Genomic DNA, 57671 nt, shown 5'->3' on the forward strand with positions numbered 1-57671 from the left:
CTTGCCTTAGCAAAAGTGGCGTAAATGAAAGTGTCCAACTTACAGGGTTCACTTCATTCTGATTTTCCGAACGCTAGAGTCCTCTTTGTGTACTGCGCTGTAGTATTAACTATATAGGAGACTTATGTCACAATCCTCTTTATTTATTATCAATAGATTATGGCTAAGGATACAAAATAACCAAATACTTCGTGGACTTAACTCACCAGCTAACGGTTATTTCCCAGCTTTTTATGGACCATGCGAGATTTGAACTCGCGACCTCCTGCATGCGAAGCAGACATTCTCCCAACTGAACTAATGGCCCAGACGGCTTTATTGTAGTCTGACAAATGAGTTGATGCAACTGAACTGGCATAATATCTCAACAATACTAATCATTATGAGCATAAGTGTCCGCTTCCGGTATCACGAACTGTCTTGCTAAGCGACAAATGTCTAAAAATGAGTCTCGTATTCCTATTGCTAAATTGCTAAACTGAAGGTGGAAGCTGAAAGCGCTTCCTAAAACCATTAAGGAGGGGTTCACAATGTTATTTCAAGTATATTGAAGCCAGTCTGGCTGGCAATTTTTCGGTTGGATATTAGTTTTTGCTAGCTTGATTATTGCCAACGAAATTGCCCGGCGTTCACGAGCTGGTGGCTTGTTCTTCTTTGTTATTTTGCCGGTGGCTTTAACAATTTACTTTGCTATTATTTATATTTGTGCTGGTCAAGGACAAGCATGGGCTTTACACAACCAGACCTACGTTCACATGAATAGTTGGTTCCACTATGCCAAACTGTATGCGGCCATTTTTGGCTGTATTGGTTTTATGATCCTGAAATATCATTGGGGAAAGTTAGGAAAAGCGTACTGGTTTAAATGTTTTCCGTTTGTAATCGTCGCCATCAATATCTTTATCGCCGTGGGGAGCGATTTTGAGTCCGCTATTCGGGGAATGAATGCCTTAGCTACTACTGGTAGTCAATGGTGGTTATCTTCTGAAGGTGTCTGGCTCTATGGTGGCTGGTGGAATGTCCTGAATGGGATTGCCGGTATTATCAATGTATTCTGCATGACTGGTTGGTGGGGTATTTACTCCTCTAAGAATGAGGATGATATGCTTTGGCCAGATATGATTTGGTTATTCATCCTTGCTTATGATGTTTGGAACTTTGAATATACCTACAATAACCTACCAACTCATGCTTGGTATTGTGGATTAGCCCTATTGCTGGCACCAACATTTGCTGCTGCATTCTGGAACAAAGGTGGTTGGATTCAAAACCGGGCGAATACATTAGCAATTTGGTGTATGTTTGCCCAGGTATTCCCACTATTCCAAGACCACAGTCAATTTTCAGTATTACCTGTACTGTATAAGAGTGGGGTTATGAACCCTGCTGTTCACCCAGGAGCTGCCAATCCAACGATGATGGGTGTTATTGCGGTCCTTTCGTTAGTAATCAATGTCATTGTCTTTGCCATCATTTGGAAGCGGGCCAAGAAGCTTGGTATTAATCCATACAAGCATGAAGTCTTCGTTGGCACTAAGGATTACGAAGAAGCAATGGCTCGTCGTTAATTTATGTATTACAAAAATAGCGAGTCGTAAATAATTACGATTCGCTATTTTGATTAATCTATTAAATTAATCTTCGACGCCAGTACCTTCGTAGCAACGTTCAAGTAATTCTTTCAGTTGACTTACAAGTGGTTCAACTGGGTTGGTAGTTGTACATTGATCTTCATAAGCCAATACAGCCAATTTATCGACAACCTTATCGAAGTCTTCACGGCTCACGCCATTAGCTTTCAAGCTGAGAGTAACACCACACTGGTGAGCAAGATCAATTACCTTTTCAGCATAAGCTTCCGCTAATTCTTTATCAGAGTTACCCTGGAGACCAATGAAACGAGCAATATCAGCATAGTCCTTCGTTGCATGGAACGTTTCGTAGTGTGGCCATAGGGCTAACTTTTGAGGACGCTTAGAGTTGAAACGAATGACTTGTGGTAAAGCGATGGCAATCAGTAAACCGTGAGGAAGACCGAAGGCACCACCCATCTTGTGGGCGAGGGAGTGGTTGATTCCTAAGAAGGCTTGACCAAATGCCATTCCGGCCATTGTTGAGAAGTCGTGCATCTTACGACGAGCCAACTTATTACCCTTAACAGAGGCAGGCAAGTATTCCATGACCCCTTTAATGGTTTGAAGTGACCAACCACGAGTGTAATCAGTTGCCATTACTGAAACATATGATTCAGTCGCGTGACAAAGGACGTCCAAACCCGTGTAAGCAGTGGTTTTGGGAGGCACAGTTTCAACAAATTGAGAATCCACGATCGCAATGTTTGGTGTTAATGCGTAGTCAGCTAATGGGTACTTAACATGGGTCTTGGAATCAGTGATAACGGCAAATGGAGTTACTTCTGATCCCGTTCCAGAAGTGGTTGGAATACCGATTAATTGTGACTTGGATGGCTTCTTGATTTGGTAAGCACGCTTTCGGATATCAAGGTACTTTTGCATTACCCCGTACCAGGAAGTTTCTGGGTGTTCATAGAACATCCACATTGCCTTAGCCGCATCCATTGGTGAACCACCACCAAGGGCGATGATTGTGTCCGGCTTGAAGTCATTCATCATTGCAACACCCTTTTCAACGGTGTTAGTCGATGGATCTTCTTCAACATCATCAAAGACAAGAAATGGTGTTTCATTTTGACGAAGACGAAGTTCATCAATTACTCGTTGAACGTATCCCCGTTTACTCATCCCAGGACCAGTAACGATGAATGCCCGGTTAATGTTTGGAATATCGCGTAATTCTTTTAATGAATTCCGTTGGAAGTAAACTTTTGGGGGAATCTTAACCCATTGACGGTTTTCACGACGCTTAGCGATCACTTTAATGTTTAAGAGATCCCAGTCAGTAACGTTATGTGATACTGAGTTGCCACCGTACGAACCAGTCCCTAGAGTTAGAGAAGGGGTCATGTTGTTGTAGATGTTACCGATTCCACCAATACCAGATGGAGAGTTTACGATAATTCGTGAAGCACGCATTTCCAGACCATATTTAGTGGCTAAATCGTCGTCTAAAGTGTGAATGGCAGCAGTATGGCCTTCACCACCGTAGTGAAGTAATTGACGACAGATATCAAAGGCATTCTCGTGAGAACTTGCCCGGTACATTGTCAGAACTGGTGACAGTTTTTCAGCTGAAAGTGGGTAATCATCACCGATTCCTTCATATTCAGCAATCAAAATCTTGGTGTGTTCTGGAACATTCTTCAAACCACACATGTCAGCAATGGCGTTTGCTGAGCGACCAGCGATTGGTCCACGAACTTGGTGACGTTTCGTGTCAATAAAGCCTTCAGTGAAAGTGTCCATTTCATCTGGTTTAATGAAGTAGCAGTTCCACTTAGCAAATTCTTCCTTAACTTGGTCGTAAATTTCGTCATCAACAACGACTGAGTTTTCACTAGCACAAATCATTCCGTTATCAAATGTCTTAGAAAGAACAATGTCGTAAACAGAACGAGCAATGTTAGCAGTCTTTTCAATGTAAGCAGGACCGTTACCAGGGCCGACACCTAATGCTGGGTTACCAGAACTGTAAGCAGCCTTAACCATGGCGGGACCACCAGTTGCTAAAATCGTGGCAGTATCAGGGTGCTTTAGTAATGCATTAGTAGCTTCCAGACTACATTCAGGGATCCATTGAATCATATTCTTAGGAGCCCCTGCTTTTTCAGCAGCTTCTTGTAAGATCTTGGCGGTCTTGATAGAAGACTTCAGAGCTTGTGGGTGGAATGAGAAGATGATTGTGTTACGCGTCTTAGCAGAAATAATGGATTTGAAGATTGTAGTAGAAGTTGGGTTGGTAACTGGAACGACACCAGCGATGACACCCAGTGGGTCAGCAATTGTAATGGTTTGATCTTCATCATTGTCTTCAATGATGCCGACAGTCTTGTCGTGACGGATATTATTCCAAATGTATTCACTGGCATATATGTTTTTAATGGCCTTATCTTCGGCAACACCACGGCCAGTTTCATTAGCAGCGTCAACTGCCAGGTCCATGTGGTGTTCTTCAGCAGCTAATGCCATTGCCTGACAAATGTTATCAACTTGTTCTTGTGAATAGTTTCTTAATTCATGGAATGCAGCTAAGCTTCGGTCCATTAAGCCCTGAATCATTTCTTGTGCGGCTTGTTCTTTGGATTTAGTAGTTGAAGTTTCTACATGTTTTTTATCTTTGGACATAATAGTAAGCTCCTTCACATTTACTTTGTTATTGTTTGAACATGATTTACTATACTACATAATTTTCATTTGTAAATAGTTATGTGATTGACTGAGCAATGGTTTATTACCTGGTACCGTTTACATTGCTGTGGTTGACAAGTAGACATTCCTTTAAAAAATATTGGTATTATTTTTATAGAAAGGTAAAGAGAAAAATTAGACATTGATACATGGTTCACAATAATACAAAAAGGTCCAGAACGACTTTAATATCGTTCTGGACCCTTTTATTATGGTCAAAAGTTAATTAGTCTTTGGAATTTTTATCCTTACCAGCATTTGGATCAGCGACGTTGTAGTCACTGTCATTCATTGCTTCAACAGCCCCTAAACGGTAACCATTACCAACTTGGCTAAAGAAGTCATGGTTAGCTGTCGAAGTGGAAATCCCGTTCATGACAACTGGGTTAACGTCAGAAGCAGTATCGGGGAATAACGGATCTTGACCGAGGTTCATTAAGGCCTTATTGGCGTTATAGCGAATAAATGTTAAAACATCATCGGTCCAGCCAATCTGGTCATATAGCAGGTGAGTGTACTTTTCTTCGTTGTCATACAGTTCATATAAGAAGTCGTACATCCAATCCTTCATATCTTGTTGTTGCTTTTCAGTCCGGTCATGCATCCCCACTTGGAACTTATAACCAATGTAAGTACCATGGACAGATTCATCCCGGAGAATCAATTTAATGATTTCAGCAACGTTATTCAACTTATTGTGACCAAGGTAGTACAGCGGAGTGTAGAAACCAGAGTAGAACAGGAAAGTTTCCAAAAAGACGTTGGCAACTTTTTTCTTCAGTGGATCAACGCTTGGATCTAAGTACATGTTGGCAATTTTGACGGCCTTATTTTGCAAGTATTCTTCACTATCCGACCAGTCAAAGATTTCTTTGATTTCTTCTGGAGTGTTAAGGGTGGAGAAGATGGTTGAATAACTCTTAGCGTGGACAGATTCCATGAATTGAATGTTGTTCAGAACAGCAGTTTCGTGCTGTGTCTTGACGTCTTCTTTCAAGGAGGTTAAACCAGCTTCAGACTGAACAGTGTCTAGTAGGGTTAAGCCACCAAAAACGTGGCCAACTGTCCATTGGTGGTCAGTATCTAGTTCACGCCAGTCATCCAAGTCATTTGAAACTGGAATCCGTGTATCTAACCAGAATTGTTCAGTTAATTTTTCCCAAGTGGCCTTATCGATCATATCGGAAACTTCATTCCAATTAATGGCCTTATATTTTTTTAACGGGGTAAAATCTTCAAGCTTCATTTAATTATTCTCCTCCATGCAGTAGACTATCAATTCATTTATCAAGTGCAAAATAATACAGCTACCAGTTTAGCAAGCTATTACTAGAAAAGCAAATTAAAAATTGGTGATAAAGCCTTAAATTACACAGCTTTCACATTGGTTGGCACCAATTTCGTCATTATCATCGGTAAATGTCCGAATATAGTAGATTGACTTAATGCCTTTCTTATAAGCATAGTGTCGTAAAATATTGAGATCCCGTGTAGTCATCTTATTAGTCCGCCCATTTTTCCACTCATATAATCCGTCTGGAATAGTGGAACGCATAAAGAGAGTCAGTGACATCGACTGATCAACATGCTTTTGTGCCGCAGCATAAGTATCAATGACTTTACGCATATCCATATCATAAGCGGAAATGTAGTATGGCATTGTATCGTTGGATAAGAATGGTGCTGGATAATAAATCTTACCAATCATCTTTTCTTGCCGCTCTTCAATCCGGTTAATGATTGGCGTTAGGCTAGCAGTGGAATCGTTGATATAAGAAGTCGAACCATTTGGTGCAACAGCTAAGCGGTATTCATTGTATAGGCCATCCTTCATGACTGCTGCTTTCAGCTTTTTCCAATCTGCAATTCCAGGAATAAAGATGTTTTGGAATAGTTTCTTGACGGTTGCAGATTGTGGCCCCCAGTCCTTTTCTACATATTGATCAAAGTAAGAGCCATTGGCATAAGTACTCTTATCAAAATTATGGAAAGTTTCGTGCCGTTCCTTAGCAATCTCATTGGAAGCAACTAATGACCAGTAATTCAACAGCATAAAGTAAACGCCAGTAAATTCAATTGCCACCGGACTGCCATATTGAATATGGTGCTTGGCTAAGAAACTATGTAAGCCCATCGCACCTAAACCAATTGAGTGACTCAGTTGATTTCCCCGCTTGATGGATGGAACAACATCCAAGCTTTCCACATCACTGATTCGTGTCAGTCCGCGCACAATTGCCCGAATAGACCGGCCAAAGTCGGGTGACTTCATCATGTTCAGAATATTAGTTGATCCTAAGTTACATGAAATGTCTGTTCCAAGGGTCTTGTAAGTCTGATCATCGTTTAATGTGGATGGTGTTTGGACTTGGGCAATTTCGGAACAGAGGTTACTCATGACAACCTTGCCGTCGATTGGGTTGGCACGGTTTACGGTGTCGATGTTAATAATGTATGGATAACCAGATTCCTGTTGCAGCTTACTAATTTCATCTTCGAGGTCACGGGCATTAACTTTCTTCTTGTGGATCTTATTATTGGCAACCATGTTATCGTATTCCTTAGTAATATCAACATATGAGAATGGCTTGCCGTAAACTCGTTCAACATCATATGGACTGAATAGGTACATGTCTTCGTCTTTTTCGACTAATTCATAAAACTTGTCGGGAACGGTGATCCCCAGTGAGAGGGTCTTTAACCGAATCTTTTCATCGGCATTTTCCTTTTTAGCACCTAAAAAACCGATAATGTCGGGATGGAAAACACTGAGGTAAACGACGCCGGCTCCTTGACGTTGGCCCAATTGGTTGGAGTAGGAGAAGCTATCTTCCAATAACTTCATCACGGGGACAACACCACTGGCAGCATGCTCAATCTTCTTAATTGGTGCACCAGCTTCCCGCAAATTGCTAAGATTAATACCAACCCCACCACCGATCTTAGAAAGCTGCAGAGCGGAGTTGATGGTCCGACCAATGGTGTTCATATCATCGGTTGTTTGAATTGCAAAGCAGGAAACAAATTCTCCCCGTCGTTTCCGACCAACGTTTAAGAAAGTTGGGGTTGCTGGTTGGTAACGTTGGTGAATAATTTCATCAGCAAGATCCATTGCTAAATCTTCATCCCCATTGGCGAGATAAAGAGCATTCATTGCTACCCGGTCGATATAGTTTTCCAAGTAGTATTCCTTGTCATTTGTCCGCAAGGCATACTGGGCGTAAAATTTGTAAGCTGCCATAAATGAGTGGAAGTGGAAGTCTTGCTTCTTTAAGTAGTCATATAACTTTTCAATAAAGTCGAGACTGTACTTGTCCATGAAGCCTTCTTCAATGTAGTCATTGTCTTCTAACCATTGATAACGTTCCTTGATTGAAGAAAAATGCTTGGTATTGGGCTTTACATTTTCCTTAATAAAGTCCGCCAATGCTTCCTTATCCTTTTCCAGCTGAATTTGGCCGTTTTTAGGAATGTTAACTTCATTGTTGAGGTCGTAATATTTCACCTTAGTAAGATCAATATCAGATAATGCCATGATGTAACTCACTTTCTATTTAGATTGTTAGCAGACAGAAAAAGCGGGAGGTTACGGAAGTTACTCCTAACTTCGCCTAACTTCCCGCTATTAAATCATTCATCCAACCGCTTTAGGCCAGTTTACTTAATTGATCGGGACGGAAACCAGAAAAAGCATCGCCATTAGGGAGCTTAACAACTGGTGTAGCCATAAAGCCTTCTGCTTTTAATCGCTGGATAAATTCAGGTTGTTCGTCGATGTTGTGTTCAACAAAGTTGATTTTATGTTGTTCCAAGAATTTCTTGGTCATCTTGCATTGAATGCAATTATTTTTAGAAAAGACAGTAACCATATCAATTCCCCCTACGCTTTTGTTGATGGTTACTAGTATAGCGATATTTACGAGAAAATCAATGTAAAAATGCCATATATTGTGACACTTAAAATGGTGAAACACAATATATGGCATTGCTGTGGGCAAATGAACGGTGTGAAACATTTTTAACACGAAATGTGGATAATCACTAGATAAATATTTTAACTTCAAACGAGATTATTATACACTGATCTTAGTAAAAAAACACAGATTGAGGTTTAAAATGGCAAATTTAAGTTCGACAGCTGAAACTCCGCAACAGATCAAATTTATGGAAGTAGCAATTAACGAAGCGGAGCAAGCAGCCATTTTAGGTGAAGTTCCGATTGGGGCTGTGGTTGTGAAGGATGGTCAAATCATTGGTCGCGGTCATAATATGCGTGAGAAATTTCAAGACGCAACATACCACGCAGAGGTACTTGCAATTATGGAAGCTTGCCAAAATCTTCATTCATGGCGTTTAGAAGATTGCGATCTCTACGTTACATTGGAGCCATGTATTATGTGTAGTGGCGCGATCATTAATTCGCGTATTCGAACGGTTTACTACGGCGCAGCAGACCCTAAAGCTGGGGCGGTTGACAGTCTTTACCATTTATTAAATGATCAACGTTTAAATCACCAAGTTAACGTCATGTCTGGTGTTTTAGGTAAACAGTGCAGTCAAATGCTTAAGGAATTCTTTCGCGCCATTCGAAAGAAGCGCAAGTTAGCCCGCAAGAAAAAAGCTGGCAATTAATGTTAAATTGTTGTATCATACTATTTGCCGCAAGGCCTTAGGGCAAGGGTGTGCTTACGAACCGTGTCAGGTCCGGAAGGAAGCAGCACTAAGTTTGACGTGCCTTGTGTCCTAAGTTTTATTGATAATTAAGTGGAGACTGGCTTGTGTCAGTCTCTTTTTTTGTTGAGCAGGCCTCTTCTTTGCGGCCCAAAAAGCTAGTATAATGTTGAGTAATGATTTGTACAGAAAGGAAGCTAAATGATGAGCTATCAGGCTTTATATCGTGTGTGGCGACCACAACGGTTTGACGACATGGTTGGTCAGCAAGTGATCACTCGCACTCTCAAAAATGCCATTATTACTCACCAGATTAGTCATGCGTATCTTTTTGCCGGCCCCCGGGGAACTGGGAAAACTTCCGCTGCAAAGATCTTTGCTAAGGCAGTCAATTGTCACCACTCTAAAGATGGCGAACCTTGTAATGAATGTGAAACCTGCAAAGCAATTACGAATGGGCAATTAAACGATGTTATCGAAATCGATGCGGCATCTAACAATGGGGTTGAAGAAATTCGTGACATTCGGGATAAAGTTAAGTACGCCCCAACCCAGGCGGACTATAAGGTCTACATCATTGATGAAGTGCATATGCTATCGACGGGAGCTTTCAACGCCCTATTAAAGACACTTGAAGAACCACCTGCAAATGTGATCTTCATTTTGGCCACTACCGAACCACATAAGATTCCATTGACCATTATTTCCCGGGTCCAACGGTTTGACTTTCGGCGAATCTCTGCCAAGGATTCGTTTGAACGGATGAAGTATATTTTGGACCAGAAGAAGGTTCAGTATGATGAAAAGGCCTTGTGGGTAATTGCCAATGCTGCTGAAGGGGGAATGCGTGATGCATTAAGTATCCTGGACCAAGTTCTTTCCTTTAGTGACAATCAGGTTAAACTTGATGATGCCCTCTTGGTTACCGGTAGTGTAACGAAGCAGTTATTAAAGAAGTACTTCCTGCAGGTTACTAGTAATCAGGCAGCACCGGCATTGGATACCATGAAGCAAATTCTCGGCGAAGGAAAAGATGGTCAGCGCTTTATCGAAGACTTAATTTCTTTTATTCGGGACGTCTTGCTCTATCAGGAATCACCGGATCTCATTCAAATCGCTAGTACCGGACTAAAGGAAAGTGAATTTACTGAGTTAGCCCAAGCGGCTGATAGTTCTGTCCTTTACGACATGATTGATGAATTAAATGCGGTCCAGGAGGAAATGCGGTTTACTACCCATCCTGATGTTTACCTAGAAGTCTTAACGGTTAAGCTGGCCCAACCACACCAGCACATAAATGAACAAACTAGCCCAACCAGTACAGATAGTCATGCTATTAAAGAACTAGAAAAACAAGTTCGTGAACTTCAGCAACAAGTGAAGAAGTTAAGTCAACGGCCAGTTGTTGCGCCTACAAACACTTCCCAAGCCAAGCATCCTGCTAATGCTGAGCAAGCCAACACGCCACGAGTTCATCAACGGAATGTTCGGGTTAACCTGAATCGGGTTTATCCAGTTTTGGAAACGGCAACTAAAAAGGACCTGGTTAATATTCGGGACCTATGGGGCGATATGCTGAATATGCTGAGTGTGCCTCAACGGTCGCTACTACATGTTTCACAACCGGTAGCAGCAAGTCCAGATGGTGTAATTGTAGCTTTTGACTATGCTTTCCTGTTTCAACAGGCGACTGATGATAGTACACTGATAAAAGCAATGGAGGATGGCCTCCAAAAGTTATCTGGGGATGAACGACGGGTCGTGTTCGTGCCAAAAGATCGTTGGCCACAGATCCGTCATGACTTTATTCAGGACCATGGTTTTGGCAACTCAGCACCAGCTGCTGCTCATTCGGCTGCCAGTCCTGATGCTTCACAAGCTGCCGAAGATTCAAGCGCTGATGCTGAACAATCGGCCGCTAGTGCTGAAGAAGCCACTAAGGATCCTAATGACCCAGTAGCAAAAGCCCATCAATTGTTTGGCGAGGATATTGTCAAAGTAGAAGATAATTAAAATTAAGGAATGGTGATTAAAATGATGCGTGGGATGAACATGCAACAAATGATGAAGCAAGCTAAGCAAATGCAAAAAAAGATGATGGAAGAACACGAAGAACTTGCTAAGCAAGAGTTCGTCGGCAAGGCTCCTGATGATATGGTAACGGCAACCTTCACTGGTGATAATAAGCTGGTTGAACTGCAGATCAAGCCAGAAGCTGTGGACCCTGACGATGTTGATATGCTATCTGATTTAGTGGTGGCTGCCATTAACGATGGTATGAAGAAGGTCAACGATGCCACCCAAAGTAAATTGGGTAAGTACACACGTGGCTTGGGGATGTAAGAGTGCAGTATCCAGAACCACTAGCAAAGCTAATTGAAAGTTACACCAAGTTGCCTGGAATCGGTCAAAAGACAGCGACCCGGTTAGCCTTTTATACTTTAACGATGCACAATGATGATGTAACGAATTTTGCTAAATCATTATTGTCCGCTAAACGTGACCTGCACGAATGTAGTATTTGTGGCAATATTACGGAGGATGACCCGTGTCCGATTTGTCGTGACAAGACCCGTGATCGTTCTAAGATTTTAGTTGTTGAACAGTCGCAAGATATCATGGCCATGGAACGGATGCATGAATATCATGGCCTTTACCATGTCCTGAATGGGGTAATTTCACCGGTTGCCGGTACGGGCCCAGAAGATATTAATATTACCAGTTTGCTAGATCGTTTGAAGAAGGACGAGGAAACAAAGGAAGTTATCATTGCTACTAATGCTTCATCGGATGGTGAATTGACGGCTTCTTATCTGGCTAAACTAATTAAACCCGCTGGTATTAAGGTCACACGATTGGCCCATGGACTATCGGTTGGCGCTGATATTGACTACGCAGATGAGATGACCTTATTTAAGGCTGTCCAAGGACGAACGGAGATGTAACCATGCTTTTTCATCGTTCAAAGAAACAACACCAAGTAGAAAATGAACGTAATCAACGGCTATTAGACTTAATTTATGATACGAAGGCTAGCTGGGATCATGCTAAAGAAACGGAACGGGCGGTATATGAGGCAAACGTCAGTACTGAATTACGTGATCGGGCGCACCTTCAAGAACAAAAGTACCTATACCTGTATAAGCTAGCACGTCAATTCAAGGTACATGGGCGGCTCAACAAGGGTGTAATTGATCGTTAATAAAGGAATGAGAATCGGTAATGAAGGGAAAGTTTATTTCGTTTGAGGGTCCAGATGGCGCTGGTAAAACGAGTGTGATTAGCCAAGTTCAGCGTGATCTAGAAAAACAACTTGGAGAGGATCGGGTGATGTACACCCGTGAACCTGGCGGCGACCATATATCAGAACAGATTCGCCAGGTCTTATTTGATGACCACAATGGCGACATGGACGGCCGGACAGAAGCCTTGTTATTTGCTGCGGCACGTCGGCAGCATTTAATATCCACCATTCTTCCTGCTTTGGAAGCGGGAAAGGTGATCTTGTGTGATCGATATATTGACAGTTCCATTGCCTATCAGGGAGCTGGACGACACCTCGGTGAAGATGAGGTGATGCAGATTAACCAGTTTGCCATTGATGGACATTTCCCAGACCTCACTATTTATCTGGACGTGGATTCTGAAATTGGCTTGCGGCGAATCGCTGAGCACCGGTCTAACCAGGTAAATCGCTTGGATCGTGAACAATTAAGTTTTCATCAAACGGTGCGACAGGCTTACTTACGTCTGTTAGCGCAAGATCCAGAACGAATTAAAGAAATCAATGCTAACCAGCCCCTTAATCAAGTGATTATGGATGTCGAAGCGACAATTCATGACCGCTTTGCAGATTTGTTGGGATAAAGATAAGGAGGAAAATAACCATGAAAATGATTATTGCCATCATTCAGTCTAAAGATAGCAACCGTCTCAGAAGGGCATTCAATGATGCTAATATCCAGATGACTCAACTGTCAACGACTGGTGGGTTCTTGCGAGAAGGAAACGCCACGTTCTTGATTGGTGTTAAGGATGATCGTGTTCAAGATGTCCTTGAGATCATTAAGAAAAATGCTAAGGCCCGTGAACAATATGTTACTTCTCAAATGCACATGGATGTTGAAGGGGGATCGGCTTTCCCAGTCAATGTTCAGATTGGTGGTGCCACGGTCTTTATCCTGCCGGTTGATCAGTTTCTCAAATTCTAAGTAGGTGCACGACGTGGAAGCAGCGGGAAGAGCACAAAAGTTACAACCAGCAATTGTGGACCGCTTTCGGTTAGTGATGGCTAATCATGAATTAGCACATGCTTACCTGTTTGTTGGGCCCGCTGGATCTGGGAAGACGGCAATTGCCCGGTGGTTGGCATTGCGTTTGTTTTGCTTGCACCCGGATCAAAATGGCGAGCCAGATTATACGTGTCCCGAGTGCCAACGAATCATTAGTGGCAACCACCCTGACGTGGTGATTGCGCAACCGGAAGGCCGGCAGATCAAGGTAGACGAAGTGCGACGATTAAAGGCCGAATTTACTAAGAGTGCAATGGAAGGTAACCAGAAGCTTTTTGTTATCCATGATGCTGAAAAAATGACGACTAGTGCGGCCAATAGTTTGTTAAAGTTTATTGAAGAACCGGGTCCGGGAATCTATATTTTAATGCTAACGACCAATCAAGGAGCGGTGTTGCCGACAATTAGGTCCCGAACACAAGTGGTGGAATTGCAGCCACTGTCCAGGACCGCATTGGCAGACACATTAGCTGAGCTTGAAATTCCGGCTGTGGAACGGGCAGTTGGAATGGGGCTGACCGACTCCATTTTGGACATTCAGCAGTGGCAAGAAAATGACTGGTTAAAACAGGCAATTGAAGCTGTATCACTCTGGTATCGCCACGCTAGTCAGGGGAATATGCTGGCATTCGTTGATGTGGCAACCGAGTTAATGAAGTTGGCAAAGGATCGGGGTCAACAACAGCGACTATTAGACATGCTGGCTCTTATTTGGCGTGATACCTTGCTAATGGCTAATGGCGTTGCTGATGAGCGTGACCAGCATTTTATCAATGTGCAAGATCAATTACAGAAGGTTAGTGACCAGTACCCAGTGGCAACATTGTTGCGGGTTTCTGAATTAACTCTCGAAAGTCGCCGCCTATTTGATCAAAACATTGCTTTTCAAAATATTGCTGAACAATTAACAATTCGCATTTGTCAAGCCTTAACGAGATAGGGAGGCGAGTAAAGTGAATGGACATCACGATTCAAATAATATTTATGACCGCTTTGCTCAAGTAACGAAGCAAACGCGAGAACTGGTTGCTAGCATGGAGCAGCTGCAGGCCCAAGTAACGCAGATAATGGAAAAGAATGCCGAACTGTCAATCGAAAATGATCATTTGCGGACTCTCCTCAAAAAACAGCACCAGCCTCAAAATCCAGATCATTTGTCGGGATCCCGCGAAAACTTAAAACGGCTTTACCAACAAGGGTTCCACGTTTGTTCTGAATATTTTGGCAAGCGCTTGGATCCCCACGAATCATGTACGTTTTGTATTGACGCTATTTTTGGCCATGAGGAAGGAAAGTAAGAATGCAACAAGTAAGTTCTTTTCGTAATGCAGATGAAGGGCGGCTTTACCTCGTTCCAACACCAATTGGCAACTTAGACGATATGACTTTTCGTGCCGTGAAGACGCTTAGAGACGTAGATTTGATTGCGGCTGAAGATACTCGGCATACCCAGCAGCTACTCAATCATTTTGATATCCATACTCCGCAAATTTCCTTTCATGAACATAATACAGAGTCGCGGATTCCAGAGTTGATGGCCAAGTTGCGGGATGGTATGCAGATTGCACAATGTAGTGATGCGGGGATGCCATCAATTTCTGATCCCGGAAAGGAATTGGTGGCTGCTGCCACAGCAGCTAGTATTCCGGTAGTGCCTTTACCCGGACCAAATGCCGGTCTTACAGCGCTGATTGCTTCGGGATTAGTTCCTCAGCCGTTTTACTTCTTTGGCTTTTTGGAGCGTAAGCATCAGCAACAGGCAGCCACGCTAACCACTTTAAAGAATCGTCCGGAAACGATGATCTTCTACGAAGCGCCCCATCGGTTGGTAAAAACGCTGGCAGTAATGACCGAAGTGCTTGGTGGCGAGCGGCCCGTTGTCATTGCCCGGGAACTAACTAAGCGTTACGAAGAATTTACCCGCGGTACCCTTGCAGAAGTTCACGAATACTTTAAGAATCACCAGATTAAAGGTGAATTTGTCATCATTGTTCAGGGAAATGAGCACCCTGAAGAGGATAATGACAATCAGCAAGGAACACCAATGGAACAAATTGATCGGGCAATTGCTGATGGCTTGACGACGAATGCTGCCATCAAACTGGTTGCTAAGCAAAACGGGCTCAATCGGCAAAAATTATATAAGCAGTATCACCACATTTAAGGATGGATTATTTTGAAACTTACACAAAGCGCAGATACATATGAGATGGATCACTTACTAACATATTATGAGTGTGATGAGACAGGTCACCCAACGATGAGTATGTTATTGAGCATGTTTAGTACGGTGTCCAATGCGCATGAAACCTTTTTGGGAATAGATAAACAAACCGTTTTATCAACTGGCGGGGCCTGGGTAATTACTGGGTATGCTGGCAGTTTAGAGAAAGAACTACCGCATTTTGGTGAACACGTAGTTTTAGGAACACGAGCGGTTGCTTATAACCGTTTTTTTGCTTTGCGTGAATTTTGGTTGCGATCTGTAGACGGCAAAATATTGGCAAAAGCTCAATGTCAGTTTGTGTTCATGGATTTGACGGCCCGTAAACTGGAATCTATTCCACCGCAATTAATTAAGCCGTTTCATTCCCCAGAAATGAAGCGATTACCACGTATTCGGCGCCCTCATGATCTTACTGAAAATGAGCCCACGCACCACGTCAATTACCGAGTGCGATTTTTTGACATTGACGCTAACCACCATGTTAATAACGCTCGTTACTTTGATTGGTTATTAGCACCACTCGGTGATGACTTTTTAAGACAACACCGTGTAAAATCTTTTGCTATTCAATACAATCATGAGGTTCGTCCACAGCAAGTTGTGACTAGTGTGTTTACTAAACAAGAAAATGATGGTCACCTGACAAGTCAACATCAAATAACGATTGACTATAAAGAGTGTACTAAGGCGGATTTCGAATGGTATTAAATCCAATAAAATAGGGACTGGAAACACAATTCCAGTCCCTGTTTTAGTTTTAAATGGTAGACTTAATTTGAGAGTATTATGAGGAGTGATCAAGATGAAGAACGACATGATAGCGGTCATCTATCTGCAACCAGATCAAGTTCGTATGCGAATTGTTGAGCGTCCTGATTTCAAGATCATTAACAACGTTCAGTCCGGCTCTTTCCAGATTGATACGAATGGTCCGACAGCCAACTATATGGCAAACATGGAAGCAATTGTTGATAACATCGAAGGATTTAAAGAGTTAGCGCGTGATTATCAAGTTAAGAACATCCTCTTTTATGGTGCCCGTGAAGACTTAGATGAGGTCACCGCATCCTATGTTCGTGACCAGCTGGAAGTACGGACAGGACTGACAATTGAGTGGTTGAATAATAACCAATTAATGGCAGAATTAATGAGCCATATTATGACAACGTTGCCAGATTTTAAAAAGATGAGTAAGCACTGCCTGTACCTGTTAAGCATTGGTTTGGACAGCACAACGCTGGCCTTTTTCCACCACGATCAATTTGAAGCTTCTTGGGAGATTGACTTAGGTGGTGCCCATATTCATCAGTTAGTGGAACGGCTTAATCAAACCACGACGAACCCTAATGAAATTATCCAAGACTACATTAACAGTAAGCTTGAGTACCTAGAACCAGAGCTGAAGCGGCATAAAAAGACGGTTTTGCTGATTCAAAATTCTGCAACGTTAAATGCCCGCTATATTCCAAAGCACGAACACCTGGCTAAATTGCCACGTGACCAGTTCCAAGATACCCTAAAGCATATGCTCCTGACATCGGATAATTACTTGCAACGATACCTCGGTGTTAATCAGCAATTCCCGTACGCTTTGCCAAATTATCTGGTTATTGCTCGGATGGCGCGGATTATTGCTCCGCAAAGTATCTATGTCACGGACCTTTCAACGATGGGTGGTTTGTCAACAGGGATTGCCGTTGACAACACCGATGATCAACAGAAGCGGGATAACATGATTCGGACATCAGCAGATAATATGGCCCGGCGTTATGGTGTCGATCCTTCCCACTCCGATTTTGTAACGCGGTTTGCCCTCCAATTGTTTGACCAGTTAAAGCCAATTCACCGGTTGAATAATCACTACCGGTTATTACTAGAAATTGCGGCCAAGATCGATGATATTGGTAATTTTATCAATCAAGAAGGCCACTACCGTCATTCAGCTTATATTCTAGAAGCAAATCCGCTAATTGGTTTGTCTGACCAGGATAACCGGATTATTGCTGAAGTGGCTCGTTATCATAGTGCTGAAGTACCAACGGTCAGTCAATCTCATTATCGTCATCTTGATGATGACTTGCAGCTACCGGTTGCTAAATTAGCTGCCATTCTGCGGTTAGTTGATGCATTAGATGATTCGCGACAACAAAAAATTAGTCAATTGCGTCTGAAGTTGAAGGGTCAGCGTTTGGTGATCAAGGCCACGGCAAATGATGATCTGGTATTGGAGAAGTGGTCATTTAGTAAGAAATCACAATTGTTTACGGATGTTTTTGGCATTACGCCAGTACTGAAGGAAAAGGAAGGTCGGTAAAATGTATAAAGACTTTTACAAACCACAGAATTATGTTAACCGGGAATTGAGTTGGATTGACTTCAATGGCCGAGTCCTCGAAGAAGCTACCGATATGAGTAACCCCTTGTTGGAACGGGCGAACTTCCTTGGTATTACCCAAAGTAACGTTGATGAATTCTTTATGGTCCGGGTTGCTTCACTGCATAAGCTGGCAGCTGCCAATGTGACGACGACTGATGCTTCGGGTTTAACCCCACAAGAACAACTGGATGCCGTTAACGCTAAAGAGCACCGGATGGTTAAACAACGGTATGAAGTATATAACCAACAAATCATCCCTGACCTGGCTAAGAAGGAGATTAACATTCTTCATATTGCCGATCTGAATGAAAAGCAACGTGAATTTATCCGGCGGTACTTCAGTGATGAACTCATGCCCGTTTTGACGCCGATGGCTGATGACACGTCACGGCCATTCCCATTCATTGCTAACAACTCTTTGAACATTGCTGTTCAGTTGCAACGTGATCCAAGCCAAAAGGAAGAAGATCACCAACATAAGGAGATCCTGGAAGGTGACCAGGAAGTTGACACTCGTGAAATGGAACCGCATGATGACCGGAAAGAAAGCGATATTAAGTTTGCAACGGTCCGGGTACCATCAATTTATAAGCGGTTAGTTCGTCTGCCCGGTGACAACAACTTCATGCTGATTGATGAGTTAATCAAACAGTTCCTTGGTCAATTGTTCCCTGGATACCAAATTTTGGCGACCGCCACTTACCGGGTAATGCGTGATATGGACCTGGATGTCGCTGAAGAAGATACTTCTGATTTGCTACGGGCCGTTAAACACCAACTCCGCGAACGGGAACACGGTCAAGTAATGCGGCTAGAAGTTGAAAACACCATTGACCAGTGGTTAGAAGATCAGCTAGTTGATAATCTCCATGTCGGTGAACGTTCCATTTATGAAGTTGATGGTCCTGTCGATCTAACATTCCTGAAGAAATTGCCTGGCATGGTTGATGGTCATGATGACTTGAGATTTCCAAAGTTTACTCCATACCTGAATCCAGAATTGGATATGGATCACAATATATTTGCGGCAATTCGCCAACACGACTACCTCATGCAGCATCCGTACGAGAGCTTCCAAGCGGTTGTTAACTTTATTCACCAAGCAGCGATTGATCCGCAAGTACTGGCAATTAAGATGACCCTTTACCGGGTATCTGGAAACTCGCCAATTATTAAGTACTTAGGGATGGCAGCCCAACAAGGCAAACAGGTTACTGTTCTGGTGGAAGTTAAGGCCCGGTTTGATGAACAGAATAATGTGCGGTGGGCCCAACGTTTGGAACGGATGGGATGCCACGTTATCTATGGATTAGTTGGCTTGAAGACTCACTGTAAGATTTCGCTAGTTATTCGGCGTGACGAAGATGGCCTGCGACGTTACATGCACCTAGGAACTGGTAACTATAACGATGTTACAGCTAACTTCTATACCGACATGGGGATGTTAACTTGTGATCAGGAAATTGGCATCGATATGACCAACCTCTTCAACATGCTATCCGGATTTGCCCGTCCACCATACTTTAACAAGCTCCGGGTCTCCCCAGATGGCATTCGGGAATTTATCGATGAGAAGATTGACCAGCAAATTCAAATTGCAGAAAATGGTAACCCGGCATTCATCCGGATGAAGATGAATTCACTGTCGGATAAGCAGATTATTGCCCGCTTGTATGAAGCGGCTTCGAAGGGTGTTAAGATTCAATTACTTGTTCGGGGGATTACTTGTCTGCGAAATGATTTACCAGAACTGCATGGCAATATTGAAGTGCACTCCATTGTCGGGCGGTTCTTGGAACACTCGCGAATTTACTACTTCAAGGGTAACGGTAACGAAGAAATTTACCTGGCCAGTGCGGACATGATGACGCGGAATTTGAACCGGCGGGTGGAAGAACTCTTCCCAGTTGAACAACCAGCTGTTAAGCAAAAAGCTATTCGGATTTTTGATGATATGTGGCGTGACAATGTTAAGGCTCGTGAATTAGTGGGTGACCACTATGAGCGGATTGACCGTCATGGTGCAGAGCCATTTAATGCCCAAGAATACTTTGCAGAAACGGCCACTAAGGAACGTCACGCTGAGCAGCGTGAAATCAAGGCTAAGCGTCACTTTTCCGGTGTCTTTCAAAAGCTGAGTAAGCACGTATCTAACCTGCACCTCGATAACGGAAAGGATGACCGCGATGAGTAAAGCACCGGCCTACTTAGCAATTATTGACTTAGGCTCAAATTCGGTTCGTCTAAAAATTAGTCAAATTGCTGATAATGGTACTTACAAAACGGAAACTTACGAAAAACAGTATGTTCGCTTATCATCCCAGATGGGTCCAGAGAAGACTTTAAAGGAAGCGCCAGTGAAACGAACGTTAACAGCGTTGGCCCATTTCCGGGATGTAATTGATCAATATTCTAACATCACGACATTGGCGGTAGCGACTGCTGCTGTGCGGCAAGCTAATAACCAAAAGTGGTTTTTAAAACAGGTCAAGGCAGAGACAGGTTTCAACATTCATGTGATTTCCGGAGAACGGGAAGCCTACCTTGATTATGTCGGTGTGAACCGGACCCTAGACATTAAACGCGGCCTGATCCTTGATACTGGGGGTGCCAGTATGGAACTGATTTTGGTTGATAATGGAGCGGCAGAAGAAACCATTAGTTTACCAATTGGTTCAGTCTTAATCTCGCAACACTACCATTTAACTGATCAGATTGACCCAGCCAACCTTTTTGACGCGGTAACGCGGGTTGACCAAGTTTTGGCAAAACACCAGTGGTTAAATCGTATTCGCCATGGCGAAGTTATTGCTTTAGGTGGTAGTAATCGAGCGTTAGCGAAGGTTTACCGTTGGCAACGGGCTCAAACACCTGACCAGGTTCTACCTGTCCATGGATTACGGATGCAGTCAGGAGAAGCTTTGGACATTATGCACCAGCTTCTGGAAAGTACGCGTGAAGAACGGGCTCAAATGCGGGGAATTACAAAGGATCGGGCTGACGTTATTGTTGGCGGGCTCCTCCCCCTAATGGCAATTATTCGCCAACAAGACATTCAACGGATTCGCTTTTCTAATAGTGGCTTACGTGAGGGATTGTTGATGAAGTACTTAGATCATCAATTAAACCTAGCTCATCTGCGAGCACTATAGAATTGTAATCGCTTTACTAAAACTTTACTAAATTTTACTAAACGATCCTTAATTTGTGTGCTACAATTCATGATGAAAAGAAATTACAGTGTTTATTTGGCAACACTAGTATGTAGAGGAGGAAACTAACATGGCAATTTTAGTTGCTGGTGGTGCTGGTTATATCGGCTCCCATATGGTAAAGGACTTAGTAGAACATGGTCAGGACGTTGTTGTCGCTGATAACTTATCTACTGGTCACCGGGCCGCAATTAACCCTAAAGCAAAGTTTTATGAAGGTGACATTCGCGATCGGAAGTTCTTGGACAAGATCTTTGATAATGAAGATATTGAAGCTGTTGTTCACTTTGCAGCCTTCTCAATTGTTCCTGAATCAATGAGCAAGCCGCTGAAGTACTTTGACAATAACACTGGTGGAATGATTACCTTACTAGAAGCAATGCGTGACCACCACATTAAGTACATTGTCTTCAGTTCAACAGCTGCTACTTATGGTGTTCCTGAACACATGCCAATTAAGGAAACTGACCCTCAGAACCCAATTAACCCATACGGGTTGAGTAAGTTAATGATGGAAAAGATGATGCACTGGGCTGACAAGGCATACGGCATTAAGTTCGTAGCTCTTCGTTACTTCAACGTAGCCGGTGCTGCCCCAGATGGCACCATTGGTGAAGACCACGGTCCAGAAACTCACTTAGTTCCAATCATCTTGCAAGTTGCCCAAGGCAAGCGTGATGAATTAAGCATCTTTGGTGATGACTACAACACGCCAGATGGTACTAACGTTCGTGACTACGTTCATGTTATGGATTTAGCTGATGCTCACATCTTGGCAATCAAGTACCTGGAAGCTGGCAATGATAGTAATGCCTTCAACCTTGGTTCATCAACCGGGTTCTCCAATAAGCAAATGCTTGAAGCTGCTCGGGAAGTTACTGGTAAGCCAATTCCGGCCAAGATTGCTCCTCGTCGTCCTGGCGACCCTGATTCACTAGTTGCTGCTAGTGACAAGGCCCGGAATGTCCTAGGTTGGGATCCCAAGTACGATGATGTTCATGATATTATTGCAACCGCCTGGAAGTGGCACTCCACTCATCCAAAGGGTTACGACGATCGTGACTAGTAAATAAATATCATAAGGGAGGAAGATGATCCGTAGTGGATTTTCTTCCTCCCTTTTTTGTGGCCTTGATAGATAAGGGTAGGTGCAACTTGATTGGTGTGATAAGATATTAGTGTTATTGAAAGGATGAGACAAAAATGAAAGTCTTGGCAATTGATACTTCAAACCAACCAATGAGTGTGGCTCTTGTTGAAGATGAGCAGCTAATGGCAACAACTACTCTCAACATGGTGCGTAACCATAGTATTTTCTTGATGCCAACGATTGATAAATTATTTCAGTTAGTACAATGGCAGGCGGCTGATATTGACCGGGTAGTCGTTGCTCAAGGCCCCGGTTCATACACCGGAGTGCGAATCGCTGTAACGACCGCTAAGGTGCTAGCCGATACCGAAAACCTGCCACTAGTAGGCATTTCCAGTTTAGCTGTGCTTGCTCGGAATGTGGTTCCTACTAGTGATGACCTCATTGTGCCGTTCTTTGATGCGCGGCGGGGCAATGTTTTTGCCGGTGCTTACCAATGGGACCAGGGACAGTTAGTAAATAAAATTGCTGACCAACATGTGGCCATGAACGACCTGTTAGGCCAACTCGCTAATGTGGACCATCAGGTATTGTTAGTGGGTCATTTAACGGACCGGATCAAGAAGAAAATGACAGGGAATTTACCGAACAATGTGCACCTGATGCCACGGCCATTTGGTATTCCATCAACTTATCAACTGGCATTAGCTGGTGAGTATGCGGAACCTACCAATGATATTGATGATTTTGTGCCGCACTATCTACGAATTACTGAAGCCGAAGCCAACTGGCAGAAGTTGCATCCTGGTGAAACGAAGGGTAGTTATGTTCGGGAAGTTTAAGCATTGGTTCAACGGTAAAACGAACCACCAGCTTAAAATTAATCCCCAACTAATAAATATCCATGGTCATCAGTACCTGTTGCGATGCGCGACTAACCAGGATGTGTCATCAATGGTGGAAATTGAACGGCAAAACTTTGGCACCCCACCGTGGAGCGCGAACGCATTTGAGCTCGAATTGAGCCGGTTCCGTGATCGTTTATATTTGGTAATAACGTATGATTCACAAGTGGTCGGTTATATTGGTGCTTCATTTAACTGGTACCATCGCGAAAGCCACATTACAAATATTGCTGTCTTACCGGCATATCACAGTCAAGGTGTCGGTGAACATCTGATTAGAGCGTTATTTCAGGCTAGTACGCGGGTCGGAATGACGACGATGAGCTTAGAGGTCCGAGTTTCTAATACTCGTGCACAGCAATTGTATCAGCGGTTGGGCTTTCATCAATCTAAATTAAAGCGGCGGTACTACATTGATGATCATGAAGATGCGTGGGAAATGAAAGTTAATTTAAGAAGTGAGGAAGAAGATAACTAACTATGTCAGCAAGAACCTTAATTTTGGCATTTGAAACTAGTTGTGATGAAACCAGTGTTGCGGTGGTGGAGAACGGCACGAAGATTTTGTCAAATATTGTGGCAACGCAAATTGAAAGTCACCAACGTTTTGGCGGGGTTGTGCCTGAAGTTGCTAGTCGTCATCATATTGAATGGATTACGCGATGCACCGACCAAGCATTGACGGAAGCTAAAGTAACATATCATGATATCGCTGCTGTTGCTGTTACGTACGGCCCTGGGTTGGTTGGCTCACTATTAATTGGGGTCACTGCCGCTAAGACGATTGCCTGGGCGCATCATTTACCACTGGTGCCGGTCAACCACATGACAGGGCATTTATATGCAGCACGGTATGTGGGTGAATTCATGTATCCTCAAATGGCTTTGCTTGTTTCTGGCGGTCATACGGAATTAGTTTATATGCCCCAAGAACATCAATTTGAAATTATTGGTGAAACTCGCGATGATGCTGCTGGTGAAGCCTACGATAAAATTGGTCGGGTGCTGGGAGTTAATTATCCGGCTGGGAAAACGATTGATGAATGGGCCGCTCAGGGACATGATACTTTTAAGTTCCCCCGCGCAATGGAAAAGGAAGCTAACTATGACTTTAGTTTTAGTGGCCTGAAGAGTGCCTTCATTAACACTGTTCACAATGCGGACCAGCGTGGTGAAAAACTCAATAAGTATGACTTGGCAGCAAGCTTCCAACAGAGTGTTGTTGATGTGCTTGCCGAAAAGACAATGCGGGCATTGGATCGCTACCCAGTTAAGCAGCTTATTTTAGCAGGTGGGGTTGCAGCTAATCATGGCCTCCGGAGTCGGTTAGATCATGACATGCACAAGTACCATCCAGATGTTAATATGCTTCAAGCACCACTGAAATTATGCGGTGATAATGCCGCAATGATTGGCGCAGCGGGATACATGTGCTATCAACAAGGTGACCGTGCAGGGATGGACCTGAACGCGGAACCAGGATTGATGTATGACAGAATGCAAAATTAATAATGACTACAAAAATGGCCTCGAGAATTAGAACTCGAGGCCATTTAGACTTATTATTTCCGAACTTGCCCATTACCGGTAATTTCATATTTAATGGTTGTTAATTGTGCTAACCCCATTGGACCACGCGCATGTAGCTTTTGGGTACTGATCCCAATTTCAGCACCAAAGCCAAACATGCCTCCATCGGTAAACCGCGTTGAGGCGTTGACATAGACACATGCTGAATCAATCCGTTGCTGGAACTCATGACCGCGAGCAATATCATTAGTAATAATCGCTTCGGAATGTTGTGTACTATGTTCATTAATATGATTAATGGCATCATCCAGGCTATCAACGACTTTCACGGCCATGATCAAATCATTATATTCTGTATCCCAATCTTCATCCGTGGCGGGAATCATCCCCGGAACGAGGGCACAAGCATCCTGATCACCACGTAGTTGGACACCATGATCTTGTAATGCTTTGGCAATAATCGGTAAGTATTTGGCAGCCACATTGCGATGGATGAGGAGTTTTTCAGCAGCGTTGCAAACTGACGGGCGCTGGACTTTAGCGTTGACCACAATATCGGTGGCCATTTGCAAGTCAGCATCGCGGTCAACGTAAACGTGGCAGTTGCCAGCCCCAGTTTCAATAACTGGTACAGAAGCCGTTTGAACCACCCGTTGAATAAGGCCACGACCACCACGCGGAATTAAGACATCAATATATTGAGAAAGTTTCATCATTTCTTGGGCAACTTCATGACTAGTATCTTCCACTAGTTGGACCGCATCTTGTGGTAATCCGGCCCTTTGTAAAGCTGATCACATCACCTGGGCGAGGGCGGTATTAGTACGAATGGCCTCTTTACCACCGCGCAAAATGACTGCATTGCCACTCTTGAAGGTTAATCCAGTAGCATCGACTGTCACGTTTGGCCGGGCTTCGAAAATAATTCCAATCACGCCTAGTGGCACCCGCTTTTGGAGAATCTGAAGACCATCTTTACTAATCCATCCGCGGTCGATTTGGGCTGTTGGATCAGCTAATTTGGCAATGGCGCGTAACCCATTTGCCATATCAGTTACCCGTTGTTCGTTAATCATTAGGCGATCAGTGAATTTTGCTGGCATGTTAGATGCATTTGCCAGGTCATCATGATTAGCATGAATGATTTCGTCTTGGTGCTCTGTCAAGGCATTGGCCATTATTAACAGGCCCTTATTTTTGGTAGCAGTATCAAGAATCGCCAGTTGTTGGGCAGCTGCTTTAGCTTGTTTACCAATTTGTTCTAACGTTGAATTCATAATAAAACCTCCTTATTCACCGAATATTGTTCCCACTTGCTGACCTTCCAAGATCTGAAAGATAATTTTCGGATCGCGACCATTACAAAGGACCATCCGCTGGTGAGCATTGATGATCGTAGCTGCGGCGCGTAATTTCGTCACCATTCCGCCCGTCCCAAATTGGGTACTGGACCCACTGGCCGCTTGGGTCAATTCAGGAGTCATATGGGTAACGTGGCGAATTGCTTTGGCATCAGGGTACTTGTGGGGGTCCTTATCATAAAAGGCGTCAATGTCAGATAAGACGATCAACAGGTCAGCATTAATTTTGGTTGCGACCTGGGCAGAAAGTTCATCATTGTCACTAAAAGTGGTGTGATGATCCAATTCATCAACGGAAACGGGGTCGTTTTCATTGATGATCGGGATGATTGAGTCATTCAGCAAGGTAGTAATGGTATTCAAAATGTGTTGCTGGCTAACGGGGTATTCAAGGACATCCCGCGTTAACAAGAGCTGAGCTACCTTGCTTTGATAATCTAAGAAACGCTGGGAATAAATACGCATTAGTTCGGTTTGACCAATTGATGCCAGAGCTTGCTGCCGGGCAATTTCTTGTGGTCTTTTGCTTAGCCCTAAACTGGCAAGTCCAACACCAATAGCACCAGATGAAACGAGCAGCATTTCATATCCCTGGTGACTAAGGGTTGCTAACGTGAATGCTAAGCGGTCAATGGTTCGTAAATTTACCTGGCCATTGGGGTAAATTAAACTACTAGTTCCAACTTTGACAACAATTCGTTTATTCTTTTTACCCATGGCGGTCATCCTTTCTAAAACAAAAGCATGTCCTGATCAAGGCACCAGTCACGGCGTTACCATCCTTGTTCAAAGACATGCTTTACACTTTTACATTTAATTATTAAATTGATGTGATTAACAATGATTAGGATTCGGATCTTTGCCAGTAGCTTTCAGCCAACGACTGCTGGTCTCTATACTGTCCTACTTGAATCATTTGCTTGCAGTTTACACTGCTTATTAATAAAATGTCAACTATTTTCTTGGTCAAACTTCTCTAATTTCTCAGCAGCACTTGTCCATTCGAGTTCGACCTCTTCGGATTGAGCATTTAACTGGTCAAGTTGTTTTTGCAAGTCAGATAGCTTTCCAATGTCAGTAGCAATTTCTGGCTTACTCATTTGTTCCTGGATTTCCTGTTGTTGGTTTTCCAAGTCGGTCATTTGTTTTTCCAACTGATCAACTTGTCGTTGGATTTTTCGACGTGCTCGTTGGGTTTCTTTACTTTGCTTGTATGATTGCTGAGCGCTAGAAGGAACGGATTTGGCTTTTGTGGTTGGCTCACTGCTAGTTGGGACCTTTGCCTGAGCTTGCAGGTAGTCATCATAGTTACCTTCGTAGTGGATAATTCCATCGGCGTGCATATCTAAAACATCAGTTGCAACCTGGTTGATGAAATACCGGTCGTGAGAAATAAAGAGGACCGTGCCAGTAAACTCGTTGATGGCATTTTCAAGGACTTCACGACTATCGATATCGAGGTGGTTAGTCGGTTCATCAAGAATAAGAAAATTAATCGGCTTGAAGGACAACTTTGTTAATTCCAAGCGGGCCTTTTCACCACCAGAAAGGTCACTAACCTTCTTATAAACATCATCACCAACGAACAGAAAGCTGCCTAGTAATGATCGAATATCCTTTTCAGGAACGTTGGGGTGGTCATCCCAGACTTCATTCAGCACAGACTTCTCCGGGTGCAATTGTTGCTGTTCCTGGTCGTAGTAACCAATCTCTAAGTTAGCACCGAGTTTAATTGTTCCACTAATTAACGGTATTCGTCCCAAAATTGACTTCAAGAGGGTTGATTTACCAATCCCATTTGATCCAAAAATACCGACACGTTGTGACTTACGGACGTTGAAGGAGAGGGGACCAGCCAATTTTTGCTGCTGATAACCAATTGTGACGTGGTCAACATCTAATACTTCATTACCACTATCTTTGTCGCTGTGAAACTGGAAGTGGATGGAGCGATCGTCAATTTCTGGCCGTTCCATTTTATCCATCTTTTCTAATTGCTTACGCCGGGCCTGCGCACGCTTAGTAGTAGAAGCCCTGACGATGTTACGGTTAACAAAGTCTTCCAGCTTAGCAATTTTCTTTTGTTGTTGGTCATAGTGCTTCCATTCGGCCTTTAACCATTCCCGCTTATGGTGCATGAACTGGGTATAGTTGCCACTGTAATGCCGGAGGGTATGGTTATCCAAGTCGTAGATGTCAGATACCACCCGGTCAAGGAAGTACCGGTCGTGGGAAACAACCAAGAGGGCACCATCATAACTTTTCAGGTAATCTTCTAACCAGGCCAGAACGTTCATATCAAGGTGGTTAGTCGGTTCATCAAGAATTAATAAACCAGGTTCTTGCAACAGAATTTTTGCTAATGCCAGTTTAGTCTTTTGACCACCAGATAATGAGTTGATTGAGGTCTGGTAATCGGCTTCTTCAAAGCCAAAGCCCTTTAAGATGCCGCGCATCCGGGACTGGTATTCGTAGCCTCCCCGTTTCTTGAATGCTGCTTGAACTCGTGAATAAGTTTCAGTAGTAATTTGGAATTCTTGGCTATTTGGATCGAGCTTAGCGAGCTGGTCCTCCAGTTGGTGAATTTCTTTTTCCATTTTGTGGAGAGGAGCAAAGACTAAGTCTAGTTCTGCCCAAATGCTATTTTGACTATCTAACCCTTGATCCTGGGCCAGGTAGCCAATTGTTAAATCTTTCGTTTTGGAAATTGTGCCTTCATCAGGAGTAGTGATCCCTGCAATCATTTTAAGCAGGGTGGTTTTGCCAGCACCATTACGACCGACTAAAGCGGTGCGGCCGTGTTCCTGAATTTGGAGACTAACGTCATGAAATAGGACATCAGCACCAAAGCGCCGCATTACATTGTTGGCTTGCAAAAGAATCATTTTGTTAACCTCGTTCTTCAAATTTGAGTACTTATCTATTATACGCTGTCAAAGATGAATTTCACAAAGCATGTGGGATAGTTTGTCGCTCATCACCGGGCAAATCATAAATATTTGTGAATAGTTTTTGTTTGTGTGTTCACAAACGCACGGTTTATTGCTAGAATAGATAGAGAATTGGATTTCACAAACTTGATTGATTTGACAACTTTTTAAGTTCATTAATGTTAAAAACAATTTAGATTAAGAAAATGAGGGGTAACTAATATGCCAACGAAGAAGATACCAAAGGCAACTGCCAAGCGTCTGCCAATTTATTATCGATACTTAAGCGTGCTGCTTTCTGCCAACAAGCATCGTGTTTCATCAACGGAATTGTCAGAAGCAGTGCAAGTGGATTCTGCGACAATCCGTCGTGACTTTTCCTATTTTGGGGAACTAGGAAAACGTGGTTATGGTTATGACGTCGAGAGCCTTTTGAAGTTCTTCAAGGGGATTCTAAATCAGGATACACTGACGAGTGTAGCGTTGGTCGGCGTTGGTGCTTTAGGTAGTGCCTTGCTAAACTACAATTTCCATCAGGATACCAATCTGCGAATCAGTGCAGCCTTTGATACTAAACCAGAATTAGCAAATACTGTTAAGAGTGGGATTCCCATTTATCCTGCTAGTGAAATGCAGAAGCAAATCAAGGAGCAACAGATTGACGCCGTTATTTTGACGGTGCCAAGTTCAACCTCACAGAAGGTGGCTGACCAACTGGTTGCGGTAGGGGTCAAAGGAATCCTAAACTTTACGCCAGTACGCCTGTCAGTTCCAAAGAATGTTCAAGTGCAGAATATTGATTTAACCAATGAACTGCAAACTTTGATCTACTTCATCAAAAATTATGCAGAAAATGAAGACAAATAATATTGATCGGTCATGGATCCTGATAGAGGTCCATGGCCTTTTTTTGATTGCCGAAACCGGTGAACTAACAGCTCTCACAAAATAAAAGTCAAAATTAGTCAAACTTTATTATTGCAATCTGCAAATGAAATGTTATAGTAGAACATGTAATTAGCACTTGGAACATGAGAGTGCTAAACGAAAATAAAAATTATCAAGATGGAGGGATTAACGTGTTAAAACCATTAGGAGATCGCGTTGTTCTTAAGGCTGAAACAGAAGAAGAAAAGACGGTTGGTGGAATTGTTCTTGCTTCCAATGTCAAGGAAAAGCCAACAACTGGAAAAGTAATTGCTGTCGGTGCCGGCCGGACTTTAGATAACGGCGAAAAGGTTGCCCCTGCTGTTAAGGAAGGCGACCGTGTCCTCTTTGATAAGTATGCTGGAAATGAAGTTGAATACCAAGGCGAAAAGTACTTGGTTGTTCATGAAAAGGACCTTGTTGCTGTTATTGACTAATAGCACATTGGTTATAAATAAGTAGACTGATACATAATTTGAGGTGAATAATTAATGGCTAAAGAAATTAAGTTTTCTGAAGATGCACGGAACGAAATGCTTCACGGTGTTGACAAGTTAGCCGACACTGTTAAGACTACAATGGGTCCAAAGGGCCGGAATGTTGTTCTTGAACAAAGTTATGGTAACCCAACCATCACAAACGATGGTGTTACGATTGCCAAGAGCATTGAACTGGAAAACCACTTTGAAAACATGGGTGCTAAGTTAGTATCTGAAGTTGCTTCAAAGACTAATGACATTGCCGGTGACGGTACTACTACTGCTACTGTTTTAACACAAGCAATTGTTAATGCCGGAATGAAGAACGTTACTGCTGGTGCTAACCCAGTTGGTATTCGTCGGGGGATTGACAAGGCCACACGTGCTGCCGTTGAAGCTTTGAAGAAGATGTCACACGACGTTAAGACTAAGGATGACATTGCCCAAATTGCTTCCATTTCTGCTGATAACAAGGAAGTTGGTAAGCTGATCGCTGACGCTATGGAAAAGGTTGGTAACGATGGTGTTATTACCCTTGAAGATTCTCGTGGTGTTGACACCAGCGTCGACGTTGTTGAAGGGATGAGCTTTGATCGTGGTTACATGTCACAATACATGGTTACTGACAACGACAAGATGGAAGCCGACCTTGACAACCCTTATGTTTTGATTACTGATAAGAAGATCAGCAATATTCAAGACATTTTGCCACTTCTTCAATCCGTTGTTCAAGAAGGCCGGGCATTGTTAATCATTGCCGATGACATTACTGGTGAAGCTCTGCCAACCCTTGTATTGAACAAGATCCGTGGTACCTTCAACGTTGTTGCTGTTAAGGCTCCTGGCTTTGGTGACCGTCGTAAGGCTCAATTACAAGATATCGCTGTATTGACTGGCGGTACTGTTATTTCTGATGATTTAGGTATGAACCTGAAGGATGCTACGATTGACCAATTAGGTCAAGCTAACAAGGTCACTGTTACTAAGGATGCTACGACGATTGTTGACGGTGCCGGTGCTAAGGAAGCTATCGCTGAACGGGTTGACCAAATTAAGCAAGCTATCTCCAAGGCAAGCTCTGACTTTGATAAGGAGAAGTTACAAGAACGTTTGGCAAAGCTTTCTGGCGGTGTTGCCGTTGTTCGTGTCGGTGCTGCTACTGAAACTGAAATGAAGGAAAAGAAGTACCGTATCGAAGATGCCTTGAACGCTACCCGTGCTGCCGTTCAAGAAGGATTTGTTCCTGGTGGTGGAACAGCCTTAGTAAACGTTCTGCCAGCCTTAGATAAGGTTGAAGCTAGTGGTGACGAAGCTACCGGTGTTCAGATCGTCAAGGCTGCTTTGGAAGCACCAGTTCGTCAAATTGCTGAAAATGCCGGTGTTGAAGGCTCTGTTATTGTTAACCAATTGAAGAGTGAAAAGCCAGGGATCGGTTACAACGCTGCCGATGGCAAGTTCGAAGACATGGTTGAAGCCGGTATTGTTGACCCAACTAAGGTTACTCGTTCTGCCCTTCAAAATGCTGCCTCAGTTTCTGCATTGCTGTTGACTACTGAAGCTGTTGTGGCTGACAAGCCAGAACCAAAGGATAACCAAACTCCTGCTGCACCACAAGGCGGTGCCGGCATGGGCGGAATGATGTAATCCTTTCCCCACAAAATTAATAACTAACCAGAGGCTGAGAGTTAATCCAGCCTCTTTAGTGTTTTAAATATCAATAATCCAGCAAGATTTGTAAAAAGGGATCATATCACAACACTATTTTTAGCAGATTTTGATGAGGGAATTGTCGATTCTTGTCAACAAGTGCTAAAGTAAATGTTATGATTAATTTTCTATTTCGTAAGATGTGAGGGAGAAAGTAATGGATAAACTAAAGCAACATAAGATCACCCTGTTTTCAGGGATTATGCTCGCCCTAAATTCACTGATTGGCTCAGGTTGGTTGTTCGGTGCTGGGACAGCAGCCAAAGTTGCGGGTCCGGCAGCAATTATTTCCTGGGTAATAGGGGCAGTAATTATCATTGTAATTGCCTTAACATATGTTGAATTAGGGGCAATGTTCCCTCAAAGTGGTGGGATGAGTCGTTATGCTCAATACAGTCATGGCCCCTTTTTAGGATTCATTGCTGCCTGGGCTAATTGGGTTTCCTTGATCACACTAGTCCCAATGGAAGCGGTGGCGTCAGTTCAATACATGAGTTCATGGCCATGGTCATGGGCAAATTGGACGCATCAATTTATGAAGAATGGCAACGTTACTACGGCGGGGCTGTGGGTTGTCTTCTTATTCATGTTGATCTTTACCTTGATTAATTTCTGGTCGGTTAAACTGATGACCCGCTTTACGAACCTGATTTCGATTTTCAAAGTAGTTCTTCCTTCATTGACTATTTTGATGCTCTTGATCTCCGGCTTTCATCCGGCTAATTTTGGGCATAGTATGAATACTTTCATGCCATATGGATCACGTTCTATTTTCGAAGCTGCTGCCGTTTCAGGGATCATTATGTCTTATGATGCCTTTCAAACAATCATTAATATGGGTGGTGAGATGGTGAACCCCAAGAAAAATATTCCCCGGGGTGTGATCATCTCTATGCTGATCACGGCAGCTATCTACATCATGCTTCAAATAGCATTTATTGGTGCTGTGTCACCATCATTGTTAGCTGTACATGGCTGGCATGGGATTAACTTTACGTCACCTTTTGCTGATATTGCGATGCTCTTGAGCCTGAACTGGTTAGCAATTCTCCTGTACATGGATGCCTTCGTTTCGCCATTTGGAACGGGGGTCGCCTTCGTTGCTACTGCGTCACGGGCGTTAGCCGCAATGACCCATACCGGACATTTGCCGCAGTGGCTAGGACGCCTGCAACGCCGCTATATGATTCCCCGGTTTGCCATGATTGCGGACCTTGCCTTTGCAACACTGATTTTAAATACTTTCCGGAATTGGAGTCTGCTGGCGACGGTTATCACGGGAGCAACTTTAATTGCTTATCTGACTGGTCCAGTAACAGTTATGTCATTACGGACGATGGCGCCAGACCTCGAACGACCATTCCAACCTAATTACATGAAGTGGTTGGCACCGGTTGCTTTTGTCCTAACTGGTCTGGCGATCTATTGGACAATGTGGCCAACGACAATTCAGGTGATCTTAGTTATTTTAATCGGCCTACCGGTGTACTTATATTATGAAATGCGTTACCATCATAGCGATTGGAAGAAACAGTTCCGGTCGGCAAGCTGGTTAATTGCTTATATGATTTTTATGGCTGCCATTTCGTATATTGGTAGTGAAGGCTTTGGTGGCCGTAATTGGTTGCCATATCCATGGGATTTTGTCGTTATTGTGATCGTCTCGCTGCTTTTTTATGTTTGGGCACTGCACTCACATACGGCGAAGGTCGACCCTGATGCTTATAAGATTAATCATCGCGTTCAACGGGACGCTGAGCAATTTGATCATGAACATCATCCCGGTGCATGAGCGTTGAAAAGCATTGTGATTAATTGTATGATGAACCAGTTAAATTAATAAAAGATTCCTATTATGTAGGAGGATAGTATGTGGCGTTATATTAAACGGGTGTTAATTGGGAAGCCTCTCAAGACCTTAGATGAAGGTCAAACACACTTAACTAAATTTAAGGCACTTGCCATGTTGTCGTCAGACGCGATTTCGTCTGTTGCCTATGGTCCAGAACAGATTACTACTGTCTTGGTGACCCTTTCAGCAATGGCGATGTGGTACTCGATTCCAATTGCGGCCATTGTGTTAGTCCTGTTGCTGGCAATTACGTTGTCATACCAACAAATTATTCATGCCTACCCAAGCGGTGGTGGCGCCTATGTTGTTGCTACCCGTAATTGGGGAAGCAACGGTGGCTTGATTGCCGGGGGATCGCTGTTAGTTGATTACATGTTGACTGTTGCCGTTTCCACAACTTCTGGAACAGAAGCGATTACATCAGCTATTCCAGTGCTTTATCCTTATTCCGTACCGATTGCCGTTATTATTGTTCTGTTGATTATGATTATGAACTTACGGGGAATGAGCGAAAGTGCAAACTTCCTGACGATTCCAGTTTACTTTTTCGTTGTCATGATCTTTGTTATGATTGCTTGGGGAGCCTATGACATTATGTCTGGGCACGTTCATTACCAGGCACCAGCAGATTACGGTAGTCCAGTTGCTGGGATGACCTTTGTCCTATTTATTCGGGCCTTCTCAGCTGGTTCTTCTTCCCTAACTGGGGTTGAAGCGGTGTCTAATGCGGTGCCAAACTTTAATAAACCGAAAGCAAAAAATGCCGCAACGACGTTAGCAATCATGAGTGGAATCTTGGCGTTCTTCTTCATTGCTATTATCTTCTTTGGCTTTTATTTGGGAATTGTGCCGAATAGTAAGACCACAGTTCTGTCTCAAATTGGTGCTGCTATTTTTGGTGGTCACGGTATTGGCTTCTATCTCTTACAGCTGTCAACGGCGATGATTTTGACTGTTGCCGCTAACACTGGTTTTTCCGCATTCCCAATTTTGTCCTTTAACATGGCTAAGGATAAGTACATGCCACATGCTTTCATGGATCGTGGGGACCGCCTCGGATATTCTAATGGGATCATTTCATTAGCGATCGGGGCTATTATCCTCATATTAATCTTCCATGGTAAAACTAACATGCTGATTCCACTGTATGCTGTCGGTGTGTTTGTGCCATTTACGTTGTCACAGTCGGGAATGATCATTCACTGGTTCCGTGAACGTGATGGTTGGTGGATTGGTAAAGCAATTATTAACCTTGTGGGGGCTGTAATTTCCCTCTGCTTAGTTTTGGCATTGTTCTGGCAGCATTTTGGCAATGTTTGGCCTTACTTGATCATCATGCCCGCATTAATGCTGATGTTCCATGCAATCCACCGGCACTATATCAAGGTTGCTAAACAATTACGGGTTGCTGAAAAAACTAAGGTTCAACTTCACGATTATGATGGGGCCACAGTGATCGTGCTGGTCGGTAACGTTACTCGGGTAACGCGGGGAGCAATTAACTACGCCCGTTCAGTTGGCGATTACGTTATCGCAATGCACGTGTCATTTGATGAGAACCCTGGTAAGGAACACAAAACGGCCAATGAATTTAAGGCTGAATTCCCGGATGTTCGGTTTGTGGACATTCACTCGTCTTACCGGTCGATTGCCAAACCAACGTTGCGGTTTGTTGATGTTATTGCTAAACGGGCGGCTGCCCGGAACTATTCGACGACGGTCCTAGTTCCGCAATTTATTCCAAAACATCCATGGCAGTTGGCTCTGCATAACCAGACCAGTGTTCGCTTGCGGACAGTTCTTAATTCACGGCAAAATATTGTTGTTGCTTCTTATAACTACCACTTACATGAATAAATACGAAAAGGTTCCACCAATTTTGATGGAACCTTTTTCGAAAGGAATTACTTATGAATTTTAAGAAACTTACCAGTCCATTACTGCTTGTCGTTGGTCTCTTTTTAGTTGCCAGCTTTTCCATTGAACACGCTAGCTTCCACTCTGGAATAATGGGAGTAATTGGTTGCGCGTGCTTATTGGCTGCCTTGATAATTAGTCAATGGTCCGCGCTCCAGGCAGGTAATCGCCGGACCAAACGAGTAGTAGTCTTTGTAGCGGTCTTACTTGGCCTGATTGTAATATTAAACATTGTTGAAGTAGTCCTTTAATAAAATGACTCAAAGTTCCATATTGGAACCCTGAGTCATTTTTGTTTATAAGGAACTTCGTTATAGCGTTCAGCACCTCTAGTCATTGTTAGCTGATCGTTGAACTGATTAGTTAAGTCGTTGATCAACAATTCCAACCGATCCTGATCAACGTAGACACTGGTAGTGACATTGACTGCATATTGTTCATCGGCCACTTGAACATTGTGTTCCTTTAGGTAGTAGGTTAGTTGGTTATGTTGAGCGTATGATGAAGTAATGGTCAGAGTAGTTTGCTTCACGCGCTGCACTAAGCCAGCTTGCTGAATTGTGTTTGTAGTAACGTTGCTGTATGCCCGAATCAAACCGCCAGCGCCGAGCTTAATGCCGCCAAAATAACGCGTTACGATTGCGATAACGTTATGAATCTTAGCTAACTGGAGTGCTTCCAGGATTGGCACCCCTGCTGTACCACTTGGTTCGCCATTATCACTTTCTCGTTGGACCTGGTCACGATCTCCTAACATGTAAGCGAAACAATTATGATTGGCTTTCCGGTTGTCTGCACTGACCTGAGCAATCATTTTTTGCGCTTCATCTTCATTTTGGATGCGGGCGAGGGTACAGATAAAGCGTGACTTTTTGATGGTCATTTCAAAGCTGGTATTTTGACTAATGGTGAGAAATGGTTCTGACATTTTTAACTTCCTTACGTGCAAAAAGTAATTTTTTTCGTTTATAGATAGAGAGGGGGTTGAGTTATGCAGAAAACGGATTTTTATGGACGACGGGTACTATTGAATGCTGAAGAAGCCCAGCAAATTCGGATCCCCAATTTGGAGATTATGCCGGCCGTTAAGAAAAACGGTGACCGCATTTATTGTTACCGTTGTGGACAAACCAGTAGTTGTGACACTAGCCATTTGCCAAATAATCAATACTATTGTCCGGTTTGCTTTAATTTGGGGCGGTCGTCGTCGCTAGCATGTTATGGTCATCTGGCTGAACCCAACCATTTTACTCTCCCAACGTCGATTTTAACATGGTCTGGGCAACTGTCACCACTACAGAAACGTGTGTCCCAAGCAATTGACCAAGGAATGACGAACCATCAACGTCAACTTTTATGGGCCGTCACTGGTGCCGGGAAAACTGAAATGATCTTTGCTGGCATTGCCCATGCGCTGGCGCGTCGTGAACGAATTGCAATTGCTTCACCGCGGGTGGATGTATGCCTAGAGCTATTTCCCCGCTTGCAAGCAGCGTTTGCTAATACTCCTATTGCACTGCTTCATGGGCGTACCCCTGAACCTTACCAATATCGTCAATTAACGATATGTACCACTCACCAATTACTGCGTTTTTACCACGCTTTTGATAACTTGATTGTCGACGAGGTTGATTCATTTCCGTACGCTGCTAACCAGGCCCTGTTATTTGCCACTAATAATGCGGTTAAAAAAACTGGCGGAATTTTATTTATGACTGCTACGCCTGGGAGAACGCTTGAACAACAAATTCACCGGCACCAACTTCATGTTCATTATTTACCATTACGTTACCATGGTCACTTATTACCACAGATTAAAATAAATCTCGCCCCACGATGGCGAAAAAACATGGAACGTGGATTGTTACCATTAACACTTATTCGTTCAATTAAAGCCACTTTATCCGCTCAACATCAATGCCTTTTGTTTATTCCCCATATCGATGATCTGCCATTAGTTGAACAAGTCCTTTACCGGCAACTAACGAACAGCAGATTTACGACTGTTTATGCTGCTGATCCGCAACGAATTGAAAAGGTTCAAGCCATGCGGGATGGTGATTATGATTTTTTGATTACCACTTCTATCTTGGAACGGGGAGTTACTTTCCCTGAAATCGATGTCTATGTATTAGGGGCTGACGATAGTGTGTTTTCATCTTCAGCGTTGGTCCAAATTGCGGGACGAGCAGGGCGAGCTGTTACCCGCCCGACCGGGAGAGTGATCTTTTGGGTAAGCGCGTTATCCCGCTCTGTTAATGATGCTCGTCGTCAAATCAGTTTGATGAATCGTAAGGGCAGGTGCTTGCAACGTGAATTGTCTTCTTTGTAACTGTCAATTAAGTATGCGACTTTGTATAACTGAATTATTCTTGCCAATTGATCATCAGCGGGAAACAGTATGTGATGCCTGTCGAGCACGTTTTAGTGCTTATCATTTAAGTAAGCAGTGCTGCCCAGGTTGCGGGCATCCGTTGAATGGTGAATTACTTTGCAGTGAATGCCAAGCATGGAAGAATAACTATGGACAATTTTTGCATCACCGACCTCTTTTTCACTACAATGAAGCAATGGCAGAATACATGAGTCTCTATAAATTCCAAGGATTATATCAACTGCGAATGGTGTTTCAACATGTGGTACAAATGGCAATTAAACAAGAGGAATATGACCTTTTAGTACCCATTCCCGTATCCCCAACCACTTTGCGGACCCGCGGCTTTAATCAAGTTGAAGGCTTTTTAGAAGGGATGCAGTTTCACCAGCTTCTTACCACCATTGATGATCATAAGGCTCGTCAATCAGCACGAACTCGACAAGAACGACTGGTTAGCCAGCAGCCATTTCAATTAAATAATAATGTCCGTGTTACTGGTCAACACATCCTGTTGGTAGATGATGTTTATACTACAGGTCGAACCTTATACCATGCAGCAGACCTCTTGTGGCAAGCAGGATGCCAACGTGTGAAGACTTTATCATTAGCACGTTAAGAATCATTAAATGATCACTATAAGGATTTGTGTCTGACACTGAACTAATCTATAATAGAAATAGGATATGAGAAGAGTGGTCCTTCTGATATCAGATCAAGCCATTAGCTTGACTGAAAGGAGAGAAGTACAATGTTAAAGTTCAATATTCGTGGCGAAAACATCGAAGTTACTGATTCAATCCGGGACTATGTGGTAAAGCGGATTAGTAAACTGCAAAAGTTCTTTGAGGATAGTGTTGAAGCTACTGCACATGTGAACTTAAAGGTATATCCAAGCCGTACTTATAAAGTAGAAGTGACTATCCCATTACCATACTTAACTCTACGTGCTGAAGAAACTTCCAACGATATGTACGGAAGTGTCGACTTAGTAACGGATAAGTTGGAACGGCAAATCCGGAAGTACAAGACTAAGGTTAACCGTAAGTCCCGTGAAAAAGGCCTGAAGAACATTGAATTTGTACCTTCAGATGATGATGAAACTAGTGATGACGATTTGAAGATCGTTCGGACTAAGCAAATTTCATTGAAGCCAATGGACCCAGAAGAAGCGGTTCTCCAAATGGACATGCTTGGTCATGACTTCTTTGTATTCCAAGATGCTGGTACTAATGGTACAAGTATTGTTTACCGTCGTAAGGACGGTCGGTATGGCCTGATTGAAGCCGAATAAAGCTTAATAAATTAATAACTACTGGACTGTGGAATTGATCCGCAGTCTTTTTATTTTAAATGGTGAGCGTTTCATTTTCATTCCACCTTAAGCGTGTTAAAATATTAAGGTTAGAATATAAATCATAATTGGCTTGAGTAGCGCAAAAAACTAGTCAAGCAATCAAATTTAGGAAGGACGCTTTTATGGCCAATATTCTTAAAAAGTGGATTGAAAGCGATCGCCGTGAGCTACGGCGGATTAATAAGATCGCGAATAAAGTTGAAAAATACGCCAAACCGATGGCGGCTTTAAGTGATGATCAATTAAAGGCAAAGACAGATGAATTTCGCGAGCGGTACAAAAAAGGTGAAACGCTGGATCATATGCTTCCAGAGGCCTTTGCGGTTGCCCGTGAAGCAGCTAAACGGGTCCTGGGCCTGTACCCGTTCCATGTTCAGATCATGGGTGGTATTGTGCTGCACGAAGGTAACATTGCTGAAATGAAAACCGGTGAAGGTAAGACGCTGACGGCGACGATGCCTGTTTACCTGAATGCTATTTCCGGGAAGGGTGTTCATGTTATTACGGTTAACGAATACCTGTCCAAACGTGATGCCACTGAAATGGGTCAGCTGTATAACTGGTTAGGTTGCAGTGTCGGTGTTAACAACTCTGAAATGAGCCCGGAGCAAAAGCGCGAGGCTTATAAGGCTGACATTATGTACTCTACCAACAGTGAAATTGGGTTTGATTACTTGCGTGACAATATGGCCGTTTACAAAGAAGACCAAGTTCAGCGCGGATTAAACTATGCTTTGGTTGACGAAGTGGATTCGATTTTAATTGATGAAGCGCGGACCCCATTGATTATTTCTGGTCCGGGGACAGGAACTTCTAAGTTATACAAGCAAGCAGATCGCTTTGTGAAGACTTTAAAGAATGAAGTCGACTACAAGATTGACTTGGAATCCAAGACTGTTTCCTTGACTGATGCGGGAATTCAAAAGGCTGAAAAGTACTTTAACTTAAAGAATCTTTATGATCCTGAAAACACGGCTTTGACCCACCACTTGGATCAGGCATTGCGGGCCAATTACATCATGTTGAAGGATAAGGATTACGTTGTTACTGACGGTGAAGTCTTAATCGTTGACTCATTTACTGGACGTGTTATGCAGGGACGGCGTTTCTCTGATGGTTTGCACCAGGCGATCGAAGCCAAGGAAGGTGTCCAAATCCAAGAAGAAAACAAGACCATGGCCAACATCACTTACCAGAACCTATTCCGAATGTACAGTAAGTTAGCCGGAATGACGGGAACTGCTAAGACTGAACAAGAAGAGTTCCGGGAAATCTACAACATGGAAACCATTACCATTCCAACTAACAAACCAGTTATTCGGAAGGATGAACCCGACTTGCTGTACCCGACGCTGAAGAGTAAGTTCCATGCAGTTGTTGAACGGATTAAGAAGTTGCATGCAAAGGGTCAGCCAATTCTGGTCGGGACTGTTGCGGTTGAAACTTCTGAATACTTATCCCACCTTCTCGATAAAGAACACATCCCTCACGTTGTTTTGAACGCCAAGAATCACGCTAAGGAAGCCGATATTATCAAGAATGCCGGTCAAAAAGGTGCGGTTACGATCGCGACTAACATGGCCGGACGGGGGACCGATATTAAGCTTGGCCCCGGTGTTCGTGAACTAGGCGGTTTGGCTGTTATTGGGACTGAACGGCATGAATCGCGGCGGATTGATAATCAGTTGCGGGGCCGATCAGGTCGTCAGGGAGATCCAGGCTTATCACAATTCTACCTGTCACTTGAAGATGACTTAATGAAGCGGTTCGGTGGTGATCGGATCAAGGCTTTCCTGGAACGGATGAAGGTTGAAGATGATGATGCTGTTATTAAGAGTCGGTTCTTAACACACCAAGTTGAATCTGCACAAAAGCGGGTTGAAGGTAACAACTATGACTCACGAAAGAACGTTTTGCAGTACGATGATGTTATGCGTGAACAACGTGAAATCATCTATAAGGAACGTCAAGAAGTAATTACCGAAAAGAAATCTCTGAAGTGGGTTCTGATGCCAATCTTTAAGCGGACGATCCAACGTGAAGTAGAACAACACACGCTTGGTGACAAGAAGGATTGGGATCTGAAGGGAATTGTGGACTTTGCAGAAGAAGTGCTTGTTAACCCTGGAACCATTTCTGTTTCTGACTTGATGAATAAGACCCCCGACCAAATGGTTGACTTCTTGATGGGCTTTGCTAAGCAAGTCTATAAGGACAAACAAAAGCAATTGTATGACCCAGCTCAAATGTTGGAATTTGAAAAAGTGGTCTTACTACGGGTGGTTGACTCTCACTGGACTGATCATATTGATGTCATGGATCAATTCCGTCAATCGGTTGGTCTTCGTGGCTATGGTCAATTGAACCCATTAGTTGAATACCAAACTGCTGGATATCATATGTTTGAACAAATGATTGCTGATATCGAATATGAAACGACGCGGCTTTTCATGAAGTCACAAATTCGGCAAAATGTTACTCGTTAATGGGTAAGCTTATAAATACAATGATCGGCAGCAGGTAACGGTAACGCTACTGGCTGCCTTTGTTTTAGGAGGAATATTCGTGGAACTGAGTGAAGCAAAAAAACAAGTAGAAGCAATGCAACAAGAAGTTGCCCGCTTCGGGAGGTCTCTTTGACCTGGATGCATTAGACGAAAGTATTGCGGAAAACGAACAAAAAATGGCGGAACCAGGATTTTGGGATGATAATGTAGCTGCCCAAAAAGTAATTTCCGCCAACAATGATTTAAAGGATAAACGCGATACCTTTGTTCACCTGCGTGATAGTATTGATAATTTACAAACTTCCGTGGAATTGTTAGCCATGGGACCGGATGCGGATTTGCAAGCAGAGTTTGAAAGCTCATTAAAGAAAACAACTGATGAATTACGTCAGTACCGGTTGAATCAACTCCTGGACGGTGAATACGATTCTAAGAACGCAATCTTAGAAATTCATCCCGGTGCGGGTGGCACAGAAGCTCAAGATTGGGGCTCCATGTTGCTGCGGATGTATGTTCGATGGGGTGAACAACACGGATTTAATGTGGAAACGGCAAGCTACGAAGCTGGTGACGAAGCAGGTATTAAAAGCGTTACTTTGTTAATTAAGGGGCACAATGCCTTTGGCTACCTCCGGAGTGAAAAGGGTGTTCACCGGTTAGTTCGGATTTCTCCGTTTGATGCCGCGGGTCGTCGCCACACTTCTTTTGCTTCCGTTGATGTAATGCCAGAACTAGACGAAAGTGTCCACATTGATATTGATCCATCTGACCTTCGTGTTGATACTTTCCGTTCCAGCGGTGCCGGTGGTCAGCATATTAACAAAACCGAATCGGCAGTCCGAATTACACACTTGCCAACTGGTATTGTGACTTCCTCACAAGCGGAACGTTCACAATTGCAAAACCGGGTAACCGCAATGAACATGCTGAAATCTAAGCTGTACGAATTAGAGGAAGAAAAGAAAGCTAAAAAGCGGGCTGAAATTGAAGGCGAGCAGCTGGATATTGGTTGGGGCTCACAAATCCGCTCATATGTTTTCCATCCATATACCCTCGTGAAGGATAATCGGAGCAACTATGAAACACATAACGGGCAGGCGGTTATGGATGGTGATCTTGACCCGTTCATCAATGCCTACTTACAGTGGAAATTAAGCCAAAAGAATCCACAGTAAATCTAATTGCAGTTCTTTCATAAACACAGTAAGATTAAGCTATTAGGAGGGATGAGTAATGAATGCACATCCACGTAAACTAACCAGATCTTATGATGACCGCCTCCTAGCGGGCGTTTTGAGCGGTCTGGCCCGCTACTTTAATTGGAACATTACCTTAGTGCGGGTCCTCTTCGTTGTCCTGATGATTGCGACTGGGATCTTTCCGGCGGTGGTCTTATACCTAGTATTGTTTGCAATTATGCCATCCGATCCTGCCCACCCAGGAGTCTTAGATTTCTTTAAGTCCCTTGGCGATTTAGGTAATGCTATTGAGCGTGGACCGGAACATAAGCAAAGTCGGCGTAATCTGACCGATGTTGAAGAACATGATGTAAAAAAGAACGGGAGAGATGAATGAACTTTTTCACCAGAATCCTGATTGATACGATTTTATTTATTGCTTTAGCAGGCCTTTTTGCCCAAACGGGGATGTTTTACGTTTCCAGTATTTGGGTGGCACTATTAGCTAGTTTTATTCTGGCCTGCTTAAATGTCCTGGTAAAACCGATTCTTTGGGTTTTATCGCTACCAATTAACATTATGACGTTGGGGTTGTTCTCAATTGTCATTAACGGGGTAATGTTGCAGTTGACTTCATATTTTGTGGGATCGATGTATTTTCACTTTTCCTCGTTTGGCGCAGCCATGTTGATTGCGATTATTATGTCCGTTTGTAACGCCATTTTGGCGGATCACACTAATGATTAAAAGGAGTGAAATAGGTTGACTCACAATGTCAATGTCCAGGAGCTAGTGGACAAGGTGCGGTTAAAGGTCCTGCAAGGAGAAGAGTATCTAGATCGGCCGATTACCACTAGTGATATTTCGCGACCAGCTTTGGAATTTGCTGGCTACTTCAAGCATTATCCGGCGATGCGAATTCAATTATTGGGAATTACCGAAACGTCCTTTGCTAAGGACTTGACTCACGAGAAGCGGAAAAAGTACCTTACTAAAATGTGCGCCCCCCAAACGCCATGCTTTGTGATCTCGACGAATTTACCAATTCCTGAAGAACTTGCAGAGGCGGCGAAGAATACACATATTCCAATTCTAGGAACCCACCTAACCTCTTCGCAGATTTTATCTAATATGACTTCCTACCTATTAGGAAGGTTGGCGCCACGTCAATCACTCCATGGAGTACTCGTGGATATTAACGGGGTTGGTGTATTAATTACTGGTGACTCTGGTGTCGGTAAAAGTGAAACTGCCCTGGAGCTTGTTCGGCGTGGCCACCGGCTGGTTGCGGATGACCGGGTTGAAGTTTATGCCCGTGACGAGCAGACCTTAGTGGGGACTGCTCCGGCAATCTTGAAACATCTCATGGAGATTCGGGGAATTGGTATTATTGATGTTTCGACCCTCTATGGGACGGGAGCCATCATGCCGAGTGACAATATTAACCTAATTGTTCATCTGGAAACATGGACACCAGATGTCCAGTTTGACCGGCTTGGTGATCGTGGCGACACCCAGACTATCCAAGGAGTAATCATCCCTAAGGTTTCCGTACCAGTTAAAACCGGTCGTAACCTAGCAATTATTATTGAATCAGCCGCAATGAATTACCGGGCTGAGACGATGGGCTATGATGCTACTAAGACCTTCGATGAGAATTTGAACCGCTTAATTAAGTCGAATTCGGCACGTGACACGAAGGAAAAGGAGCAGCATGAACACTAATTTTCTAGTTCTGGAGGCCCTTAACCCGATCGCATTGAAGCTAGGCCCTATTAGTATTCACTGGTACGGTGTAATTATTGCTACCGGCGTGGTTCTCGCTCTGTGGTTATCCATTCGCGAAGGGCAGCGCCAGGGGATCGCAGAAGATGATTTTTATGACTACCTTTTGTGGGCTTTACCGGTGGCCATTATCTGTGCGCGAACTTATTATGTGGTCTTTCAATGGCCTTACTATTCCATGCATCCAGGTGAAATTATTGCTATTTGGGATGGCGGGATTGCTATTTATGGGGCGATTATTGGTGGCTTTATCACCTTGCTTTGTTTTTGTCATTACCACCATTTATCAGCATGGTTAATGATGGATATTATTGCTCCCGCTTTAATCTTGGCCCAAGGAATTGGTCGGTGGGGCAATTTTATGAACCAAGAGGCGTTTGGTCGCATTACCAGCAAGGCGGCACTAATGGCGCAGGGAATCCCTGATTGGGTTATCCAGCAAATGTTAATTGGTGGCCAATATCGCGTTCCCACCTTCTTATACGAGTCTGGATGGGACGTGCTGGGCTTTTTTGTATTAATATTGCTGCGGCACCGCCACCATTTGTTTAAGGAGGGCGAAGTGTTCCTGAGTTACCTTATGTGGTACGGCTGTGGACGGTTCTTTATTGAGGGAATGCGGACGGACAGTTTAATGCTTGGCCCTATTCGTATTTCACAACTTTTGTCACTAGTTTTTGTATGTGGAGCGCTGATCCTATTTATTTATCGTCGGCGGCATCTTCATTTACCTTGGTATTTTCAAGTTAACACTAAAGGAGAATAATTATGGCTGAACAAATTGCAGTATTAGGAGCAGGTTCTTGGGGGAGCGTGCTCGCCAACATGTTAGTAGAAAATGGTCACCAGGTTAAATTATGGTCACGAAACAAAGAACAAGTTGACCAGTTGAACAATGACCATGTCAATCCACGCTACATGCATGATTTTACGTACTCAACAAATTTAGTAGCGACAAATGATATGACTGCTGCGGTTAAGGGAGCCACAGTTGTCTTGATTGTCATCCCGACGAAGGGAATTCGTCAGGTTGCTCGCAAGCTAGACAAAGTGTTGGGTGAGTTAGACCAACGTCCTCTAATTGTTCATGCCACAAAAGGGTTGGAACAAAATACATATAAGCGGCCATCAGAAATGATTGCAGAAGAAATTGACCCAATGCACCGGCAAGGGATCGTCGTTCTTTCTGGTCCAAGTCATGCTGAAGACGTAGCAATCAAGGATATGACTGCGGTGACTGCTGCTTGCATTAGTTTGAACAGCGCTACGCGAATTCAGAAGTTGTTTTCTAATAACTACTTCCGGGTCTACACTAACGACGACGTCATTGGTGCTGAATTTGGTGCTGCCTTAAAGAATATCATTGCGATTGGTGCTGGTGCCTTACAAGGATTGGGCTACCATGACAATGCCCGGGCGGCACTGATTACTCGGGGATTGGCAGAAATTCGGCGGCTCGGAGTGGCCTTTGGAGCTAATCCAATGACCTTTATTGGATTGTCAGGGGTCGGCGATCTGGTTGTTACTGCCACTAGTAAAAATTCTCGTAATTGGCGTGCTGGCTATCAACTTGGTCAGGGTCGGCAATTAGACGATGTGATTGAACACATGGGAATGGTCATTGAAGGGGTATATACAACCAAGGCCGCCCATGAGTTAAGCTTGAAGCGGCAAGTTAAAATGCCGATTACTGATGCCCTTTACCGGGTTCTATATGAAGGTGAAGACATCAAGAACGCGATTTCACAATTGATGAATCGGGATCTTACTTCAGAAATTGAATAAGTATGGTAAAATGCTAACAGATGGAGATTAAGAGAATTTAGTACATCTCTATAGGAAAGGGTTTATTTGTTATGAAACGTGTACGTAAAGCTATTATTCCGGCAGCGGGATTGGGAACCCGTTTTCTGCCAGCAACTAAGGCATTAGCAAAGGAAATGCTGCCAATCGTTGATAAGCCAACGATTCAATTTATCGTCGAAGAAGCACGGAAGTCTGGAATCGAAGACATTGTGGTTGTCGATGGTAAGAATAAGCGTTCAATTGAAGACCACTTCGATTCTAATCCAGAATTGGAAGACAACTTACGCGCTAAGCACAAGGATGAAATGTTGAAGTTAGTTGAAGAAACTACCGATATCAACATTTACTTCATTCGTCAATCCCACCCACGCGGCTTAGGGGATGCTGTTTTGACTGCTCGGGACTTCATTGGTGATGAACCATTTGTTGTTATGCTTGGTGATGATTTGAACAACATCAACAACAACGGTCAAAACTTAACGAAACAATTAATTGACAGTTACGAACAAACTGGTGCTTCAACCTTAGCCGTTATGCGTGTGCCACACGAAGATACTGCTAAGTACGGGGTTATCAACCCAAGTAAGGAAGTCACTCCTGGCCTGTACAACGTTACTAGTTTTGTTGAAAAGCCAGAACCAAAGAAGGCACCAAGTGACCTTGCCATTATTGGTCGGTACGTCTTCACACCAGAAATTTTTGATGTGTTAGCGAAGACGAAGCCAGGCAAGGGTGGCGAAATTCAATTAACTGATGCTATTGATACCCTGAACCAAACACAACGGGTATTTGCACGTGAATACACTGGTGACCGTTACGATGTTGGTAACAAGTTTGGCTGGATTCAAACCAACATTGAATATGGTTTAAACCACCCACAAACGAAGGATGAATTACGTGAATACATCAAACAACTTGGTGCTAAACTAACTGCTGAAGATAAGAAGAGCAGTAAAAAGTAATCTTAATCAATCAAGAGGAAGCTAATAAGCCCAGTGGATATTAGCTTCCTCTTATTATTAGTAAGTTAAAATGATAGACAAATAGGCAAAAAATCAGTATCATATTGAATAATTGATTTACTGATGAAGGAGGAACAATCGAATGGCAGAGCAACAACAATATGATGTCGTCGTAATTGGTGCTGGTCCTGGTGGTATGACTGCTGCAATGTATGCCTCCCGTGCCAACTTATCTGTCTTGATGTTAGATCGGGGAATTTACGGTGGTAATTTAAACAACACCGATACGATTGAAAATTATACTGGGTTTAAGTCCGTCAAGGGTGCTGATTTGGCTCAACAGATGTATGACGGCGCGACTCAATTTGGTGCTAAATATGCCTATGGAACGGTTAAACAGATTAAGGTTAATGATCAGGGTTTAAAGGAAGTAACAACTGACATGGATGAAACTTTCTTAGCCAAGGCCGTGGTGATTGCTACTGGTTCGACCCAGCGCCACCTCAATGTTCCCGGTGAAGAGAAATTTAGCGGCCGGGGAGTTTCATACTGTGCCGTTTGTGATGGAGCATTCTTCAAAGACCGTGACTTAATCGTTGTTGGTGGTGGAGACTCCGCTGTAGAAGAGGGAATGTATCTAACTAATTTGGCCCACTCAGTAACGGTTCTTGTTCGTGGTGATAAGCTAAAGGCGCAGCCATTAATGCAAGAACAGGCTCGTCAAAATGACAAAATGAAATTCATCTTCAATACAAGTGTGACGGCCATTGAAGGTGATGATAATAAGGTCACTGCTGTCAGGACTCATCAAAATGAGACCGGTGAAGATAGCCAGTTAGCTGCTGATGGGGTATTCATTTATGTTGGCAACGTTCCAATGACGTCACCGTTCGCTGATCTCGGCATTCTTGATAAAGCTGGCTGGGTCAAAACTGATGACCGCATGCATACCAGGTTGCCTGGTGTGTTTGCAATTGGTGATGTTCGTGAGACACCATTGCGACAGATTGCAACAGCAGTTGGCGACGGTGCCATTGCTGGTCAAGAAGTTTATCAGTATGTGCAAGGTTTGTAGTAGTCTTGGACATGATATTGTTTCATTTTACAAATCCACTATTGCCGAGGAAGCTAGCACTTCACTAGTCTTCTCGGCTTTTAATTTTTCCTAGTAAAACTTTAGTAAAACAATCAGGTAAAGGCGCACAATAGATTCAGAATGCGGTATACTGATACCAGATTAAATTAGAGGGGAGCACTAAGATGAGCTGGAAAGATACTTACCAAGTTTGGAAGAATCGTACAGACTTAGAGCAAGACTTAAAAGATGAATTAGATGCAATGACTGACGATAAGGAAATTGAGGATGCCTTTTATGCCCCAATGTCTTTTGGTACAGCCGGAATGCGGGGCTTAATGGGTCCTGGAATTAATCGGATGAATGTTTACACCGTTCGTCAAGCCACTGAAGGATTGGCTACTTTAATGGAGTCCTTAGGGGATGAAGTTAAGCAACGCGGTGTCGCTATTGGTTATGATTCTCGTCACCATTCCCGTCAATTTGCTCATGATTCTGCCCGTGTATTAGGTGCTCATGGTATTAAGACCTACATTTACGATAATTTACGCCCAACACCTGAACTGTCATTTGCTGTTCGTCATTTGCATACCTATGCTGGTATTATGATCACCGCTAGTCATAATCCAAAGGAATACAATGGTTACAAGATTTACGGTGAAGATGGTGGCCAGATGCCACCTAAGGAATCAGACCAAATGACTTCTTACATTCGGAAGATTTCTGACATTTTTGATATTAAGTTAGCTGACGAACAAGAATTGCTTGATAACGGTACTGAAACCATTATTGGTGAAGATGTTGACGCAGCTTACCTAGCTAATGCTAAACAAGTTACCATTAACCATGAATTAGCCCAGAAGTATGGTAAGGACATGAAGTTTGTCTTTACTCCATTATGCGGTACTGGTCGGATGCTTGGTGAACGGGCACTTCGTCAAGCTGGTTTTACAAACTTCACCATCGAACCAACCGAAGCCCAACCAAATGGTGACTTCCCAGGCTTGAAGCATCCAAATCCCGAATTCCCTGAAGCATTTGTTCGTTCCATCAAGTTAGGCAAGCAGGTTGACGCAGATGTCTTGATTGCTACTGACCCAGATGCTGATCGGCTTGGTTGTGCTGTTCGTCAGCCTAATGGCGAATACCAATTATTGACAGGGAACCAAATTGCATCAGTAATGCTGCACTACATTTTGGAAGCTCATAAGCAAGCTGGCACATTGCCGAAGAATGCTGCAGCAGTTAAGTCCATTGTTTCAACTAATTTTGCTGCTAAGATTGCAGCTGACTATGGCGTGAAGATGATTAATGTTTTGACTGGTTTCAAGTGGATTGCTGACCAAATTCACCAATACGAAACTGGAAAAGCCGATCACACCTTCATGTTTGGTTTCGAAGAAAGTTATGGTTACTTGATTAAGCCATTTGTTCGTGATAAGGATGCTATCCAATCACTGACCCTTTTGGCTGAAGTAGCTGCTTACTACCGGAGCCGCAACATGACCTTGTATGATGGTGTTCAAGAACTCTTTAAGAAGTATGGTTACTTCCGTGAACGGACCGTGGCCAACATGTACCCAGGCGTTGATGGCCCCGCTAAGATGGCTGCTCTGATGAAGAAGTTCCGTGAAGAAGCACCAACTGAATTTGCGGGTCACAAGGTTGTACTAACTGAAGACTTCTCCAACAATACTAAGACCGCTGCTGATGGCACGGTTTCTGAATTGGGTATTCCTGAGTCAAACGTTTTGCGGTATGTCTTAGATGATGAAACCTGGATTGCTATCCGGCCATCTGGAACGGAACCAAAGCTTAAGTTCTACATTGGTACGAGTGCTGATGATCCAGAAAAGGCTAACGACAAGTTAAATCAATTTGCTAAGGCCCTGGCCGATTTTGCTGAAGATTAATAGTTGGAATAATTCTGAAATACAAACAAGAGCCCTGAAGGTTCGGTTATAACCAAACCTTCAGGGCTCTTTTGTCATATCTCGATTCTTATTAAATTACTTTGCGACTTCTTTCAGAAATGAGTTATGCAATAAGTAGTGGTGGCCAGCAGTTAAATCATACTGGACAAGCTGATAATCGTGGAAGAGTTGTCGTTGCCGTTTGTTTAGATGAACATGTTTGCCTTGACCATTAATAAAGTCGCGGCCACTCTGATGAGCTGCATTGTTCTTGGATGTACCATTTGTTGGCAATGACGTGGCCGGAATATCATGAGCGATCTTTGTCAACAATGCAAAGTATGGTGAAACCTTAACGTTCATTTGCTCCAGAGCAAGTGCACCGAAGTTATTTGGTGAAACGAGCTTATAACGATGGGTAAATTTCGTCCGATTCAACTTTTGGGCAGCAGGATTACTGTAAATAAAGTAATCCGTTTCATGCAGTGGTACACCATACTTTCCCATCGGTAAGCCGTGATAAATTCCTGGTAGGTGGTCGCCGTACCAAACCACGGTTACTGGCTGCTTCATTTCATCCAGCTGCTTAACCCAGGCACGTAAAGCTGCATCAGTATAGTGGATTCCTTGAATGTAAGTTTCAATTTGCGCCTGCTGGTCAGGGGTATTGAAGCCTTTTCCGCTGACCTTGAATTGGCGTTCATGATAGTAGCTTGGATTATAGGGCATATGATTCTGCATCGTCGCCATTTGGACGAACTTCCCGTGAGGTTGACGCAATAAGTTTAATGATATTTCCTTATATGCCGAGTCGTCACTAACCCGTGGACTATTCTGAATTTTTTTAGTGTAAGTAATCTTTGCACCGCCATCAAAGTGGTAGAACTTATTAAAACCAAACTTTCGGTAGACGGTCTTGCGACTGTATAAGTTGGCTGTGAACGGGTGGATCCCAATACTATATGGGAATAGTTGGTTGATCGTAAATGCACGTTTTTGATATGGCACTAATTGAGAATAGGGGGTCGGCATTGTTGGTGAGAAGTTGGCAATTGAAAGTCCAGTTAATGCCTGGTACTCCATATTGGCCGTTCCTCCACCATATCCAGAACTTAGCATTAGACCACTGGTAGAATGCTTTTTTAGCTCATGCAGGTATGGGATGGGATCACCACCGTGAACTTTAAGACCAGGAACACGGGCAGGATCAGAGTAGCTTTCGCTTAAAACAAAGACCAGGTTTTGGTGACCAACGGAATTATGGAGGCGTTGGTGGTTCATGATGGCACCTTCTCGTTGGTACTTCTTAGCAATATGCATCATTGTGGTTCGTGAGTATCCATGGGGCTTACTCATCGTATGAACATCAATATTATTGGCAAATTGAAGAAGGGTTCCGTTTAACTTAGCACCGCGCAGCTGAGAGTAGAAGTAAGGAATATCATCCATGTTTTGTAGCTGCTTATAAATGATGGAACTGCTATGGTTGGCAAGTGTAAAGCTGGCCAGATACAGGACAGCTAGTACAGCCGTGATAATTCGACCACTAATTGAAAAGCGGGAGCCTGCACCTATCTGGTGCTCTAACCAAATTGTCAGGGCCATTACGACGATTATTGCTAGGATAATGATGACAATAATGCGTTTATTTACCATCCCCAGCATTGCACCTGGTGCAGCTAATGTGGACAAGTCCGTTGGAATGATTGGTTCATTTCGGGCGGTAATCTTGAGCATTGAGGCCACGATCCATCCACCATATAAGATGACACTAATTCCAGTTGTAAGCCACCAACGATTGGTGATGGCCATAATAATAATTGCGACGGCAAAGGCAATCGCCACGTTGACGAGGACGATCTTGATGCGTTCAGTCATCACCCATTGCACCATTGTCCAATTACCGTTCCACAGGAGTGCAAAGGCAATTAGTGTCATCAGCCAAAGGAGTACAAAGGTCAGCATTAAGGGCCAGTAACGTCGCCAGGTCTTAAATAGATAATGATTAACTTGACTGATGCTTAGTGACAACTGCCAATGAGGACAAAAGCGGACAATAGCAATGGTCAGGCCTTGCAAAATGACCCATAATACAATGGCAAGCAGAAATCCACTTGTCCATGAAAAATTATTCATCAAAAAAGGAGTAAAAGCCATTGGTAAACCGAGCAGATTAAGGGTTAAGATCCCCTGATAAGTGTCACTTGTTCGCCAAGCAGCTTGTGCTTTTGGATGACTAATACTGACTCCAGCTACCAGCAGCATACAGGTAATTAGCATGAAGGGCTGGTATGGATTAATTGCTAACAAGTAGTGGTTGTTAGGTGTAAGTCCATTGTGCGGACTGTAAACAACATTGTTCATATTAAGCCAAGTAACCACCGTGCTAAATAAGAATAAGACCATCGTTAGACAACCATATTTGAGAGGTGACCATTGTCTTAACCATTGCTGATCATTAGCAAGCCAATCGCCGATAGCAAATAGATAGCCAAACCAAATTAAACTATTTCCCCGGTGGAAGCCAAAGGCATCATAGCCATTGATAAAGTTTAAAATGAGGAACGCACCAGTAATGATCAATAGCCACCGTCGTCGTTGACTAATTGACCAGCGGTGGAACAGTTGGTGGAGATAGGGTGATGCCCAAACGAGAGCCGTTGATAACAGCCAGGTAATGAACACTTGCTGAACCACGTATAGCTCAGGTGATCGCTGACTGGCATTAACCACTGGCTGGGTTGTGTAGTGGGCCCAAGTAAACGTGATTAATCCAATAAGCCACGTTAGCATTAGAATTCCTTGTCGTTGGGGATGGTGATGCTGTTGATAACCAATCATGATGGGAATAAGAATAACGCTGCCCGCGACAAATGTTTTTAGCATCCACCAGCCCACAAATCTCCAGCCTGTTTGCGTGCTAGTAAGGGTTTGGCCAACTGTCCCGACAAAGCAAATTGTTGCCATGAGGCTAGCAAGTGCTGTGTACCAATGTACTTTGTAGTGAGCTAAACGGTGAAACATAGAATCCTACTTTCTTTCTAAAATCTGCATACCTGTCTATTATATCGAATCACCGGGGGCTAGCAATAAAGTTTCTGGTCCAAAGAAGGCGATTAGTCGATTGGTTAGACAAATCAAACAAGTTGATGGACCAATTTGTTTCAATAGACGAATGCATGTTCTGATGATAAAATAAATGAAGCAAATATCGGGGCTGGGAACATCCAGCCTTTTCTTTATGTTAGGGGGATTAATAGTGATTTATCGTCAACCACACAAGCCGTTTGAACTGGTATCTGATTACAAACCGACTGGCGACCAGCCGGAAGCAATCAAAGAGCTTACGAACGGTATTGAAAAAGGCGAAAAGGCACAGATCCTATTGGGAGCCACTGGTACTGGTAAGACATTTACAATTTCCAATGTCATTGCCAATGTTAATAAGCCAACGCTAATTCTCTCCCATAATAAGACTTTAGCAGGCCAGCTTTATGGCGAAATGAAGAAATTCTTTCCACATAACGCGGTTGAATATTTTGTTTCCTATTATGATTACTACCAACCAGAAGCATATGTTCCTTCAAGTGATACCTACATTGAAAAGGATGCTTCCATTAATGATGAAATCGATGAGTTACGACACTCAGCGACCTCTTCACTAATGGAGCGTGACGACGTAATTGTTGTGGCATCTGTTTCTTCTATTTTTGGATTAGGGGACCCGAGTGAATACCATAATCATGTTGTTTCCTTACGAGTTGGTCAGCAGGTAGACCGCGATCAATTTCTTCGCCAACTGGTGAATATTCAGTTTGAGAGAAATGATATCGACTTTCAGCGGGGTCGGTTCCGGGTTCACGGTGACGTTGTGGAGGTATTTCCAGCCTCACGGGACGATAAGGCATTGCGGATCGAATTCTTTGGTGATGAAATTGACCGGATTCGGGTCGTTGACGCTTTAACCGGTGAAGTCTTGGGTGATCGGGAACATGTATCAATCTTCCCAGCAACCCACTTTTTGACCAGTGATGAAATTATGGACCGGGCCTTGCCGCAAATTGAAGCTGATATGAAAACCCAAGTCCATAAGTTCACTAAAGAAGGGAAACTGTTGGAGGCGGAAAGACTTCAACAGCGGACTACTTATGATATCGAGATGCTCCGGGAAATGGGCTACTGTAATGGGATCGAAAACTATTCTCGGTATATGGATGGTCGAAAGCCAGGTGAGCCACCGTACACTTTGTTAGACTTCTTCCCTAAGGACTTCTTGCTAGTGGTAGATGAATCCCACCAAACGATGCCGCAGGTGCGGGGAATGTACAATGGTGACCATGCCCGCAAGAAGATGCTGGTGGATTATGGGTTCCGTTTGCCAAGTGCCTACGACAACCGGCCTCTCAAATTGGATGAATTCGAGAAGCATATTAACCAAGTAGTCTACATGTCAGCAACACCGGGACCGTACGAAGAAGCTCAAACGGATCACGTTGTTCAACAGATTATTCGGCCAACGGGGTTATTAGATCCCACAATTGAGGTGCGGCCAGTGATGGGACAAATTGATGACTTGGTTGCTGAAATTAATAAACGGGTTGAGAAACATGAGCGGGTCTTTGTGACAACTTTAACCAAAAAGATGTCAGAGGACCTAACTGATTACCTGAAAGACCTGGGGTTGAAGGTGAAGTACCTGCACTCAGATATTAAAACTTTGGAACGGACGCAAATTATTCGTGACTTGCGGTTAGGGAAGTTTGATGTTCTTGTCGGCATTAACTTATTGCGGGAAGGATTGGATGTTCCCGAAGTATCATTGGTCGCAATTTTAGATGCTGATAAGGAAGGCTTCTTGCGGAATGAACGGTCATTGATTCAAACAATTGGTCGGGCAGCGCGGAATGCTCATGGGGCAGTTATTATGTATGCTGATACGATCACTGACTCAATGCAAAAGGCGATTGATGAAACCGCACGGCGGCGGAAAATTCAGCAAGCATACAACAAGAAACACGGTATTACACCAAAGACGATTATCAAGCCAATCCAGGAGGCAATTTCTGCAACAAAGAAGAGTGCCGATAGCGGTGAAAAAGAAACTGATACTGAATTTACCACTAAGGACTTTGCTAAATTGAGTCATACTGCTCAGGAGAACATGGTTGAAGAACTGACTGAACAGATGCGGGCGGCGGCTAAACGGCTAGACTTTGAGCAGGCGGCTACGTTGCGTGATACAGTGATGGAATTACAAAGCCAGATGAGTGGCAAAAAAGTAAAGCACGGTAAGTAAGGAGGAATGAACGTGGCCAATAATAAAATCATTATTCGTGGTGCCCGTGCCCATAATCTCAAGAATATTAATGTGACGATTCCTAAAAACAAATTGGTCGTCATCACTGGTTTATCTGGGTCCGGGAAGAGTTCGTTAGCCTTCGATACCCTGTATGCTGAAGGTCAGCGACGCTACGTTGAAAGTCTGTCAGCATATGCCCGGCAATTTTTGGGTCAGATGGATAAGCCTGATGTTGATTCAATTGAAGGACTATCACCGGCAATTTCCATTGATCAGAAAACAACTTCACACAACCCGCGATCAACTGTTGGGACGGTAACCGAAATTAACGACTTCCTGCGCCTCCTTTGGGCACGGGTTGGGACCCCCATTTGTCCCAATGACCATATTCCAATTAGTAGTCAAACGCCGGATCAAATGGTGGATCGCGTTTTGCAGCTCCCCGAACGGACTAAGTTACAAATACTGTCACCAATTGTCCGTGATAAGAAGGGAACACAAAAGAAAGTCTTTGAAAAGATTAAACGAGAGGGCTTTGTCCGGGTCCAAGTCGATGGTGAAACTTATGATCTGGATGAGGTTCCAGAATTAGATAAGAACAAGAAGCACCGTGTCAATGTGGTGGTTGACCGGATCATTGTCAAGGACGGAATTCGCTCGCGTCTTTTTGATTCCTTTGAAGCTGCCTTGCGCTTGAGTGATGGTTACGCAATTGCTGATGTGATTGGCGGCAAGCCGATTCCGTTTTCTGAACAATATGCTTGTCCAATTTGTGGGTTTACGGTCGGTGAATTAGAACCACGGTTATTCTCGTTCAACGCGCCAAATGGGGCCTGCCCCGAATGTGAGGGGCTTGGTTCTAAGCTGGAGGTCGATATTGACCTGGTTGTTCCGGATCGGAAGAAGACTTTGCGTGAAGGCGCGCTCGTCCCATGGAACCCAATTTCGTCACAATATTATCCTAAGATGCTTGAACAATTCTGTGAGTCAGCAGATATTAACATGGATACCCCATTTAATAAGTTATCGCGGAAGCAACAGAAGGTTATTCTTTATGGAAATGGCGACAAGCTGTTCCACTTTCACTATGAAAATGACTTTGGTGGTGTGCGGGATGTTGATGTGCCGTTTGAAGGGGTTATTAATAACGTTAAACGGCGTTATAAAGAAACTAACTCTGACTTTACCAGGGAACAAATGCGTAAGTACATGACTGAATTACCTTGTCCGGTTTGTCATGGCTACCGGCTTAACCAACGCGCACTGGCAGTCAAAGTTGGCGACCGTAACATTGGTGAAGTATCCGACTTACCAATCAGCAAGGCGATTCCATTTTTCCAGTCTTTACAATTGTCAGATCAGAAAGAGAAAATTGCGCGGCCAATTCTAAAGGAAATCTTAGATCGCTTGACTTTTATGAAGAATGTCGGGGTGGAATATCTGACATTGAGTCGGTCTGCGCGCACGCTTTCTGGTGGTGAAGCACAGCGGATTCGGTTAGCTACCCAGATTGGTTCAAACTTAAGTGGTGTGATGTATGTCTTAGATGAACCATCAATTGGACTTCATCAGCGGGATAATGACCGTCTTATTTCTTCATTGAAAGCGATGCG

At 43.5% G+C, this 57671-nt stretch carries 47 protein-coding genes, 1 tRNA gene, 1 other RNA gene and 2 pseudogenes (1 of these 51 running past the window's edge); 41 read left to right on the forward strand and 10 right to left on the reverse strand.

Translation table 11 applies throughout. The features are described 5' to 3' along the window. Positions 1 to 234: 234 nt before the first annotated feature. Positions 235 to 307, reverse strand: a tRNA-Ala gene (locus FD27_RS01460). Positions 308 to 572: 265 nt separating this feature from the next. Here FD27_RS01460 and FD27_RS01465 point away from each other — a divergent pair. Beyond that, positions 573 to 1568 (forward strand): annotated as a pseudogene (locus FD27_RS01465) (DUF5692 family protein); the annotation flags it as partial. A 66-nt stretch (positions 1569 to 1634) separates the two neighbouring features. On the opposite strand, the gene adhE reads toward FD27_RS01465, so the two are convergent. From adhE to nrdH, 4 genes are all read right to left on the reverse strand, one after another. Then, complete coding sequence (gene adhE, locus FD27_RS01470) at positions 1635 to 4262, reverse strand: bifunctional acetaldehyde-CoA/alcohol dehydrogenase (protein ID WP_057748433.1); 2628 nt, start codon at positions 4260 to 4262, stop codon at positions 1635 to 1637. 289 nt (positions 4263 to 4551) lie between these two features. Then, positions 4552 to 5571 carry a class 1b ribonucleoside-diphosphate reductase subunit beta gene (nrdF, locus tag FD27_RS01475; protein WP_057748436.1) on the reverse strand — a complete coding sequence of 340 codons (1020 nt, stop codon included), beginning with the start codon at positions 5569 to 5571 and terminating at the stop codon, positions 4552 to 4554. 117 nt (positions 5572 to 5688) lie between these two features. After that, complete coding sequence (gene nrdE / locus FD27_RS01480) at positions 5689 to 7860, reverse strand: class 1b ribonucleoside-diphosphate reductase subunit alpha (RefSeq protein WP_057748439.1); 2172 nt, start codon at positions 7858 to 7860, stop codon at positions 5689 to 5691. A gap of 112 nt (positions 7861 to 7972) precedes the next feature. Beyond that, positions 7973 to 8194 carry a glutaredoxin-like protein NrdH gene (nrdH, locus tag FD27_RS01485; RefSeq protein WP_057748442.1) on the reverse strand — a complete coding sequence of 74 codons (222 nt, stop codon included), beginning with the start codon at positions 8192 to 8194 and terminating at the stop codon, positions 7973 to 7975. Positions 8195 to 8441: 247 nt separating this feature from the next. Here nrdH and tadA point away from each other — a divergent pair, with 247 nt between their 5' ends. The 19 genes from tadA to tsaD all read left to right on the forward strand — a co-directional run bounded on the left by tadA (position 8442) and on the right by tsaD (position 24608). Then, entirely contained in the window at positions 8442 to 8957 is a 516-nt protein-coding gene (tadA, locus tag FD27_RS01490) for a tRNA adenosine(34) deaminase TadA (RefSeq protein WP_057748445.1), read from the forward strand. Between the two features lie 28 nt (positions 8958 to 8985). Next, an RNA gene (gene ffs / locus FD27_RS08560) (signal recognition particle sRNA small type) lies at positions 8986 to 9083 on the forward strand. A gap of 117 nt (positions 9084 to 9200) precedes the next feature. Further along, positions 9201 to 11009, forward strand: coding sequence for a DNA polymerase III subunit gamma/tau (gene dnaX, locus FD27_RS01495; protein WP_057748448.1), 1809 nt, complete (start codon positions 9201 to 9203; stop codon positions 11007 to 11009). A gap of 21 nt (positions 11010 to 11030) precedes the next feature. After that, on the forward strand, positions 11031 to 11339 hold the full coding sequence (locus tag FD27_RS01500; protein ID WP_057748451.1) for a YbaB/EbfC family nucleoid-associated protein: 309 nt from the start codon (positions 11031 to 11033) through the stop codon (positions 11337 to 11339). 2 nt (positions 11340 to 11341) lie between these two features. Continuing rightward, positions 11342 to 11941 (forward strand): recombination mediator RecR, encoded by a 600-nt coding sequence (gene recR, locus FD27_RS01505; RefSeq protein ID WP_057748455.1) that lies wholly within the window; start codon positions 11342 to 11344, stop codon positions 11939 to 11941. Positions 11942 to 11943: 2 nt separating this feature from the next. Continuing rightward, the gene (locus FD27_RS01510; RefSeq protein WP_057748457.1) at positions 11944 to 12198 is read left to right on the forward strand and encodes a YaaL family protein; all 255 of its coding nucleotides are present in this window, start codon (positions 11944 to 11946) and stop codon (positions 12196 to 12198) included. Between the two features lie 20 nt (positions 12199 to 12218). Next, positions 12219 to 12863: a dTMP kinase gene (tmk, locus tag FD27_RS01515; protein WP_057748462.1), complete on the forward strand. Its 645-nt coding sequence runs from the start codon at positions 12219 to 12221 to the stop codon at positions 12861 to 12863. 20 nt (positions 12864 to 12883) lie between these two features. After that, positions 12884 to 13207 carry a cyclic-di-AMP receptor gene (locus FD27_RS01520; protein WP_057748465.1) on the forward strand — a complete coding sequence of 108 codons (324 nt, stop codon included), beginning with the start codon at positions 12884 to 12886 and terminating at the stop codon, positions 13205 to 13207. Positions 13208 to 13220: 13 nt separating this feature from the next. After that, positions 13221 to 14228: a DNA polymerase III subunit delta' gene (gene holB / locus FD27_RS01525; RefSeq protein ID WP_057748469.1), complete on the forward strand. Its 1008-nt coding sequence runs from the start codon at positions 13221 to 13223 to the stop codon at positions 14226 to 14228. Positions 14229 to 14241: 13 nt separating this feature from the next. After that, positions 14242 to 14586: a DNA replication initiation control protein YabA gene (locus FD27_RS01530; RefSeq protein ID WP_057748472.1), complete on the forward strand. Its 345-nt coding sequence runs from the start codon at positions 14242 to 14244 to the stop codon at positions 14584 to 14586. 2 nt (positions 14587 to 14588) lie between these two features. Further along, entirely contained in the window at positions 14589 to 15452 is an 864-nt protein-coding gene (gene rsmI, locus FD27_RS01535) for a 16S rRNA (cytidine(1402)-2'-O)-methyltransferase (RefSeq protein ID WP_057748475.1), read from the forward strand. A 12-nt stretch (positions 15453 to 15464) separates the two neighbouring features. Then, positions 15465 to 16223 carry an acyl-[acyl-carrier-protein] thioesterase gene (locus FD27_RS01540; RefSeq protein ID WP_057748478.1) on the forward strand — a complete coding sequence of 253 codons (759 nt, stop codon included), beginning with the start codon at positions 15465 to 15467 and terminating at the stop codon, positions 16221 to 16223. A 94-nt stretch (positions 16224 to 16317) separates the two neighbouring features. Further along, a complete protein-coding gene (locus tag FD27_RS01545; protein WP_057748482.1) occupies positions 16318 to 17829 on the forward strand; it encodes a hypothetical protein in 1512 nt (503 codons plus the stop codon). Between the two features lies 1 nt (position 17830). Continuing rightward, positions 17831 to 20086, forward strand: coding sequence for an RNA degradosome polyphosphate kinase (locus FD27_RS01550; RefSeq protein ID WP_057748485.1), 2256 nt, complete (start codon positions 17831 to 17833; stop codon positions 20084 to 20086). Beyond that, positions 20079 to 21044 carry a Ppx/GppA family phosphatase gene (locus FD27_RS01555; RefSeq protein ID WP_057748488.1) on the forward strand — a complete coding sequence of 322 codons (966 nt, stop codon included), beginning with the start codon at positions 20079 to 20081 and terminating at the stop codon, positions 21042 to 21044. The genes FD27_RS01550 and FD27_RS01555 overlap by 8 nt, the downstream gene beginning before the upstream one ends. A gap of 130 nt (positions 21045 to 21174) precedes the next feature. Continuing rightward, on the forward strand, positions 21175 to 22170 hold the full coding sequence (gene galE, locus FD27_RS01560) for a UDP-glucose 4-epimerase GalE (protein WP_057748491.1): 996 nt from the start codon (positions 21175 to 21177) through the stop codon (positions 22168 to 22170). 137 nt (positions 22171 to 22307) lie between these two features. Further along, complete coding sequence (tsaB, locus tag FD27_RS01565) at positions 22308 to 23036, forward strand: tRNA (adenosine(37)-N6)-threonylcarbamoyltransferase complex dimerization subunit type 1 TsaB (RefSeq protein ID WP_057748494.1); 729 nt, start codon at positions 22308 to 22310, stop codon at positions 23034 to 23036. Beyond that, complete coding sequence (rimI, locus tag FD27_RS01570) at positions 23020 to 23577, forward strand: ribosomal protein S18-alanine N-acetyltransferase (RefSeq protein WP_057748497.1); 558 nt, start codon at positions 23020 to 23022, stop codon at positions 23575 to 23577. The genes tsaB and rimI overlap by 17 nt, the downstream gene beginning before the upstream one ends. A 2-nt stretch (positions 23578 to 23579) precedes the next feature. After that, a complete protein-coding gene (tsaD, locus tag FD27_RS01575) occupies positions 23580 to 24608 on the forward strand; it encodes a tRNA (adenosine(37)-N6)-threonylcarbamoyltransferase complex transferase subunit TsaD (protein WP_057748500.1) in 1029 nt (342 codons plus the stop codon). A gap of 53 nt (positions 24609 to 24661) precedes the next feature. On the opposite strand, the pseudogene FD27_RS01580 reads toward tsaD, so the two are convergent. From FD27_RS01580 to FD27_RS01590, 3 genes and pseudogenes are all read right to left on the reverse strand, one after another. Then, positions 24662 to 25906, reverse strand: a pseudogene (locus tag FD27_RS01580) (glutamate-5-semialdehyde dehydrogenase). A 12-nt stretch (positions 25907 to 25918) separates the two neighbouring features. After that, the gene (gene proB / locus FD27_RS01585; protein WP_151495780.1) at positions 25919 to 26716 is read right to left on the reverse strand and encodes a glutamate 5-kinase; all 798 of its coding nucleotides are present in this window, start codon (positions 26714 to 26716) and stop codon (positions 25919 to 25921) included. Positions 26717 to 26940: 224 nt separating this feature from the next. Then, positions 26941 to 28875 (reverse strand): ABC-F family ATP-binding cassette domain-containing protein, encoded by a 1935-nt coding sequence (locus tag FD27_RS01590; RefSeq protein WP_057748506.1) that lies wholly within the window; start codon positions 28873 to 28875, stop codon positions 26941 to 26943. A gap of 267 nt (positions 28876 to 29142) precedes the next feature. Here FD27_RS01590 and FD27_RS01595 point away from each other — a divergent pair, with 267 nt between their 5' ends. The 6 genes from FD27_RS01595 to FD27_RS01620 all read left to right on the forward strand — a co-directional run bounded on the left by FD27_RS01595 (position 29143) and on the right by FD27_RS01620 (position 36053). Beyond that, entirely contained in the window at positions 29143 to 29787 is a 645-nt protein-coding gene (locus tag FD27_RS01595) for a redox-sensing transcriptional repressor Rex (RefSeq protein ID WP_057748509.1), read from the forward strand. 212 nt (positions 29788 to 29999) lie between these two features. Further along, complete coding sequence (groES, locus tag FD27_RS01600) at positions 30000 to 30284, forward strand: co-chaperone GroES (protein WP_057748512.1); 285 nt, start codon at positions 30000 to 30002, stop codon at positions 30282 to 30284. A 54-nt stretch (positions 30285 to 30338) separates the two neighbouring features. Beyond that, on the forward strand, positions 30339 to 31970 hold the full coding sequence (groL, locus tag FD27_RS01605; RefSeq protein ID WP_057748515.1) for a chaperonin GroEL: 1632 nt from the start codon (positions 30339 to 30341) through the stop codon (positions 31968 to 31970). 220 nt (positions 31971 to 32190) lie between these two features. Beyond that, positions 32191 to 33825, forward strand: a complete 1635-nt coding sequence (locus FD27_RS01610; RefSeq protein WP_057748518.1) for an APC family permease — start codon at positions 32191 to 32193, stop codon at positions 33823 to 33825. A 78-nt stretch (positions 33826 to 33903) separates the two neighbouring features. Then, positions 33904 to 35742, forward strand: a complete 1839-nt coding sequence (locus FD27_RS01615) for an APC family permease (protein ID WP_057748520.1) — start codon at positions 33904 to 33906, stop codon at positions 35740 to 35742. A 53-nt stretch (positions 35743 to 35795) separates the two neighbouring features. After that, the gene (locus FD27_RS01620) at positions 35796 to 36053 is read left to right on the forward strand and encodes a hypothetical protein (RefSeq protein WP_057748523.1); all 258 of its coding nucleotides are present in this window, start codon (positions 35796 to 35798) and stop codon (positions 36051 to 36053) included. A gap of 35 nt (positions 36054 to 36088) precedes the next feature. On the opposite strand, the gene FD27_RS01625 is transcribed toward FD27_RS01620, so the two are convergent. Further along, the gene (locus tag FD27_RS01625; RefSeq protein WP_057748526.1) at positions 36089 to 36730 is read right to left on the reverse strand and encodes a YigZ family protein; all 642 of its coding nucleotides are present in this window, start codon (positions 36728 to 36730) and stop codon (positions 36089 to 36091) included. Positions 36731 to 36793: 63 nt separating this feature from the next. Between FD27_RS01625 and FD27_RS01630 the strand changes: the two genes are divergently transcribed. The 13 genes from FD27_RS01630 to FD27_RS01690 all read left to right on the forward strand — a co-directional run bounded on the left by FD27_RS01630 (position 36794) and on the right by FD27_RS01690 (position 50759). Next, positions 36794 to 38134 (forward strand): ATP-dependent helicase ComFA, encoded by a 1341-nt coding sequence (locus tag FD27_RS01630; RefSeq protein ID WP_057748527.1) that lies wholly within the window; start codon positions 36794 to 36796, stop codon positions 38132 to 38134. Positions 38135 to 38147: 13 nt separating this feature from the next. Beyond that, entirely contained in the window at positions 38148 to 38795 is a 648-nt protein-coding gene (locus tag FD27_RS01635) for a ComF family protein (RefSeq protein ID WP_057748530.1), read from the forward strand. Between the two features lie 132 nt (positions 38796 to 38927). Continuing rightward, positions 38928 to 39470: a ribosome hibernation-promoting factor, HPF/YfiA family gene (gene hpf / locus FD27_RS01640; protein ID WP_057748533.1), complete on the forward strand. Its 543-nt coding sequence runs from the start codon at positions 38928 to 38930 to the stop codon at positions 39468 to 39470. 185 nt (positions 39471 to 39655) lie between these two features. Next, entirely contained in the window at positions 39656 to 42019 is a 2364-nt protein-coding gene (gene secA, locus FD27_RS01645; RefSeq protein WP_057748536.1) for a preprotein translocase subunit SecA, read from the forward strand. Positions 42020 to 42098: 79 nt separating this feature from the next. Continuing rightward, positions 42099 to 43215 (forward strand): peptide chain release factor 2 gene (prfB, locus tag FD27_RS01650; protein WP_413230735.1). Its coding sequence is split into 2 segments (ribosomal slippage): positions 42099 to 42170 and positions 42172 to 43215, totalling 1116 coding nucleotides; the frame shifts between segments, so codons are not numbered across the junction. 58 nt (positions 43216 to 43273) lie between these two features. Continuing rightward, positions 43274 to 43615: a PspC domain-containing protein gene (locus FD27_RS01655; RefSeq protein ID WP_057748539.1), complete on the forward strand. Its 342-nt coding sequence runs from the start codon at positions 43274 to 43276 to the stop codon at positions 43613 to 43615. Beyond that, the gene (locus FD27_RS01660; protein ID WP_057748542.1) at positions 43612 to 43965 is read left to right on the forward strand and encodes a phage holin family protein; all 354 of its coding nucleotides are present in this window, start codon (positions 43612 to 43614) and stop codon (positions 43963 to 43965) included. The genes FD27_RS01655 and FD27_RS01660 overlap by 4 nt, the downstream gene beginning before the upstream one ends. Positions 43966 to 43980: 15 nt before the next feature. Then, positions 43981 to 44943: an HPr(Ser) kinase/phosphatase gene (hprK, locus tag FD27_RS01665; protein ID WP_057748545.1), complete on the forward strand. Its 963-nt coding sequence runs from the start codon at positions 43981 to 43983 to the stop codon at positions 44941 to 44943. After that, positions 44933 to 45769, forward strand: coding sequence for a prolipoprotein diacylglyceryl transferase (gene lgt, locus FD27_RS01670; RefSeq protein WP_057748549.1), 837 nt, complete (start codon positions 44933 to 44935; stop codon positions 45767 to 45769). The genes hprK and lgt overlap by 11 nt, the downstream gene beginning before the upstream one ends. A 2-nt stretch (positions 45770 to 45771) precedes the next feature. Then, the gene (locus FD27_RS01675; RefSeq protein WP_057748553.1) at positions 45772 to 46788 is read left to right on the forward strand and encodes an NAD(P)H-dependent glycerol-3-phosphate dehydrogenase; all 1017 of its coding nucleotides are present in this window, start codon (positions 45772 to 45774) and stop codon (positions 46786 to 46788) included. Between the two features lie 71 nt (positions 46789 to 46859). After that, on the forward strand, positions 46860 to 47771 hold the full coding sequence (gene galU / locus FD27_RS01680; protein WP_057748555.1) for a UTP--glucose-1-phosphate uridylyltransferase GalU: 912 nt from the start codon (positions 46860 to 46862) through the stop codon (positions 47769 to 47771). 142 nt (positions 47772 to 47913) lie between these two features. Further along, positions 47914 to 48846 (forward strand): thioredoxin-disulfide reductase, encoded by a 933-nt coding sequence (gene trxB / locus FD27_RS01685; RefSeq protein ID WP_057748558.1) that lies wholly within the window; start codon positions 47914 to 47916, stop codon positions 48844 to 48846. Between the two features lie 185 nt (positions 48847 to 49031). Beyond that, on the forward strand, positions 49032 to 50759 hold the full coding sequence (locus FD27_RS01690; RefSeq protein ID WP_057748561.1) for a phospho-sugar mutase: 1728 nt from the start codon (positions 49032 to 49034) through the stop codon (positions 50757 to 50759). Between the two features lie 96 nt (positions 50760 to 50855). Here the strand turns inward: FD27_RS01690 and FD27_RS01695 are convergent, their stop codons facing one another. Then, positions 50856 to 53783: an LTA synthase family protein gene (locus FD27_RS01695; RefSeq protein ID WP_057748564.1), complete on the reverse strand. Its 2928-nt coding sequence runs from the start codon at positions 53781 to 53783 to the stop codon at positions 50856 to 50858. A gap of 235 nt (positions 53784 to 54018) precedes the next feature. Here FD27_RS01695 and uvrB point away from each other — a divergent pair, with 235 nt between their 5' ends. Then, complete coding sequence (gene uvrB / locus FD27_RS01700) at positions 54019 to 56055, forward strand: excinuclease ABC subunit UvrB (RefSeq protein ID WP_057748566.1); 2037 nt, start codon at positions 54019 to 54021, stop codon at positions 56053 to 56055. Positions 56056 to 56067: 12 nt separating this feature from the next. Beyond that, positions 56068 to 57671: the 5' portion of an excinuclease ABC subunit UvrA gene (gene uvrA / locus FD27_RS01705; RefSeq protein WP_057748569.1), read on the forward strand. It continues 1252 nt past the right edge of the window; only the first 1604 of its 2856 coding nucleotides appear in the window; it begins with the start codon at positions 56068 to 56070; its stop codon lies off the right edge, out of view.

The organism is Limosilactobacillus frumenti DSM 13145 (genome assembly GCF_001436045.1).
GTDB classification, from domain to species: domain Bacteria; phylum Bacillota; class Bacilli; order Lactobacillales; family Lactobacillaceae; genus Limosilactobacillus; species Limosilactobacillus frumenti.

Coding starts and splice junctions, on each gene's coding strand:
- groL (WP_057748515.1), top strand. CDS start 30,339: ATGGCTAAAGAAATTAAGTTTTCTGAAGATGCACGGAACGAAATGCTT.
- FD27_RS01690 (WP_057748561.1), top strand. CDS start 49,032: ATGAGCTGGAAAGATACTTACCAAGTTTGGAAGAATCGTACAGACTTA.
- FD27_RS01590 (WP_057748506.1), bottom strand. CDS start 28,875: ATGATTCTTTTGCAAGCCAACAATGTAATGCGGCGCTTTGGTGCTGAT.
- lgt (WP_057748549.1), top strand. CDS start 44,933: ATGAACACTAATTTTCTAGTTCTGGAGGCCCTTAACCCGATCGCATTG.
- FD27_RS01550 (WP_057748485.1), top strand. CDS start 17,831: ATGTATAAAGACTTTTACAAACCACAGAATTATGTTAACCGGGAATTG.
- FD27_RS01555 (WP_057748488.1), top strand. CDS start 20,079: ATGAGTAAAGCACCGGCCTACTTAGCAATTATTGACTTAGGCTCAAAT.
- proB (WP_151495780.1), bottom strand. CDS start 26,716: ATGACCGCCATGGGTAAAAAGAATAAACGAATTGTTGTCAAAGTTGGA.
- galU (WP_057748555.1), top strand. CDS start 46,860: ATGAAACGTGTACGTAAAGCTATTATTCCGGCAGCGGGATTGGGAACC.
- FD27_RS01510 (WP_057748457.1), top strand. CDS start 11,944: ATGCTTTTTCATCGTTCAAAGAAACAACACCAAGTAGAAAATGAACGT.
- FD27_RS01695 (WP_057748564.1), bottom strand. CDS start 53,783: ATGTTTCACCGTTTAGCTCACTACAAAGTACATTGGTACACAGCACTT.
- FD27_RS01630 (WP_057748527.1), top strand. CDS start 36,794: ATGCAGAAAACGGATTTTTATGGACGACGGGTACTATTGAATGCTGAA.
- FD27_RS01615 (WP_057748520.1), top strand. CDS start 33,904: ATGTGGCGTTATATTAAACGGGTGTTAATTGGGAAGCCTCTCAAGACC.
- FD27_RS01545 (WP_057748482.1), top strand. CDS start 16,318: ATGAAGAACGACATGATAGCGGTCATCTATCTGCAACCAGATCAAGTT.
- trxB (WP_057748558.1), top strand. CDS start 47,914: ATGGCAGAGCAACAACAATATGATGTCGTCGTAATTGGTGCTGGTCCT.
- FD27_RS01620 (WP_057748523.1), top strand. CDS start 35,796: ATGAATTTTAAGAAACTTACCAGTCCATTACTGCTTGTCGTTGGTCTC.
- FD27_RS01655 (WP_057748539.1), top strand. CDS start 43,274: ATGAATGCACATCCACGTAAACTAACCAGATCTTATGATGACCGCCTC.
- FD27_RS01500 (WP_057748451.1), top strand. CDS start 11,031: ATGATGCGTGGGATGAACATGCAACAAATGATGAAGCAAGCTAAGCAA.
- tsaB (WP_057748494.1), top strand. CDS start 22,308: ATGAAAGTCTTGGCAATTGATACTTCAAACCAACCAATGAGTGTGGCT.
- FD27_RS01675 (WP_057748553.1), top strand. CDS start 45,772: ATGGCTGAACAAATTGCAGTATTAGGAGCAGGTTCTTGGGGGAGCGTG.
- hpf (WP_057748533.1), top strand. CDS start 38,928: ATGTTAAAGTTCAATATTCGTGGCGAAAACATCGAAGTTACTGATTCA.
- FD27_RS01610 (WP_057748518.1), top strand. CDS start 32,191: ATGGATAAACTAAAGCAACATAAGATCACCCTGTTTTCAGGGATTATG.
- FD27_RS01635 (WP_057748530.1), top strand. CDS start 38,148: ATGCGACTTTGTATAACTGAATTATTCTTGCCAATTGATCATCAGCGG.
- galE (WP_057748491.1), top strand. CDS start 21,175: ATGGCAATTTTAGTTGCTGGTGGTGCTGGTTATATCGGCTCCCATATG.
- dnaX (WP_057748448.1), top strand. CDS start 9,201: ATGAGCTATCAGGCTTTATATCGTGTGTGGCGACCACAACGGTTTGAC.
- tsaD (WP_057748500.1), top strand. CDS start 23,580: ATGTCAGCAAGAACCTTAATTTTGGCATTTGAAACTAGTTGTGATGAA.
- FD27_RS01595 (WP_057748509.1), top strand. CDS start 29,143: ATGCCAACGAAGAAGATACCAAAGGCAACTGCCAAGCGTCTGCCAATT.
- nrdF (WP_057748436.1), bottom strand. CDS start 5,571: ATGAAGCTTGAAGATTTTACCCCGTTAAAAAAATATAAGGCCATTAAT.
- secA (WP_057748536.1), top strand. CDS start 39,656: ATGGCCAATATTCTTAAAAAGTGGATTGAAAGCGATCGCCGTGAGCTA.
- nrdH (WP_057748442.1), bottom strand. CDS start 8,194: ATGGTTACTGTCTTTTCTAAAAATAATTGCATTCAATGCAAGATGACC.
- tmk (WP_057748462.1), top strand. CDS start 12,219: ATGAAGGGAAAGTTTATTTCGTTTGAGGGTCCAGATGGCGCTGGTAAA.
- rimI (WP_057748497.1), top strand. CDS start 23,020: ATGTTCGGGAAGTTTAAGCATTGGTTCAACGGTAAAACGAACCACCAG.
- adhE (WP_057748433.1), bottom strand. CDS start 4,262: ATGTCCAAAGATAAAAAACATGTAGAAACTTCAACTACTAAATCCAAA.
- FD27_RS01660 (WP_057748542.1), top strand. CDS start 43,612: ATGAACTTTTTCACCAGAATCCTGATTGATACGATTTTATTTATTGCT.
- FD27_RS01520 (WP_057748465.1), top strand. CDS start 12,884: ATGAAAATGATTATTGCCATCATTCAGTCTAAAGATAGCAACCGTCTC.
- FD27_RS01625 (WP_057748526.1), bottom strand. CDS start 36,730: ATGTCAGAACCATTTCTCACCATTAGTCAAAATACCAGCTTTGAAATG.
- tadA (WP_057748445.1), top strand. CDS start 8,442: ATGGCAAATTTAAGTTCGACAGCTGAAACTCCGCAACAGATCAAATTT.
- nrdE (WP_057748439.1), bottom strand. CDS start 7,860: ATGGCATTATCTGATATTGATCTTACTAAGGTGAAATATTACGACCTC.
- rsmI (WP_057748475.1), top strand. CDS start 14,589: ATGCAACAAGTAAGTTCTTTTCGTAATGCAGATGAAGGGCGGCTTTAC.